Origin of the sequence: Streptomyces puniciscabiei, assembly GCF_006715785.1 — a bacterium.
GTDB classification, from domain to species: Bacteria; Actinomycetota; Actinomycetes; order Streptomycetales; family Streptomycetaceae; genus Streptomyces; species Streptomyces puniciscabiei.
Window position 1 is genome coordinate 855,555 of record NZ_VFNX01000001.1, and the last position, 57,671, is coordinate 913,225.

Sequence of the window (57,671 nt, forward strand, 5' to 3'; positions counted from 1 at the left end):
GAGGAGATCGGCGTCAAGCAGCAGGTGTTCGCGGAGGTCGAGGCGGTCGCCCCGGCGCACGCGATCCTCGCGACCAACACCTCCTCGCTGTCGGTGTCGGAGATGGCGTCGAAGCTGAAGCACCCCGAGCGGGTCGTCGGCTTCCACTTCTTCAACCCGGTCGCGGTGCTGCCGCTGCTGGAGATCGTCCGCGGTGAGAAGACCGACGACGCCTCCCTCGCGACCGCGTTCGCCGTCGCCAAGAAGCTGAAGAAGACCGCGGTGCTCGTGAAGGACGCCCCGGCGTTCGTCGTGAACCGCATCCTGACCCGCTTCATGGGCGAGATCCAGAACGTCATCGACGAGGGCACCCCGGTCGAGGTCGCCGAGAAGGCCGTCGAGCCGCTCGGTCTGCCGATGTCCCCGCTGGTGCTGCTGGAGCTGGTCGGCCCGGCGATCGGCCTGCACGTCTCGGAGACCCTGCACGGGGCCTTCCCGGACCGCTTCAAGGTCTCCCCGAACCTCAAGGCGGTCGTGGAGGCGGGCAAGCGTGGCTTCTACGTCTACGACAGCGGCAAGCCGGAGCTGGACCCGGAGGTCGCCGCGCTGCTGAAGCAGGGTGATGTCGTGCTGACGGAGGAGCAGGTCCGCGCCCGTGTCCTGGACGCGGTGGCGCAGGAGATCGGTCTGATGCTGGACGAGGGCGTCGTCGCCGAGGCCCAGGACATCGACCTCTGCCTCATCACCGGCGCCGGCTGGCCCTTCCACCTGGGCGGCATCACGCCGTACCTGGACCGTGAGGGCGTCTCCGAGCGCGTGAACGGCAAGAAGTTCCTGGCCCCGGGCGTGGCGAGCGTCCCGGCGTAAGGCACCGCGTACGGTCGTACGATGCCCGGCACATTGGGGTGTGCCGGGCATCGGCGTGTTCAGGCCTCGGCGTGCTCAGGCCTCGGCCGGGCGGTCGTCCTCGACGTGGACGACGTGCAGCTCCGTGCCGTCCCGGTCGCGCCGGGAGCGTCCCAGGATGCCGACGGCCAGGTGTGAGGGATCGGCGGAGTCGTCCAGCGGGACGAAGGTGACGACGTCCGGGTGATGGCCCGTCACCAGCCAGCCCTCGCCGTTCTTCAGTTCGAGCACACGGAAGTCGCCCGCCGGACCGCCCACGTGCACGGGGCCGTACGCGCGCAGGATCTCGGTGGCGCGGTCGGCGAGCCCTCCGCCGGCCTCCTCCAGCACCACGCACGTGCCGTGCTCGAACAGCACCCATGGTTTTCCGGATCCGGCGAGGAGACGCCGCCAGGCGTCGATGAGGGTCTCGGTGTCCACGCCGGCCATCATGCCGTACTCAGACCTGTCGCCACGCCTCCAGGGCAAGGCCCGGCTCGGCCTTGCGGCGGGTCAGCAGGAGCACGCCGGTGGACGGGGACAACGTTGCCGCCACGACCCGGTCGTCCTGGTCCGTGGCCAGGCAGACCCGTGCGTCCACCGGCAGCCGCGGGCCCGACTCGGTCCACCAGGCGCCCGCCGACTCCACTTCGGCGGGGTAGGCGGCGAAGGCGACGCGGCCGCTCGCCGCGCGCTGGGCGAGCAGGGTGCAGTCGTGGCCGTCGAGCTCGCAGCGGACCGCCGAGACCGGGCCGGAACCGGCACTGGGCAGGAGGACGGCCGGTTCGCCGCCGGGGCGCCAGGCGCACAGGTCGCCGCCCGTGTCGGTGTAGTAGAGGGTCGTGCTGCCGGGCGAGGTGGCGAGGGCGTGGAGGGTGCCCGGGCGGACCGGGGTGCGCAGGGTCTGCGTCAGGACCGGCTCGGCACCCGGCTCCTCCTGGCGCCAGTGGAGGATCCCGTCGGACGCGGCCGCGTACAGCTTGACACGGCCGGACTCCCCCGTGACCGCCGCCGGCCCGTCTTGTACCCCGCTGCCCTTCAGGTCCCGCCAGGCCTCCCAGCCGCCCTTCTCCTTCTGCGCGAGCAGCCGCACCCCGCCCCGCCCGTCGGGCACGAAGACATGGGCGCGGCCCTGGGCGTCGACGGCGACCGCGGGCGTGCCCGTGCGGTCGCCCTTCTTCAGCGGGTGGCCGAGCGGCTGCCAGTCCAGGGCCGCGAGGCGCGGGCGGAAGTGGGTGGAGTGGACGAGTCCCGACTCACCCATGCCGGTGGGCCGCCAGGAGACCAGGTGGGCGTAGCCGTCGTCGCCCTGACCGATCGCGAGGACGGGGTGCAGCTTCTGGTCGCCGCCTACGGTGCGCGGGGCGGTCCAGGGGCCGCCGGGCTCGCGCTCCGCCCGGCACAGCACGGCGTCGCCCGACAGCTGGTGGACACTGAGCCGGCCGTCGCGGCCGCGCAGAAGCCAGTCGCCGTTCACCGGTTCACTCCAGCCGCGGGCCGCACCTGCGCCCTCGCCGCCCCTGGTCACAGCCGCTTCGCGCTGCGGAACAGCTTGGCGTAGAAACCGTTTCCGTCGAGGCGTGAGACACCGCCCTGGTCGCCGATCGTGGGGCCGTTCTGCTCCTTGCGGCTGGAGATGAAGACCTTGTGGCCCTCGGTGTCCGGGCCGAGGTAGATCGCCGAGTGGTCCATGTGGTTGCCGGTGCGGTGGTCCATCTTGAAGAACAGCAGGTCCCCGGGCTGGAGGACGTCGATGTTCTGCGGCCGCACGTACCAGGGGCTCGGGCCCTGGATCTTGATGATGTCCACGCCCTCCTTGCCGCGGGCCATGCCGTCGGCGGTGCGCGGCAGCCCGTCGCCGTGGTCGTTGTCCGACATCAGCGGGTAGCGGGCCCGGTAGCCGTAGACCAGGCGCAGATAGCCGGAGCAGTCCACGGCGCGCAGGCGGTCCTGCTGCGGATACTTGGTGACGCCGTCCCGGAAGGTGTACGGGATGCCCAGGTAGTCGTAGAAATCGGTCTGTTCGTAGCGGTCGACGCCGTCGGCCTTCAGGGGGCCGTAGGTGGCGTGCCCCGCGTACTGGATGCCCTGGTCGTCCTTCTTGGCCGGCGCGCCCACGATGTACTGGAAGGCGAACGCGAAGACGTCGTCCTCCTCGCTGCCGTAGTACTGCTTGAACCAGTCCTTGAACCACTGCTGCTTCTCGGAACCCTTGGTCCAGGTCTCCGGCATCAGGCGGACCCAGTCGTCGGTGACCACCTTGGTGGTGGTGTTGGCGGGTTCGCTGAAGGTGCGGGTCGGGCCCTTGAGGGTGGCGGTGCGGGCGCCGTCCGTGAAGGTGGCGATGACCGCGCCCTTGCCGTCGCGCAGCACCGAGCGCGCCGGGTTGTTCAGCCGTTCCCAGGTCTGCTTGCCGGTCGCCCCGCCCGAGCCGTGCAGGTTCTCGGTGATGGTCTGGGCGGCCGGGAGCTTCGCCTTCTCGTCCTGGCGCAGTGCGTAGGTGAAGTAGGCGCTGCCCGCGAGCAGCGCCAGGACCGTCACCGTGTGGACGACGGGGCGGCCTTTGCGCTTCGGCATGGTGGGGGCTCCAGGAATGCGTCGGGTAGGGGCGGTTCAGGCGGACGGCATGGCGCCCAGGAGGATGCCGGCTGTCAGCACCACATAGGTGGCGAGGGTGACCGTGCCCACGGACAGCAGGGTCGCGCCCTTGGGCTGGCGCACCAGCTGGTAGCCGACCAGGCCCGGGACGATGAAGCCGAGCGTCTGGTTGGCGTACAGCAGCGGGAACTCCATCTGCAGCACGATGATCACGGTGGCCTGGATCAGCACACCGCTGAGCACCACGGCCGCGAAGAGCCGCTTGCCGTACAGGATCACGAACTTCTGCATGAGCAGCGTGGCGAGGTACGTCAGCACGGTCACGCCGACGACGAGCGCGGCGCGCTGGAGGTCCTCGATGAGCGTGAGCGCGAGCCAGCCCGGAGTGATCATGCCGCCCGGCGACAGGTTGGTCGTCAGGTAGCACATGAGCGAGAACATCAGGCCCAGGCCGATGCCGATCGCGGCGATCTCGGGGGTGAGGACGGAGGGGATCAACGCTGTTCTCCTGGGCTGTGCCACTGCTGGCTGTCGTCGGCGGAAGGCTGGGGCGGGCGGCTGGGCTCGAACAGCCCGCGGGACGGGGCCTGTTCGGCCGCCCGGCCGCTGTCGGCGGGCGCCTGCGGCAGGGCGGGGACGGGCGGGCCGCCGTGCTCCGGCCGCGGTTCGGTCCAGGTGTCGTACCCGTACGGCTGCTGCTGTTGCTGGGGCGCGTAGCGCGCCTCGTACGCCTCCGGATAGTGCTGGTACGGGTCGATGCGGGGCGCGTACAGCTGCATGGTCTCCGAGGAGTCGAACGCGGCGGGTGCCGGCTCGGTCCGGCCGGCCGGGGCCGTGGCGGCCACCGGTTCGTCGGCGCTCTCGTCCGGCGGCAGTTCGGCGAGGTGCTCCAGCAGGATCTCGCCCTGGCCGTGGATGTTGCCGATCGCGACCATCGACGAGTCCGGGCCGAGCATGTCCAGCATCCGGCCCATGAACTCCTCGGGGTCGCGCTTGTCGCCGCCGAGGTCGACGGCGCGCGAGCGGAACTCGGCCGGGATGGCGTCGATGGCGGACTTGGCCGGGTGGCCGATGACGAAGACGCGCTCGGGGTCGAGGTCGGGGATGATCTCGCCCATCTGACCGTTGCGTTCGACGCGGTCGGGGCGGCAGTTGATGACCACGTTGAGCGGGCGGTGGATGGCGCCGAGGTCGAGCAGCTGGTTGATGTTCATCAGCGTCGACTCGGGGTCGTTGGCGGCGAACACGTTGGCGAAGCGCAGCTTCTTGCCCTCGTGCGTCAGATAGCGCTCGACGGAGAGGACACCGGGGTCCGGCGGGGCGTCGTACATGCCCTTCAGGGCCGTCTCCCGGTCCACGCCGAGGAGTTCGGCGACGGTGAGGGCGATGGCCACGTTCTCCTTGAAGGTGAACCAGCTGAAGCCGCGCAGCTCCTCGTCGGTCACCGTCTCCGGGTCGGCGTAGATCAGCTTGCAGTTCCGGGCGTCCGCCTCCTCCTGGAGGATGGGGAAGCGGTCCTTCTCGGCGGTGACGCAGATGCCGTCCTCGGGCATCGAGCGGGACAGCGAGCGGGCCACGTCGTCCAGGGTGGGGCCCATCTCGGCGAGGTGGTCCTCACGGACGTTGCACAGCACGCCGATGGTGGAGCGGATCAGCTTGGACTGGTTGATCTCCTGCAGGGCCGGCATGACGGCCATGCACTCGATGACCAGCGCGTCCGGCTGGTACGCGGCGGCGCGCCGCACGATGCCGATCTGCTCGACCACGTTGGCGATGCCGAACTTGCGGTAGACCGGCTCCTCGGTGGCGTCCGGATGGATGAACCGGGCGGCGGTGCCGGTGGTCTTGGCGACGGTGACCAGTCCGCCGCCGCGCAGGGCGCCCGCGCACAGCCGGGTGATGGAGGACTTGCCGCGGATGCCGTTGACCAGGACGCGGGTGGGGATGTGGTCCAGGTTGGTGAAGTGCCGCCGCTGCTCGACGACGCCCGCGGCGAGCAGTATCGCGCAACAGACCAGCAGCACGGTGTAGAGGAAGAGCACGGGTGATCAGTTCCTTGATCAGTTCCTTGTGTACTGCTGGGGCGGGTTCTGCCGCGGTGCCGGGGGCTGGGGCGGCGGGGTGTGGCGGGGCTGCTGCCGGCGCTGGTCCTGCAGCTGCTGCCGGATGAGTTCCAGGGAGCGGGTGACGGCGCCGACCTCGTCGTGGTGCTGCGGGTAGAGCACGCTCTTGCGGTCGCCCGCGGCCAGCGCCTCGGCCCGGTCGGCGAGGGTGCGCAGCGGCCGGGCCACCACGATGTGCAGCCAGCCCAGGCAGGCGACGGCCGCGGCGGCGCCGAGCAGACCGGCGAGGACGGTGCGGTTCTGGGTGTCGTACTCCGGGAGCGCGAGCCGGTCGACGGGCTCCCAGCTGACGACGCTGAAGTGGAGGGACTCGGCCGAACCGCCGCCGGAGAACGGCGAGGCGGCGGCGATCCGCAGCCCGTTGTCCCGGTACAGCACCCCGTTGGACCGCGGTTTCTTGCCGAGCCGCTGGGCGCTGGCCGCGACCAGGTCCTGGAGGTGCTGGTCGGGCAGCGACTGAAAGGCGAGGAAGCCGGTGTTGCCGGCGATGACCTTGTGCCGCTCGTCCACGAGCCGGACCACGCCGAGGCCGGGCCGGCTCAGCAGGGCGTTGAGGAACTCCACGCGGAACTCGCCGACCAGCTGGGCCCCGTTCCGGCCGGGTATCTCGGCGGCGGCGACGACCACCGGCTCCTTGCCGCCCTGGCCCAGCAGGCGCAGGGGCCTGCCGGACACCCGGTTCCGCTGAATCACCTTGGGCTTCTTGCCCTCGCGGACCTGGATCGCGCCGTGGGAGTCGACGACGTAGAGGGAGCGGTAGCGCTTGTTCTCGTTGTAGGTGCGCTCCAGGACCGTCTCCATGGCCTCGGGTGAGGTCTTGTCGCCGATCAGGGAGGCGACCGACTGCAGGTCGGCGTCGCCCTCGTTGAGCGCGCGGCGCACCCGGTCGCTGAGCGTATGGGTGCGTTCGCGCTGGTCGTTGACGAGCTGCCGGGGTATCTCGGCCGCGTTGTCGGCCCGGTTGACCAGCAGCATCAGCGGTGCGGCCCAGGCCAGCAGCAGCACGGCGCAGACCGCGAGGAAGGCGCTGGCGCCCACCTTGCGCAGCCCCTGGGGGCGTTCGGGCCGCCCGGTGGCCTCGGCGCTCTCTCCGAGCAGCTGCCGGCGCAGCCGTTCCAGGGCGCCGCCGATGCGGTGCGCCTCGCCGTAGCCGGGGACGGTGACGGGCCGGGTCAGGTCGCCGCGGGTGAGCCGGCGCGACTCCAGGAACAGCCGGATGAGCGGACGCTGCACGGTGCCCAGCAGCACCCCCACGGCAAGGGCGCCGACGAGCAGCAGGGCGGCGCCCGCCGCCAGTCCGAACACCGGGGACTTCGTCCCGCCGGAGTGCTCGGTCACCTTGACCATGGCGACGACGGAGAGGCCGAGCCCGCCGGCGGTGGTGGTCTCGCCGGGGTCGGCTGCGGCGAGCGTGGCGTATCCGGCGACGGACCGGTCGCCCTGCAGCTTGCCGCCGAGAAGGCTGCCGCTGACGCCCTGGTAGCCGCCGCTGCCCGGTTCCTTGCTGCTGCGCGGATCCTGCTGTGCGCGGCGGGCGGCCTGCTGGGCGAAGGCCTTCAGCTGCGTGCGGGAGGCCGTGATGTCCTTGCGGTCGACGCTGTTGCGCGCGGACTCCGGTTCGGCGATGCCGTCGCTGCTGAGGATCGTGCCGCCGGAGTCGACCACGGCGATGGAGCGGAAGTGGCCGAGGCTGATGCCGGGGAACTTCAGGTTCCGGGAGGCCACGAGCAGCAGCTGCGGCTTGCCCGGCCAGGTCAGCAGCCCGAAGGACAGCAGGCGTACCTCGCCGTTCTTCTGCCGGACCATGCGCGGGACCAGTCCGTCCTGGCCGCTGAGCGAGGACAGGTCCACGGAGGTCAGCGGCACCGTCTCACCGCGGGCCGCGACCAGTTTGCCGGTGCGCACCTCCACGACGGCGGTGCCCATCCACTTCTCGTAGGTGCTGCCGAGCTTGTCGAGGACGGCATCGCCGGAGACCGGCTGCCCGGCGCTGAACAGCGCGGCGGAGCGGGTGACGTCCTTGACGGACTCGTCGATGGAGGCGCGCAGCGCGATGGCGCCGTCCTCCGCGAAGTGCTGCTGGGACGTCAGCACCGCCCGCGGCACGCCGGAGCCGTCGACACGGCCCAGTACCAGCGCCGTGATGCTGGACAGCGTCAGCAGCAGCGCCGAGAGGACCGCGATCGGCGGGCGGATGCCTCCGATGAGCGACATGTCGGCTCGACGGCGGGCTCGGTGCTGCCGCGCCGGGGGCGGTGACGCCACAGATGGGTCCTCTCGTGCATGCGGGTTCCGGGCGTGCCGACAGTAAGAGCCCGCCCGGAAACCTCAGACAGACAAGAGCGGCGTTAAGTTGCAGTAAGCCCCACGTGATCTGCGCAACATCGAGCAACCGTCGGACAAGGTCGGACAAATACCCTGCCCATGGGGGGCATTTCGGGTATCTACTCGGGCAGGGGCATGAGCGGCTTCAGCCCGTCCTGGGCCGCGCCGCGGTTCAGCAGGGTGCCCTCGGTGCGCTCGAAGGCCAGCCGCAGCCGGGCCCGCTGGGCCTCGGTGAGGCCGTGGCCGTCACGGAGCGCGGCCGGCACGTCCAGCAGGCGGTAGTCCCGTACGTCGTCGTTCGTGTAGTCGGCGGTTCCGCCGTCCCGGACGTTCACGGTGTCCGGCGGGATGGTCAGCAGCGTCGGCTCGAAGCGCGGCTGGACGTCCCAGTGGCCCTTGCCGCGCTCGGTGAAGGTGAACCAGGCGATCACGCCCTCCTCGGTCAGGCCCGTGGGCTGCTCGTGCCGGGCGATCTGGTTGCCGAGGCCGTAGGAGATCCAGGTCCCGTCGACCTTCTCCATCGGCTCCACGACGTGCGCGTGATGGCCGATGACCAGGTTGACGCCGGTGTTCCGGGCGATCTGCCGGGCGAAGGAGAGCTGCCCGGCCGACGGCTCCGGATGGTGCTCACGGCCCCAGTGCAGGGACAGGATCACCACCTCGGCACCGGCCTCGCGGGCCCGTCGCTCGGCCGCCCTGATCCGGCCGAGGTCCTGCTGGTTGGCCAGCCACGGCTTGTCCTTCGGGAGCTTGTGCGGCTCGTTGAAGCCGTAGGCGAAGGAGATCTGCGCGACCTTGACGCCCTTGACGTCCATGATCAGCGGGGTGCCGGCCTCTTTCTCGGTGCGGGCGGAACCGGTGTGCTTCAGCCCGGCGGCGTCCAGTGCGTCCAGGGTGCGCTTCACGCCCTCGTAGCCGTGGTCGAGGGTGTGGTTGGAGGCGGTGGAACAGGTGTCGTAACCGATGTCCTTGATGGTCTTCGCCTCCTGCGGCGGCACCTGGAAGTCCGGGAAGCCCTCGAAGGGCCCCCGGGCCGGGCCCATCACCGGCTCGAAGTGGCAGATCGCCAGGTCGGCCTTGCTGATGAGCGGCTCGATGCCGGCCATCATCGGCCCGAAGTCCATTCCGTCCACGCCCTTGCCGGTGCGCCCCGCGTCCTTGCGCGCCTGGTCGACCAGTTCGGGGTGCATGAGGATGTCCCCGGCGGCCGCGACGGTGAAGGAGCGCCCGCCCCCCTGGGCTCCGGCGTCGTCGGAGAGGAGCCCGCAGCCGGAGACGGCGGCGAGGAGGGAGAGCGGGGGCAGCAGGGACAGCAGGGTCCGGCCGAGGCGTCTGTTCACCGGGATATCTTGATACAACCATGAGAGCACATCGCTCGCGCGTCATGACGATCGCGACAGTCCTGCTGGTGATCACCGGTCTCGCGGCCGGTCTCGCCGCCCTCCTCCGCACCCCGGACGGCACCGCGGACCACACCCCGGGCGGCCCCCGCCGGCCTGCCCCGAAGGGGGCCGCGCAGATCGACCTGGCGCGCGAGGTGGCGGACTACACCGGCCGGTTCGGCCCCGGGCAGGGCTATCTGCCGCCCGGCCCGGCGGACCGCGAGGACATCGCCGCGGCCATCGGCCAGTTGCTCGACGGTCACCGCGCACAGGCGGAACAGCGGCTCTCGCAAAGGGACTTCACCGTGCGCACGGTCTTCGACCGGCCCTCCGGGCACCGCTATGCCGAGGTGGCCGACCGCACCGACTCCGGCGTGGCCCCGCGCGGCTGGGGACGGGTCTACCTCGATCTGGACCACCGCCCGAGCTGGTCGGTGCAGGTCCCGCATCCCGGCTTCGACCTCGGCACCGAGCAGCTGGGGGTGCGGGTGCTGCGCGGCTCGCCCGGCGGGATCCTGGTGATCGCGGGAGCCCATCGCAAGGCCGGGGTCGGCAATTCCGCGGACGTGGCGCACCGGCGGGACACCGTTTTCCACGCCATCTGCGCCGAACTGGCCCGCCGCGGGATGCCCGCGATCCAGTTGCACGGCTTCGCCGCCTCCGCCGCGCCCGATTTCGACGTGGTCGCCTCCACCGGTGCCGGGTCGGCGGGCCGGCAGGACGGCCGCGACCTGGCCGACTCCCTGCGCGGACACGGCTTCCGGGTGTGCCGGGCCTGGGCGCGGTCCTGTCCGCTGGAGGGCCGGACCAACGTGCAGGGCCAGGTGGCCGACGCCGACCGTGTGCCCTTCCTGCACGTCGAGTTCGCCCCCGTGGTGCGCGCGGGCGGACGTCCCGCCGAGCGCGCCGCCGCCGCGATCGCCGCGATCACGGGCCGGTGGGCCGGGAAACCAGGGCGGACCGAGTCCCCGCAACCCGTGACACACTGAGCCCGCCAGGAGCACGCAGAGCCAAGGCGGTTACCGACATGACCGACACCTCGGGCGCCTCGCACGAGCCCCTCCCCCTCCCCCTGCTCGTGGTCGATGGTGCGAACGTCGTCGGGTCGGTGCCCGACGGCTGGTGGCGCGACCGCCGGGGTGCCGCCGAGCGCCTGCGCGACCGGCTGGCACCCCTCGCCCGGACCGGCGTGCCCGGCCTGCCCGGTCCGCTGGAGCTGGTCCTGGTGGTGGAGGGGGCGGCCCGGGGCGTGGCCTCGGTGCCCGGGGTGCGCGTGGAGGACGCGCCCGGCAGCGGCGACGACCACATCGTGGACCTCACCGCGGCGGCCGGCGACCGCCCGTGCCTCGTCGTCACGGCCGACCGGGAACTGCGCCGCCGGGTCCGGGCACACGGCGCACAGGTCGCGGGGCCCCGGACGGTACTGGGCTGAGACCGGCGCGGGAGGAGTGAGGGCTGCGTCCGGCGCGCGCACGACACCGGGCCCGGACCGGCGTACGGCCTCGGCGCTGCCCGGCGAAGACGGTTACGGAGCGTTTCCGGTGGGCGGTTGGCGGGGCTCTTCGGTGGGGGTCCGGACGCCCGGGGCCAGCCGGCTGTGGGTGCGGCCGTAGAAGAAGTAGACGGCGAAACCGATCACCATCCAGATGGCGAACCGCAGCCAGGTCTCGGCCGGCAGGTTGAGCATCAGCCAGAGCGACGCGCACACCGACAGCAGGGGGATGACCGGCACCCACGGGGTGCGGAAGGCGCGCGGCAGGTCCGGCCGGGTGCGGCGCAGGATGATCACGCTGATCGCGACGACGACGAACGCGAAGAGCGTGCCGATGTTCACCAGCTCGGCCAGTTCGCTGAGGCTGGTGAAACCGGCGACGATGGCGATGATCACGCCGAGCAGGATGGTCGGCCGGTGCGGGGTGCGGAAGCGCGGGTGGACGCGGGAGAAGAAGCGTGGCAGCAGTCCGTCGCGGCTCATCGCGAAGAACACCCGGGTCTGGCCGAGGAGGAGGATCATGCAGACCGTGGTCAGGCCGACGGCGGCGCCGAAGCTGATCACGCCCGCGTACCAGGGGTGCCCGATGGCCTTGAAGGCGTCGGCGAGCGGGGCCTCCACGGACAGCTTGGAGTACTTCTCCATGCCGGTGACGACGATGGAGACGGCCACGTACAGCACGGTGCAGATCAGGAGCGAACCGAGGATGCCGCGCGGCATGTCCCGCTGCGGGTTGCGGGTCTCCTCGGCGGCCGTGGCCACGATGTCGAAGCCGATGAACGCGAAGAACACCACCGAGGCGGCGGTGAAGATGCCCATCACTCCGAAGTTGGCGGGCGCCCAGCCGAAGATCAGCTGGATCAGCGGGGCCTTCAGGTTGCCGCCGGCCGGCACCGGCTGGGCCTTGGGGATGAACGGCGAGTAGTTCGCCGACGTGATGAAGAAGGCCCCGGCGACGATCACGATGAGGACGACGACCACCTTGATGGCGACGACGAGCGAGGTGATCCGGGCCGACAGCTTCATGCCGAGGACGAGGATGCCGGTGAGCACCAGCACCAGGGCGGCGGCGAGGATGTCGAAGCCGAAACCGGAGGCGGTGTCCCGGCTGGCCAGATAGTCCGGCAGATGCCAGCCGACGTTGTCCATCAGGGAGCGGATGTACCCCGACCAGCCGACCGCCACCACCGCCGTACCGAGCGCGAACTCCAGGACCAGGTCCCAGCCGATGATCCAGGCCGGCAGCTCGCCCAGGGAGGCGTAACTGAACGTGTACGCCGAGCCCGCCACGGGGACCGTGGACGCGAACTCGGCGTAGCAGAGGGCGGCGAGCGCGCAGACCACGCCGGCCACCACGAAGGCCAGGGACACCGCCGGGCCGGCGTTGTTCTTGGCGACCTGTCCGGTGAGGACGAAGATGCCGGTGCCGATGATGACCCCGACGCCGAAGACGGTCAGGTCGAGCGCGGAGAGGGACTTCTTGAGCGAATGCTCCGGTTCCTCGGTGTCCTGGATGGACTGCTCGACGTTCTTCGTCCTGAACAGCGCGCTGCTCACGTGCCTGCCTCCCACGCTTGGGGACCTCGCCGTGGCCCGTCATGATCGAGAGGGTCGGGATCCGTATGCCCCGGCACAGGCAGGTTCACGCAAACGGGCCGGTTCCGCCACCGCAAGGAGTGGCGGAACCGGCCCCTGAAAGGCGCGTTTCGCGTCAGTCGCGCGCGGGCTCGACCGAGTCCACCTCGTCGGCCGTACGGTCGAACCGGCCGTCCAGCCTGGCGACCAGCCCGGTGACCTGGCGGGCGATGTCCGGGGCGGTCAGGCCGATCTCGGCGAGGACCTCGGCGCGGGAGGCGTGGTCCAGGAAGCGCGGCGGGATGCCGAAGTCGCGCAGCGGCACGTCCACGCCCGCGTCGCGCAGGGCCTGGGCGACGGCGGAGCCGACACCGCCGACGCGGCTGTTGTCCTCGACGGTGACGACGACGCGGTGCCGCTCGGCGAGCGGTGCCATGGCCTCGTCGACGGGCTTGACCCAGCGCGGGTCGACCACAGTGGTGGAGATGCCCTGCTTGTCGAGCAGACCGGCGATCTCCAGGCACATCGGGGCGAGGGCGCCCACGGAGACGAGCAGCACGTCCGGCCGGTCGGTGCCGGGCTCGCGCAGCACGTCCATGCCGCCGATCCGGCCCACGGCGGGTACGGCGGGTCCGACGGCGCCCTTGGAGAAGCGCACCACGGTCGGCGCGTCGTCCACCGCGACGGCCTCCCGCAGCTGGGCCCGCACCTGCTCGGCATCCCGCGGGGCCGCCAGCCTGAGGCCCGGCACGACCTGCAGGATCGACATGTCCCACATGCCGTTGTGCGAGGCACCGTCCGTTCCGGTGACACCGGCCCGGTCCAGCACGAAGGTCACCCCGCACTTGTGCAGGGCCACGTCCATGAGGACCTGGTCGAAGGCGCGGTTGAGGAAGGTGGCGTAGACGGCGAAGACGGGGTGCAGCCCGGCGTACGCGAGGCCCGCCGCGGAGACGGCGCCGTGCTGCTCTGCGATGCCGACGTCGTACACCCGCTCGGGGAACCGCTTGGCGAACCTGTCCAGGCCGACCGGCTGGAGCATGGCCGCCGTGATGGCGACGATGTCCTCCCGCTCCTCGCCCAGCTTGACCATCTCGTCCCCGAAGACGGAGGTCCAGTCGGCGCCGGAGGAGGCGATGGGCAGGCCGGTGTCCGGGTGGATCTTGCCGACGGCGTGGAAGCGGTCCGCCTCGTCCTGGAGGGCGGGCTGGTAGCCGCGGCCCTTCTCGGTGAGGCAGTGCACGATGACCGGCCCGCCGAACCGCTTGGCGCGGGCCAGCGCGGACTCCAGCGCCTCGATGTCGTGGCCGTCGATCGGGCCGACGTACTTCAGGCCCAGGTCCTCGAACATGCCCTGCGGTGCGATGAAGTCCTTGAAGCCCTTCTTCGCCCCGTGCAAGGTCTCGTACAGCGGCCTGCCGACGACCGGGGTGCGCTCCAGGAGTTCCTTGGTCCGGGCGAGGAACCGCTCGTAGCCGTCCGTCGTGCGCAGGGTCGCCAGGTGGTTGGCGAGACCGCCGATGGTGGGGGCGTACGACCGCTCGTTGTCGTTGACGACGATGACCAGGGGGCGGTCCTTGGCGTCGGCGATGTTGTTGAGGGCCTCCCAGGCCATACCGCCCGTGAGGGCGCCGTCACCGATGACGGCGACGACATGGCTGTCCCGTTTCCTCAGCTGGTTGGCCTTGGCGATGCCGTCGGCCCAGCCGAGCACGGTGGAGGCGTGGCTGTTCTCGATGACGTCGTGCTCGGACTCCGCCTGCGAGGGGTAGCCCGACAGGCCGCCCTTCATCTTGAGCCTGGAGAAGTCCTGCCGGCCGGTGAGCAGCTTGTGCACGTAGGACTGGTGGCCGGTGTCCCAGAGCACCTTGTCCTTCGGCGAGTCGAAGACCCGGTGCAGGGCGATGGTCAGCTCCACCACACCGAGGTTGGGGCCCAGGTGCCCGCCGGTCTTGGAGACCTCCTGGACGAGGAAGCCCCGGATCTCCTCCGCCAGCTGGTCCAGCTCCTCCAGGCTGAGCCGGTCCAGATCGCGCGGTCCCGTGATGCGGGTCAGCAGCGCCACCCGTGCCTCCTTGCAGTAGAGCTGATCGAGCTTTCGCCGGGCTCGCCCGAGTCTAATGTTCATGCTTTGCACGACACGACAGCGCCCGGCACCTTTCGATGTGCCGGGCGCTGTTCGACCTACGAAGACCAGGCGTTACGCACGTCCCGCCGTCTTCTGCGTCTTGCGCGTCACCGCGTCGATCACCACCGTGGCCAACAGCACACCACCGGTGATCATGTACTGGACCGGCGAGGCGATGCCCTGCAGCGCGAGGCCGTACTGGATCGAGACGATCACCAGCACACCGAGGAGCGCGTTCCACGTGCGCCCACGCCCACCGAACAGGGACGTACCACCGATGACCGCGGCGGCGATCGCGTTCATCAGCAGGTCACCGCCGCCGGCGCCCTGGTTGGCGGACGCGATCTTGGAGGCGATGAACAGACCGCCGATCGCCGCGAACGTCCCGGAGATGGCGAACACCGAGATCCGGACCAGGTCCACGTTGATACCGGCACGGCGGGACGCCTCGACGCTGCCGCCGAGCGCGAAGACCTTGCGGCCGTACGAGGTGCGGCGCAGCACGAAGTCCGTGATGAACAGCACGGCGACGAAGACCACCACGGCCAGCGGCAGGCCCTTGTACTGGTTGAAGACGATCGCCGCGGCGAAGGACACGATGGCCAGCAGCACGGTGCGCAGGATCGTCTCGCTCAGCGGGCGGGACGGCACACCGGCGGCCTCGCGGCGCCTGTTGCCGAAGTAGGAGCTGAGGAAGAACAGCACCGTCACCCCGATGGCGAGGCCGTAGGCGGCGGCCACGTCGGAGAAGTAGTAGCTGGTCAGCTTGGCGACGACACCGGTGTCGTTCAGGTTGATCGTGCCGTTGTCGCCCAGGATCTTGAGCATGAGGCCGTTCCAGAACAGCAGACCGGCCAGGGTCACCGCGAACGCCGGCACGCCGATCTTCGCGAAGAAGAAGCCCTGCACGGCGCCCGCGACCGTCCCGGTGAGGATCGACAGCACCAGGGCCAGGATCTCGTTCATGCCGTGGGTGACGTTGAGCACCGCGAAGGTGGCGCCCGCGACACCGGAGAGCGAACCGACCGACAGGTCGATCTCGCCGAGCAGCAGGACGAACACGATACCGACGGCGATCATGCCCGTGCCGACCATGGCCACGGAGATGTCGGAGAGGTTGCCCGCGGTCAGGAAGTTGGAGTTCAGGCTCTGGAAGATGATCCAGATGACGGCCAGGCCGATGACGACCGGGATGGAGCCGAGGTCACCGGCTTTCATCTTGCGCTTGAACTCGGTGACATAGCCCGCGAGGCCCTGCTCGCGCACCAGCAGACGGGGATCGACGGCGACGTCGGAGCCGCGTGCCGCCTCGGGGTTCTCCACGGGCACGTCCTCGGGGGGCGTGGAGGTCTTGTCGATGCTCACTTCTTGATCTCCCCATTGCTGCGCGCCGCACGACGGGTCACGGCGTTGTCCGTGGCGCCGGTGATGGCGGAGATGATCTCTTCCTGCGAGGTCGACTTGACCTCGAAGACGCCGTTGTTCTTGCCCAGACGCAGCACCGCCACCTTGTCGGCGACGGCCTTCACGTCGGCCATGTTGTGGCTGATGAGGATCACGGCGTGACCGCGCTCCCGCAGCCGTTCCACCAGGTCGAGGACCTGGGCGGTCTGCTCGACGCCGAGGGCTGCGGTGGGCTCGTCGAGGATGACCAGCTTGGGCTCGCCGAGCATGGAGCGGGCGATGGCCACGACCTGGCGCTGGCCGCCGGAGAGGGAGGCGATCGGGATGCGGACGCTGGGGATGCGGATGGAGAGCTGGTCCAGCAGCTCGCGCGAGCGCCGCTCCATCTCGACCTCGTCCAGCACACCGCGGCGGCGGATCTCCCGGCCGAGGAACAGGTTGCCGACGACGTCGATGTTGTCGCACAGCGCGAGGTCCTGGTACACCGTCGCGATGCCCAGGTTCTGGGCGTCGTGCGGCTTGTTGACCTGGACGGCCTTGCCGTCCCATTCGATGACGCCCTCATCGATGGGGTGCACGCCGGCGATCGTCTTGACCAGCGTGGACTTTCCGGCGCCGTTGTCGCCCACCAGGGCGACCACCTCACCGGCGTGGACCTCAAGCTCTACGTCGGTGAGCGCCTGAACGGCACCGAACCGCTTGGAGACCCCGCGCAACGCCAGCACGGGCGTAGCGGACACGTGAACCATCTCCTTCGCCGCCTGACCCGGCGGGAGGTTGTGCAGAAGTTTGGGGGGTAGTTCCGTCCGGCGCCCCGCACCGAGCTTGCGGGGCTGTTTGTGTGTGCGGGGCACCGGAGGAGCTTGTGGGCGCCTTCCTCCCGCTGGGGAGATTCAAGGGCGAATTCCCCTAGTCGGAAAGGCGCGTCGGCTGCTTACTTCAGACCGATCTTGTCGCAGGCGGCCTTGTACTGCGAGGTGCAGATGTCGGCGACCGTGTAGACGCCGTCCTTGATGACGGTGTCCTTGATGTTGTCCTTGGTCAGCGCGGTGACGGGCACCAGGACCGAGGGCACCTGCTTGGTGGTCGGGCTGTCGACCTTGTCCTTGGCGACGGAGTCGAGCGACTTGCCCTGGGCGAGGTCCACGGCCATCTCGGCGGCGGCGGCGGCCTCGGGAGCGTACGGCTTGTAGACGCTCATGTACTGCTCACCGGCGACGATGCGCTGGACACCCGCGAGCTCCGCGTCCTGGCCGGTGACCGGGATGTTGGAGATGCCGGCCTGCTTGAGGGCGGTGATGATACCGCCGGCCATGCCGTCGTTGGCGGAGTAGACGCCGATGATGTTCTTCTTGCCCAGAGCGGAGATGGCGCCCTCCATGTTGGAGTTGGCGTTCTCCGGCTTCCACTCCTTGGTGTCGTACTCCTTGCCGACGTTCACCTTGCCGTTGAGCACCTCGTGGGCACCCTTCTTGAACTGCGCGGCGTTCGGGTCGGTGGAGGAACCGTTCATCATGACGATCTTGCCGGACTTGGCCTTGGAACCCAGGGCCTTCAGCAGGGCCTCGCCCTGGGTCTTGCCGACCGTCTCGTTGTCGAACGAGGTGTACGCGTCGATCGGGCCCTGCGCCAGGCGGTCGTAGGCGACGACCGGGATGCCGGCGCTCTTGGCCTTCTGGACCGAGTTCTTGATGGCCGCGGCGTCCACAGCGTCGACGATCAGCACGTCCACCTTGTTGGTGATCATGGTGTCGACCTGCTGGTTCTGCAGGGTCGCGTCCTGCTTGGCGTTGGCGTAGACGACCTTGCCCTTGCCGCCCGTGAGCTCCTGGACCTTCTTCTCGATCAAGGGCTTGTCGAACTTCTCGTAACGGGCGGTCTGGTTCTCCGGCAGGAGCAGACCGACCGTGATCGCGTCGCCCTTCTTGGGGCCGGACGACTTGGTGGAGCCACCGCCGGACTCCTTGGCGCTGCCACAGGCGGCGAGAGAGACGGCCATGGCACCAGCAGCAACGGCGAAGGCCGCACGACGCATACGCGTGTTCACTTCAGAAACCTCCCTGACGAGGCCGCGTCGTTGCGGCCGAGGTGGCTGGAAGTCAACTCGGCCACACGTGCGACGTCAAGAAGTAAATCCTTAACGAGATGGCAACGGTGCCATCCGTTCTCTAAGTGAAGGCAGGGGCTGCCACGGGCAGCGAGCCGTCCAAAAGTGTCGAATCGCCCATCTCGCTGAGGGCGAGGGCAAGCGCTCCGAGCACCTCGGCGCGACCGCCAAGTGCCCCGGGGAGAACGGACAGTTGACGCGCCGCGCTGGGGATGGCGTAGCGGCCGACGGACTCCCTGATCGGCCCGAGCACCAGCTCACCGGCCTCGGCGAGATCACCGCCGAGGACCACCCGGCTCGGGTTGAGGAGATTGCAGAGATTGGCCACTCCACTGCCGATGTGGCGGCCGACGTCGGCGATCACCCGACGGCAGCCCGGGTCTCCGTCCCTGGCCAGCCGTACGACGCCTTCCATGGTCAGGTCGGGGCCGTGGCTGGGCTGGAGCAGCGGGAGCACATACCGCGCGGCCGCGAACGTCTCCAGGCAGCCGCGGTTCCCGCAACGGCAGACCGGGCCGGATTCGTCGAGTGTAATATGACCGATTTCTCCGGCCGTGCCGCCCGGGCCGCGGTAGATCTTCCCGTCGATCACCAGACCGGCGCCGACACCGCTCGCGACCTTGATGTACGCCAGGTCACGGACGCCCTTGCCGCTGCCCCAGACCAGCTCGCCGAGGGCTCCGAGGTTGGCGTCGTTGTCCACGTACACGGGCACGCCGAGCCGCTCGCGCAGCTCCTCGGCGGGCTTGGTACCGCCCCAGCCGGGCAGGATCGCGGTGGACCCGAGGGTCCCCGACTCCACGTCGATCGGGCCCGGCACGCCGAGCCCCACGCCGGCCACCTTGGACCGGTTCACACCCGTTGCCGCGATCAGGCGGCTGACCAGCTCCTCCGCCCGGTCGAAACCCTGGGCCGCGGAGGCGTCGACGTCCAGCGGCTCGGCCTCCTCGGCCAGCACCTGGTGGGCGAGGTTCCCGATCGCGACGCGCAGATGGGTGTGCCCGAAGTCGACGCCGATCACGATCCCGGCGTCCCCGCTCAGGCTGACGCTGCGGGCCCGCCGCCCGCCCGCCGAGGTGGGCGTGACCTCGACGGTTCCGCCGTCCTTCAGCTCCCGCACGATGTTGGAGACGGTCGCGGCGGACAGACCGGTCGTCCGCGCGATCTCCGCCTGCGTGAGGGACCCGGCCAAGCGCACGGCCCGTACGACCCGCTCCAGGTTGGCTCGGTGCAGCGACGACTGCGACCCTGGAGTCTCCACGACGACCTCCTGAGCGCGGGGCCGCTTCGGCGAGGCCCCGCGTATGTCCAACTAGTGAACTCTAAGCTGAGCCGTTCGCGGTGTCTTACGTCAAGAGGTTGAACCGTCGGGTATCCCTCGCGGTGCCCCTCCTCACCTGTCGGCCCGAGTCCTGCCCACCGGGGCGCGGGCGGACGGACGGGACACGTCACGGCGGGAACAGACGGACCCCAAAAAGCCGCCGCATTCCTCCATGGCCCATTTTCGAGGGCGGGCCTGAGTATTTCCTTGACAGCACTGACAATCCACTTGGAGAATCCCCGCACACCGAATAGTGCAGCGGCTGACCGAGGGAGCTCAATGTTTGCCATCCCCCTGACCGCCGAGCAGGAAAGCATGTTGTTCCTGAACGGGATTTTCGGACCCGGAATCTTCCACAACATCAGCTTCGGTCTGCCGGTTCCGGACAGCGTGGACGACGATGCCGTCGCGGCGGCGGCAGGGCGGCTCGTAGCGCGGCACGATTCCCTGCGCACCTCATTGATCGGCACGTCAACCTTGGTTCAGGGCCTGCACTCCGAGATACCCGTGCTGCACCGGACGCCGGCCGCGCCGCAGGACACGGCGGCCGCCGTGATCCGGCGCAGAAACACCCTGCGGGACGTCAAGACGTCCACGGGGCCCGTGCACCTCGAACTCGTTGGAGAATCCGGCGGTGCATCGCGCCAGCTCCTCGGAATGGTCGACCATTTCGCGTCCGACGGTTATTCCACACGTATTCTGCATGCCGACCTGGAGGCGCTGCTGCGGGGCCGGGAACCGGCTCCCGTCGCCTCCTTCTGGGAACTGCAGCGGGCGCGGCGTGGGAAATCCGGCGGGGTCGAGCGGGAAATCGCCCACTGGACGGAGGCGCTGAGCGGGATCACCGGACTGAACGGCTTCATGCCGCGCGCCCTCGACCGCTCGGACTACATCTGTTCCCAGGTGGACCGGGACATCCCCGGCGAGGGTCCCGACCGTGCGGTGCGTCACCTGGTGGAGGTCTGCGGGGGCACTCCGTTCACCGTGATCGCGGTACTGCTGGCCGTGGCGTTGTGGCGCCGGACCGGGCGGCGGGACGTCCTGCTGAACACCCCCGTGTCGACCCGGAAGGACGCGGCCGACTGGAAGACGGTCGGCAATTTCGCCCTCGACCGGCCGATCCCCTGCCGGATCGACCCGGACCAGCCCGTCGCCGCGCTGGTCCGCCGCGTCCAGGTCGACACGCTTCAGGCAATGCGGCGCTGCCGGGTGAGCGTGCCCGAGCTGGCGTGCGAGGTGCCGGAGTACGCCGCATCCCTGCTCGCGCCCGGCGCGGACTACCTCCAGCTTCATGTCGACGTGGACGTGGACCCCGATGTGTCCCCGAGTTCGGCCTACTCGACCGAACCCGTCCGGCTGTGTCCCTTCCGGCCCGCCCACGACCTGACGGTCACCACCCTGCGCTTCGAGATCAGCCGGGCCGGACTCGCCACCCGCACCTTCTTCGGCGGACCGCCGGACGGGCTGGCACACGCGGCCGAACTGCTCACCGACGTCCTCGCCCTGCTGGAGACGGTGGGCGACGGCAGCGACACGACGGGCGCGCTCGCCGACACCCTGGACGTCCCAGGCAACCGCGCAGGCCGCCCGCCGGTGTCCCTGGAGGCCGACGGACACTGAGCCGGCCGGGCGCAGGAGCGACCGGCGCCCCGTCCCGGCCGCCCGCTCACCCACCGCACCGGACGGCGCCGTGGCGCTCAGCGCGAGGTGCCACGGGGCTGTCCGGGCGGGCGGGAGAACAGGGACTTCAGGGCCCGGTCCCGGTCCCACGCCGCCGCGAGGCTGTCGGCGACCACGCAGTACATGACGCCGCCGCTGCCGTCGAAGGCGTTGGTGAGAACGACACCCGTGCGGGTGTCGCCGTACAACCCGCGGCGGCGGCCCCCCACACCGTCGCGTCGATGGCGGCGGCATACGCGATGCTCTACGGTCGTCCGGTCCACTTCAACCTGGTGGCCGGTGCGCGGGGCGACGAGCTGCAGCGTACCGGGGATCCCCTCGACCACGACGAACGGTACGAACGGATGCGGGAGTTCGGCCACATCCTGCGGGCGCTGCTGCACGGCGAGGAGGTCGACGTGGCCGGCCGCCACTACACCTACCGCGGTCACCGGCTGCTGCCCCGGCCCGCCGTCCTCGAGCGGTGCCTGATCTTCGTCGCCGGTTCCTCCCCCGCCGGGCTGAACGTGGCGCGGGACATCGCCGACGTCGTGGTCACCCATCCGGCGCCCTACCCCGACTGGCGGCGGGACTTCCTGGAACCACTGCGTGCCTCGGGCTACACCGGACAGCTGGGCATCCGGATCGGCATCGTGGCCGGTGCGGAGCGGGCGGACGCCTGGCACCGGGCCAGGGCCCGTTTCCCGCAGACCCGGCGGGGCCGGCAGGAGACGGTGCTGAAGACCAGGTCGCAGAACACCTGGTCACGGGAGCTGGCGGCGCGCGCGGTGGCGGAGGACGAGGAGCCGGCCGACCCGTACTGGCTCGGCGCCTTCCGCAGCGGCCGCGCCAGCGCCCCGTTCCTCGTGGGCACCCATGAGGAGGTCGGGGCGAGGCCGGCGGAGTACACCCGGGCCGGGGTCAGCCATGTCCTGCTGAACGGCAGCTACGAGGACGACCACCCGGACATCAACCGGGCGATCCGCGCGGCCGCTACTTCAGCGCCCCTGCGGTGAGTCCCTGCACCACCTGGCGCTGGAAGACGATGTACGCCCCGAGCACCGGCAGCATGGCCATCACCAGGCCGGCGAAGAGGCCGGACCAGTCGCCCTTGTAGCCCTGGCTGACCGCCAGCTGGACCAGGCCCTGGGTGAGCACCTTTTTGTCGGGGTCGGTGTTCAGGACCGTGGGCAGCATGTACTGGTTCCACTGGCCCAGGAAGTTGAAGATCCCGACGCTGATCAGACCGGGCTTCGCCATGGGAAGCATGATCTGGAAGAACGTACGCGCGTGCGAAGCGCCGTCCACGAAGGCCGCCTCCGCCACCGAGGTCGGCAGGGTGCGGAAGAAGGCCGTGAGGAAGAAGACCGTGAACGGCAGCGAGTACGCGATGTAGACCAGGATCAGGCCGTGGATCGTGTTCAGCAGGCCCATGTTGTTCACGACGTAGAACAGCGGCACCAGCGCGAGCATGATCGGGAAGCTCATGCCGCCGATGAACAGGTAGTAGATGAAGCGGTTGCCCGGGAAGTCGAAGCGGGCGAGGACGTAGGCCGCCATGGAGCCGAGCGCCAGGGTGCCGATGAGCGAGCCCCCGACCACCAGGACGGTGTTCAGGAAGTAGTCGCTCATGTTGGCCTGGGTCCAGGCCCGCGACCAGTTGTCGAAGTGCAGGTGGGTCGGCAGGGACCAGGGCGAGTCGAAGATGGACCTGTCGTCCTTGAAAGACGTCATCACCGCCCACAGCAGCGGCATGACCACCATGATCGCCCAGGTGATCAGCACGCCGTGGGAGAAGACGTTGAGGACACCGCCCTCCTTCTTCTGCCGGGCGGGCTTCGGGGCCGGTACGTCGACCTTGGAGACGGTGGCGCCGGACTCGGCCGGCAGCGGGGCGGGGGTCTCGGTCGTCTTCATGGCTTCAGAACTCCAGCCGCTCGCGACGGCCCAACCGCATCACGATCGCCGCGAACGCGAGCGTGACGACGAGCAGGGCGACGCCGATGGTGGTGGCGTAGGCGGCCTGACCGTCCCGGAACGCCTTCTGGTACACGTACAGGACCATCACCGTGGTCGAGTAGTCGGGCCCGCCCGGTCCGGTCGTCATGATCTGAACGACGGCGAACGACTCGGCGCCGAGCGCGAGGATGCCCATGTAGACCCAGCCGGACTGCACGGTGTCCCACAGCAGCGGCAGGGTGATGCGGAAGAAGGTGGTGAAGCGGCTCGCGCCGTCCAGCAGGGCCGCCTCGTACAGCTCGGCCGGGATCGAGGCCATGCCCGCCGAGAACAGGACCACGAAGAAACCGACCGTGGACCACACCAGGACCGCCATCACGCACCACAGGGCGAGGCTCGGGTCGCCCAGCCACAGCGGCTGGACGTGGTCGAGGCCGATCCCGCGCAGGATCGAGTTGATCGCGCCGCTGTCCGGGTTGTACGCGAAGGCGAACAGCAGCGACACGATCGCGATGGACAGCACCTGCGGGAAGAAGTAGACGATCTTGTAGAAGGACGAGCCCCGGACACCCGAGACCACGGGGCCGCCCCTTCTCCGCCGTCCGCCCACATTGATCATGAAGGCGAAGAACAGCGCCAGACTGATCGTCACCAGCGGGAGCACCAGGGCGAACAGCAGACTGTGCTGCAACGACTTCCAGAAGATGTCGTCGTCGAGCATCCTCTTGTAGTTGTCGAAGCCGACCATCTTGAAATCGGGGCTCAGGCCGGTCCAGTCCGTGAACGAGTAATAGATGGACTGGATGAACGGCCACACCACGAAGAGCGCGTACAGTCCCAGGGGCAGAACCAGAAACCCCACGATGAACCGGTACTTGCCGTGCTGCATCGCCACTCCGGTGCGTTGAAAAGGTGCTGCTTACTGGTGCTTGTAGTGCTTGATGGACGTGTCCTTGGCCGCCTCGTCGGCGAATCCCTGGATCTTCTTGACGGCCTCGGCCGGGGTGAGCCGGCCGGCCATCATCTCGCCGAGACCGGCGACACCGATCTTCTCCTTCTGCAGCTGCACATACCAGTCCTGCAGCCGGGGATTCACCACGTTGGATCCGGCCAGCTTGAGCGCCGCCACACCCGACGTCAGGCCGGGGGTGAGGGTGATGCCGGTGGTGCCGCCGTTGTACGCGGTCAGCGACTTCACCTTGGCGGTGAAGTTCTTCGAGGACGCCTCGGAGAGCATGATGCGCAGCTGCTCCATACCGCCCTCGGCGTTCGCGGCCTTGGCCGGCACGATGAACGGCTCACCGCCGGACGCCCAGATGGTGCCGAACGGCATCTTGTCGGAGCTGTCGATGCCGGACGGCGCGGAGACAGCCAGGTTGAAGTCCTTCGGAATGACGTTGGCCGACTCGTTCTCCACCCAGGAGCCGTTCGGAATGAACAGCGCCTTGCCCTGGGCCCAGGCGGTCTGCGACTGGATGTGGTCCAGGCCCGGAGTGCCCTGGAGGATGTAGCCCTTCTTGTACAGCTCGTAGTACGCCTCGAAACAGGCCTTGACGGCCGGGTGCTTCCAGGCGTTGGGCTCCAGGTTGTCGATCGCGTTCAGGACGTCGACGCCGCCGACCTTGCCGATCATCGGGTAGAGCGAGAAGGGGATGTAGTACGGGTACTTGCCCGCGTACGTCCAGCCCGCCATGCCCTTCTTCTTGGCCTTCTCGCAGACCTTGAGCATCTCGTCCCAGGTCTCCGGGTACTTTTCGTCGAGCGAGTCCAGGGCCTTCTGCGAGTACCAGACGCCGTACACCGTGTAGGCGTAGTAGAGGATCCAGACCGGCTTGCCGTCGAACTGGCCCATCTCCACGATGCCGGGGCGCAGCGTGTCGCGGACCTTCTTGCTCGGGTCGTCGTACGACGGGGCGTCCAGCAGCGGGGTGAGGTCGGCCAGCTGGTTCTTGCCGACGAGCACGCCCATGTCCATCTGCTCGGCGCCGGAGTTGTCGATGAGGTCCGGCGGGTTGCCCTGGTTGAAGCGGGGCTGCAGGGTGGACTGGATCTTCTGGGTGGCCGAGAACTTCACTTGCGCCTTGGGGAAGTCCTTCTCGTAGATCTTCACCGCGTCCTGAGCGTACTCCTTGCCGAAGCCGCCGTCGAAGAGGACGAATTCCATCGTGGCGGTCTCGTTGACGCCGAGCGGGTTCTTGGCGGTCTTCTTCCCCGCCTTGTCCTTCTTCTGCCCGCCCCCGCCGCTGCTGGCACAGGCGGACAGCAGGCTCATTCCGGGGACCGCGACCAAGCCCAGCGCGGCCGAACGCTTGATCAGACTGCGGCGGCCGACACCTTCGGAACCGCTGTTCTCGGCGGAAGTGAATTCCATCAGATTCCTCTCAAGGGAACGACCGACCGCAGCCGGTGGGGGAACCGCATCGTCAGCCGCGCCACGGCGTGGTGCGGGGCGGGGCAGGCGACAGCTACAAAACGTGTGCGAAGAGAAACGGACCGCCTGTACGGAGCCGGTGTGGCCGCAGGCAGGAGGCTTCGCCCGCCCTCCGCTGGTGTGCCCGGCCTCGGGCGGCATGTGGTGTGCCGCCCGTATTCCAAGCGTTCTCCCGCCGCTTGGACACCTTTCGCGAGCGCATCCGCAAGCGGTCGGGGAAACACCGGGCAGCCGCCCGGAAAGTCGCCGGGCGCGCTCCGAAGCCCAAGCCCGACCGGGTCAACGACGGCGCGTTCCTTCCGGACAGGACCGCCGCCGGGGCCGGATTCAACCGCAGTATTCCGGACGCGGGTTGGGGGCCGTTCCTGAGGATCCTGGCGAACGAGGCTGAGCGTGCCGGTTCTCTCGTGATCCCGGTGGACGCCCGCGACAGGGCTGGGCCGGCCCTCTGCGACGCCGATCGGCCGGCGGCGTGGGAAGCCCGCGCGTCGACGCGTGGGTGGAGTCACGCTCAAGTCCTCGCTCTCTCCAGGACTCAGGCGGTGCACCGGATCCTCCCCGGCACCGCTGTCGGGTCAAGCTGGGTGGTGCAGGAAGTGCTCGTCCACATCTCGTGCCGGCCGGGTCTTGTACCGGGCGCCGACAGGTATAGTCCACTTCCCGCCAGCGGAGCAAGATCGAATGCAAGGTTCGACATGGGTCTTTTCCGAGTTGAGACCTCGCGGAAATAAGAGACCCCTGTGAAGCCCCTGGCAGAAAAACTCGCGACATAAGTGCCTGAATGCCACACCCAACACCCTTGACATCACCGGTCACTTGACGCCCTACTGGTTCCTGCGCACCGAAGTTGACAACGTTGTCCAGAGCGGGCGCAGGAGGGGAATCCGTAGATGCAGCGGAGAACTCGGCACAGATGGGGTCCGGCGGTCGTCCTCACGGCCGCCTTTGTCATGGCCGCCGGTGCCCAGGGCGCGGCGGTGGCCCTGCCCGCCAAGGCTCCGGCCGCCGCCCGGGAGTTCGCGTCCTCGTTCGAGCCGGGGGATCCGGCTCCGGACTGGCTCAATACCGTCGACACCGCGCCGGACGGCACCAAGCGCGCCTCGGGGGTCGACGGCGGCTACAGCACCGGCATACCGGGCAATGTGAACGACCATGTCACCGAGGTCCGGGCGAGCGGCGAGAACACGGGCGCGGGCGAGGTCAAGGAGAACCTGGTCGACGGCGAGCCGGGCACCAAGTGGCTGACCTTCCAGCCCACCGGCTGGGTGGAGTTCGACCTCGACAAACCCGTCAAGCTGGTGACGTACGCGCTGACCTCGGCCAACGACTACGCCGAGCGCGACCCCAGGGACTGGACGCTGCTCGGCTCCACCGACGGCAAGGACTGGAAGACGGTCGACAGCCGCGCGGGCGAGACCTTCTCCGAGCGCTTCCAGACCAGGTCCTACGACCTGGCCGAACCCGCCGAGTACCAGCACTTCCGGCTGGAGGTCACGAAGAACAACGGCGCTTCCGGCATCCTCCAGCTCGCCGATGTGCAGTTCTCCACCGGCGGCGGGGGCGGCCCGGTGCCGCAGGACATGCTGACGCTGGTCGACAAGGGCCCGACCGCCTCACCGACGGCCAAGGCCCGGGTCGGGTTCACCGGGAAGCGGGCGCTGCGCTACGCCGGGCGGCACACGGCGGCCGGCCGTGCGTACTCGTACAACAAGGTCTTCGACGTGCACGTGAAGGTCGGCGGCGACACACAGTTGTCGTACCGGATCTTCCCGCAGATGGCCGACGGCGACCGGGACTACGACGCCACCAATGTCTCCCTCGACGTGGCCTTCACCGACGGCACGTATCTCAGCGATCTGGGCGCGCTGGACCAGCACGGGTTCCCGCTGTCGCCGCGCGGGCAGGGCGAGTCGAAGTCGCTGTACGTCAACCAGTGGAACAACGTGGCCGCGCGGATCGGTTCGGTGGCGGCCGGCAGGACGGTCGACCGGATCCTGGTGGGGTACGACTCCCCCGCGGGACCGGCGAAGTTCCGGGGCTGGATCGACGACGTGTCCCTGAAACCGGTTCCGCCGGAGAAACCGAAGGCGCATCTGTCGGACTACGCGCTGACCACGCGCGGCACCAACTCCAGCGGCAGCTTCTCGCGCGGCAACAACTTCCCGGCGACCGCCCTGCCGCACGGTTTCAATTTCTGGACGCCGGTGACCAACGCGTCGTCGCTGAGCTGGCTGTACGAGTACGCGCATGCGAACAACGACGACAACCTGCCCACGATCCAGGCTTTCAGCGCGAGCCATGAGCCGAGCCCGTGGATGGGTGACCGGCAGACCTTCCAGGTGATGCCGTCGGCCGCGTCCGGCGCCCCGGACACCGGGCGCGAGGCGCGCGAGCTGCCGTTCCGGCACGAGAACGAGACCGCGCGGCCGTATTACTACGGGGTCCGTTTCGAAAACGGTCTCAAGGCCGAGATGACCCCGACCGACCACGCGGCGATGCTGCGCTTCACCTACCCCGGCGACGACGCGAGCGTGCTGTTCGACAACGTCACCGAGCAGGCAGGCCTGACGCTCGACAAGGAGAACGGGATCGTCACCGGTTACTCGGACGTGAAGTCGGGCCTGTCGACCGGCGCGACCCGGCTGTTCGTCTACGGCGAGTTCGACAAGCCGGTGACGGACAGCGGATCGAGCGGGGTGAAGGGCTACCTGCGTTTCGACGCCGGTTCGGATCGCACCGTCACGCTGCGCCTGGCGACCTCGCTGATCAGCATCGACCAGGCGAAGGACAACCTGCGCCAGGAGATCCCGGACGGCACCTCCTTCGACACGGTGAAGGACCGGGCGCAGCGCACCTGGGACGATCTGCTCGGCAAGGTCGAGGTGGAGGGGGCGACCCCGGACCAGCTGACCACGCTGTACTCCGGCATGTACCGGCTGTACCTGTACCCGAACTCGGGCTTCGAGAAGGTGGGTGACAAGGACCAGTACGCCTCCCCCTTCTCCCCCATGCCGAGCCAGGACACCCCGACCCACACCGGCGCGAAGATCGTGGACGGCAAGGTGTACGTCAACAACGGTTTCTGGGACACCTACCGGACGACATGGCCGGCGTACTCCTTCCTCACCCCGTCCCAGGCGGGCGAGATGGTCGACGGTTTCGTGCAGCAGTACAAGGACGGCGGCTGGACCTCGCGCTGGTCCTCGCCGGGGTACGCCGACCTGATGACCGGCACCTCCTCGGACGTGGCGTTCGCCGACGCCTATGTGAAGGGCGTGAAGTTCGACGCGAAGGCGGCCTACGACGCGGCCCTGAAGAACGCGACCGTGGTGCCGCCGATGTCGGGCGTGGGCCGCAAGGGCATGAGCACCTCGCCGTTCCTCGGTTACACCAGCACCGCGACCGACGAGGGCCTGTCCTGGGCGATGGAGGGCTACGTCAACGACTACGGCATCGCGAGGATGGGCGAGGCCCTGTACGAGAAGACGGGCGAGAAGCACTACAAGGAGGAGTCCGAGTACTTCCTCAACCGCGCCCGGGACTACGTCAATCTCTTCGACCCCAAGGCGGGGGGCTTCTTCCAGGGCCGGGACGCCAAGGGCGACTGGCGGGTGGACTCCTCGGCGTACGACCCGCGGGTATGGGGTTACGACTACACGGAGACGAACGGCTGGGGTTACGCCTTCAGCGTCCCGCAGGACAGCCGGGGCCTGGCCAACCTGTACGGCGGCCGGCAGGGCCTGGCCGAGAAGCTGGACGCGTTCTTCTCCACCCCGGAGACCGCTTCCCCCGACTACGTCGGCTCCTACGGCGGTGTGATACACGAGATGACCGAGGCGCGGGACGTCCGGATGGGCATGCTCGGCCAGTCCAACCAGGTCGCCCATCATGTGTCGTACATGTACGACGCGGCCGGCGAGCCCTGGAAGACGCAGGCGGCGGTCCGGGAGATCCTCTCCCGGCTCTACCTCGGCAGCGAGATCGGGCAGGGCTACCACGGCGACGAGGACAACGGCGAGCAGTCCGGCTGGTACCTGTTCTCCGCGCTCGGCTTCTATCCGCTGGTGATGGGCAGCGGCGAGTACGCCATCGGCTCGCCGTTGTTCAAGAAGGTCACCGTGCACCTGGAGAACGGCCGCGACCTGGTGATCAAGGCGCCGGACAACAGCGCCAGGAACGTGTACATCCAGGGCGTGACCTTCAACGGCCATCCCTGGACGTCGACTTCGCTCCCCCATTCGCTGCTGGCCAGGGGCGGGGTGCTGCAGTTCTCCATGGGCGCCAAGCCGTCGACGTGGGGCACGGGCAAGAACGCCGCCCCCGTCTCCATCACCCGGGACGACAAGGTGCCGGCGCCCCGCTCGGACGTCCTGAAGGGTGACGGCCCGCTCTTCGACAACACCTCGGCGACGGACGCCACGGTCACCTCGGTGGATCTGCCGGTGGACGGGGCGGTGAAGCCGGTCCAGTACACGCTGACCTCCTCGGCGGACCGCGGCAGGGCGCCGACCGGCTGGACCCTCCAGGGCTCCACGGACGGCACGACCTGGCAGACCCTGGACCACCGCTCCGGCGAGTCGTTCACCTGGGACCGTCAGACCCGGGCGTTCACCATCGCCGCGCCGGGGACGTACCCGAAGTACCGGCTTGTCCTGGACGGCGAGTCGACGCTGGCGGAGGTGGAGCTGCTGGCCTGAGCCGGGTACGGGGGGGAAGGGGCCGGCCCGTCCGGGTCCGCCCCTTCGTCCTGCGGTCGGACAGGCGGTGGCCCGCCGGGGCTGCGGCTCCCCTTCCTCGGGATCACCCGGTCGGGCTACCCGAAGTCCATTGACATCGTTGTCGGTCAGCGCGGTAGAGTCATGTACAGACCATACGACAACGTTGTCGCACATGTGCCCTACCTCACAGGCCACCCTCACCCGGACGGGTTTCCCGACACCCCCCTCACCCGCCCGGCTCGCGGACCCGGTGCACATGAACACCGGGTCCGCCCAGAGCTGTTCGCGGTCCGGGCGCCGATTTTCCTCATCCGCCTCGGACCCGCGGCCCGCGCTCGCGACCAGGGAGGATGCGCCCCGATCGGGGTGGAACACGCGTCCGGCTCGCGGACAGGCCATAGCCACCCGCTGAACCCGGTGCTACAAATGCGGCATGTCGGACATGACTGACCGACCCAGGCGTCTCCCCTGGCGCTCCGTGATCGGCAAGAGCCCGCGAAGCGTCGCCGGGCAGGTCTTCGTCCTGCAGGTGGCGCTGGTCGCGGTGCTCGTGGTCTGCGGGGTCCTCGCCCTCGTCCTGCAGTCGCAGCGGGACACCGGCAGCGAGGCCAGGCGCCGGTCCATCGCCGTCGCCCAGACCTTCGCGCACTCCCCCGGCATCCTGCAGGCGCTGAAGACGCCGCAGCCGTCCAAGATCCTCCAGCCGCTCACCGAGGCGGCCCGCAAGTCGTCGGGCGTCGACTTCATCGTGGTCATGGACACCCACGGCATCCGCTACACCCACCCGATCCCGAGCAAGATCGGGCACCGGTTCGTGGGCACGATCGGGCCGTCGCTGGCCGGCAAGGTGTACACCGAGAGCGTCCACGGCCCGCTCGGCCACGAGGAACAGGCGACCGTTCCGGTCGACGACACCCGCGGCAAGGTCGTCGCTCTCGTCTCCGCAGGGCTGAAGGTCAAGAACGTCACCAGCGAGGTGAACCGGCAGCTGCCGCTCATCCTGGCCTCAGGGGGCGTGGCGCTCGCACTGTCGACCGGGGGCACCGCACTGGTGGGCCGGCGGCTGCGCAGGCAGACCCACAGCCTGGCCCCGGACGAGATGACCCGCATGTACGAGCACCACGACACGGTGCTGCACTCGGTGCGGGAAGGCGTGCTCATCGTCGGTGCCGACGGGCGGCTGCTGCTGGTCAACGACGAGGCCAGGCGGCTCCTCGAACTGCCCGCCGAGGCCGAGGGCCGGCCGGTCTCCGCGCTCGCGGGCCTCGAGCCGGAGATCGTGGAGCTGCTCGTCTCCGGGCGCGAGGCCACCGACGAGGTGCTGTTCGCCGGAGAACGGCTGCTGGCGGTCAACCAGCGGCCCACGGACCGGGCCGGATGCCCTGGAGGGACCGTGGTGACCCTCCGGGACTCCACCGAGCTCCAGGCACTGTCCGGACGCGCGAACGTCGCCAGGGAGCGGCTCAAGCTGCTGTACGACGCCGGTCTGGGCATCGGCAGCAGCCTCGACGTGACCCGTACGGCGGACGAGCTGGCGCGGATCGCCGTGCCGCGCTTCGCCGACTTCGTCACCGTGGACCTGGCCGACGCCGTGCTGCGCGGCGAGGAGCCGGCCGCCACCGCGACGGACATGCGGCGCATCGCCGTCCACGGCATCCGGGACGACCACCCGTTCTACGAGAAGGACCGGCTGATCGACTTCCTGCCGTCCACGCCCCAGGCACGGGGCTACGGCACCGGCCACTCGGAGCTGGTGACCGACCTGTCCGCCGTGGGGGACTGGCAGGCGCAGGACCCGGGGCGCGCCCAGGAGATCCTCGACTACGGCATCCAGTCGCTCATCGTCGCCCCGATCCGGGCCCGCGGTGTGGTGCTGGGCACGGCGACCTTCTGGCGCGCCAAGCGGGAGCTCTTCGAGGAGGAGGACCTGTCGCTGGCGGAGGAGCTGGTCGCGCGCGCCGCGGTCAGCATCGACAACGCCCGCCGGTACGCCCGTGAGCACGCGCTCGCGGTCACCCTGCAGCGCAGTCTGCTGCCGCGGGCGCTGCCCGAGCAGAGCGCACTGGACGTCGGTTACCGCTATCTGCCCGCGCAGTCGGGGGTCAGCGGGGACTGGTTCGACGTGATCCCGCTGCCGGGGAGCCGGGTGGCGCTGGTCGTCGGTGACGTGGTCGGCCACGGCCTGCACGCGGCCGCCACCATGGGACGGCTGCGCACCGCCGTGCACAACTTCGCCGCCCTCGACCTGCCGCCCGACGAGCTGCTGGGCCACCTGGACGACCTGGTCGGCCGCATCGACCAGGACGAGGCCGGTGCGGACGCGGCCGGGATCGCCGGCGCGACCTGCCTGTACGCGATCTACGACCCGGTGACGCGCCGCTGCACCATGGCGCGGGCGGGACACCTGGCACCCGCGCTGGTCCACCCCGACGGCAGCGCCACCTTCGCCGACGTACCGGCCGGGCCCCCGCTCGGCATCGGGGGCATGCCGTTCCAGACGGCGGAGCTCCAGCTGGCCGAGGGCACCGAGCTCGTGCTGTACACCGACGGTCTCATCGAGGACCGCGCCCGGGACCTGGACGAAGGCATGGAGCTGCTGCGGCAGGCCCTGGCGGGCCATCCCGGACGGCCACCGGACGAGAGCTGCCAGGCGGTGCTGGACGAGCTGCTGCCCGAGCGGCCCACGGACGACGTCGCGCTGCTCGTCGCGCGCACCCGGGCGCTGACGCCCGACCGGGTCGCCGTGTGGGACGTACCCCCCGATCCGGCGGCCGTGTCGGACATGCGCCTGGCCGTGTCCGGAAAGCTGGACGAGTGGGGCCTGGCCGAGCTGGGCTTCGCCACGGAACTGGTGCTCAGCGAGTTGGTCACCAACGCCATCCGCTACGGCGGCGAGCCGATCCGGGTGCGGCTGATCCGTGACCGCACGCTGCTCTGCGAGGTGGCCGACGGCAGCAACACCTCCCCGCACCTGCGGTACGCCGCGACCACCGACGAGGGCGGCCGTGGGCTGTTCCTGGTGTCGCAGATGACCGAGCGCTGGGGCGTCAGGTACAGCCCTCAGGGCAAGGTGATCTGGGCGGAGCAGGCACTGCCGTAGGGCACGGCCGGCTTCCCGGGCAGCATCCCGGCGACGGGAAGTTCGATACGGAACCCGGTGCGGCCCGGCGCGCTGTGCACGTCGATACGGCCCCGGTGACCCCGGTGATCGCCGCCGCCACCGCGAGGCCGAGCCCCGCGAAGCCCTCGCCGAGGCCCGTGCGGGTGCGGGAGGGATCGGCGCGGGTGAAGGGGGGACGGCGAAGGGCCGCACCCCCGGCACGGGGATGCGGCCCTGAACCGCTTGGCCCTGCCGCTCAGCTGCGGATCAGGTTGCGCAGCACGTACTGCATGATGCCGCCGTTGCGGTAGTAGTCGGCCTCACCGGGCGTGTCGATGCGGACGACCGCGTCGAACTCGACACCGGTGTCGGTGGTGACCTTGACCGTGCGCGGCGTGGTGCCGTCGTTCAGCTCGGTCACACCGGAGATGGAGAAGGTCTCCTCGCCGGTCAGGCCGAGGGACTGGGCCGAGGCGCCCTCCGGGAACTGCAGCGGCAGCACGCCCATGCCGATGAGGTTGGAGCGGTGGATGCGCTCGTACGACTCGGCGATGACCGCCTTCACACCGAGCAGCGCGGTGCCCTTGGCCGCCCAGTCGCGGGACGAACCGGAGCCGTACTCCTTGCCGGCCAGGACGACCAGCGGGATGCCCTGCTCGATGTAGTTGCGGGAGGCGTCGTAGATGAAGGAGACCGGGCCGCCCTCCTGCGTGAAGTCACGCGTGTAGCCGCCCTCGGTGCCCGGCGCGATCTGGTTGCGCAGGCGGATGTTGGCGAACGTACCGCGGATCATGACCTCGTGGTTGCCGCGGCGGGAGCCGTAGCTGTTGAAGTCGCGGCGCTCGACGCCGTGCTCCGTGAGGTACTGGCCGGCCGGGGTGTCGGCCTTGATGGCGCCGGCCGGGGAGATGTGGTCGGTGGTGACCGAGTCGCCGAGCTTGGCCAGGACGCGGGCGCCGGTGATGTCCTCGACCGGGGCCGGCTCCATGCCCATGCCCTCGAAGTACGGGGGCTTGCGGACGTAGGTGGACTGCGGGTCCCACTCGAAGGTGTTGCCGGTCGGGACCGGGAGGGACTGCCACTGTGCGTCGCCCGCGAAGACGTCCTGGTAGGACTTGGAGAACATGTCCTCGCCGATGGCGCTCGCGACGACGTCGTTGACCTCGGCCTCGGTCGGCCAGATGTCCTTCAGGTAGACCGGGTTGCCGTCCTGGTCGGTGCCCAGGGCGTCACGGGTGATGTCCACCTTCATGGAGCCCGCGATGGCGTAGGCGACGACCAGCGGCGGGGACGCCAGGTAGTTCATCTTGACGTCGGGGTTGATCCGGCCCTCGAAGTTCCGGTTGCCGGAGAGGACCGAGGTGACCGCGAGGTCGTGGTCGTTGACGGCCTTGGAGACCTCCTCCGGCAGCGGGCCGGAGTTGCCGATGCAGGTGGTGCAGCCGTAACCGACGAGGTTGAAGCCCAGCTTGTCCAGGTACGGGGTGAGGCCGGCCTTCTCGAAGTAGTCGGTGACGACCTTCGAACCCGGGGCGAGGGTGGACTTGACCCAGGGCTTGCGGGTCAGGCCCTTCTCGACCGCCTTCTTGGCGACCAGGGCGGCGCCGATCATGACGTACGGGTTGGAGGTGTTGGTGCAGGAGGTGATGGCCGCGACCGTCACCGCACCGTGGTCCAGCTCGTAGGTCGTGCCGTCGGGGGCGGTGACCGGAACCGGGTTGGACGGGAAGCCGTTGGGGTGGACGGCCGGGGCGTCGGAGGCCGGGAAGGACTCCTTGCCCGCCTCGTCGATGTCGTCCACGTAGTTGCGGACGTCCAGCTTGAACTGCTCGGCGGCGTTCGCGAGGACGATGCGGTCCTGCGGGCGCTTCGGGCCGGCGATGGACGGGACGACCGTGGACAGGTCCAGCTCGAGCTTCTCGGAGAAGTCCGGCTCGGCCTTCGGGTCCAGCCACAGGCCCTGCTGCTTGGCGTAGGCCTCGACGAGGGCGACCTGCTGGTCGGAGCGGCCGGTCAGGCGCAGGTAGTTCAGGGTCTCGTCGTCGATCGGGAAGATCGCGGCGGTGGAGCCGAACTCCGGGGACATGTTGCCGATGGTGGCGCGGTTGGCGAGGCTCGTGGCCGTCACACCCTCGCCGTAGAACTCCACGAACTTGCCGACCACACCGTGCTTGCGGAGCATCTCGGTGATGGTGAGCACGAGGTCGGTGGCGGTGGTGCCGGTGGGCAGCTCGCCGGTCAGCTTGAAGCCGACGACGCGCGGGATGAGCATGGAGACCGGCTGGCCGAGCATGGCGGCCTCGGCCTCGATGCCGCCGACGCCCCAGCCGAGGACGCCGAGGCCGTTGACCATCGTGGTGTGCGAGTCGGTGCCGACCAGGGTGTCCGGGTAGGCCTTGCCGTCGCGGACCATCACGACACGGGCCAGGTGCTCGATGTTCACCTGGTGGACGATGCCGGTGCCCGGGGGTACGACCTTGAACTCGTCGAAGGCGGTCTGGCCCCAGCGCAGGAACTGGTAGCGCTCCTTGTTGCGGCCGTACTCCAGCTCGACGTTCTGCTTGAAGGCTTCGTTGGTGCCGAACTTGTCGGCGATGACGGAGTGGTCGATGACCAGCTCGGCCGGCGCCAGCGGGTTGATCTTGGCCGGGTCGCCGCCGAGTTCCTTCACGGCCTCACGCATGGTCGCGAGGTCCACGACACAGGGCACGCCGGTGAAGTCCTGCATGATCACGCGGGCCGGCGTGAACTGGATCTCCCGGCTGGGCTGGGCCTGGGAGTCCCAGTTGCCGAGCGCGCGGATGTGGTCGGCGGTGATGTTCGCGCCGTCCTCCGTGCGGAGCAGGTTCTCCAGCAGCACCTTCAGGCTGTACGGAAGGCGAGCCGAGCCTTCCACCTTGTCCAGCCGGAAGATCTCGTACGACTCGTCGCCCACCTGCAGCGTGCTGCGGGCGTCGAAGCTGTTCGCCGACACGACAGTCTCCTTCATTGATGTGCGCGTACCACCGTCAATCCTGCCGCCACGCCGGTCCGGCCGATCCGCTAAGGTAAGGCTAAGTTAGGTAACCCTTAGTGGGTGGCGGCTGCGGTGCGCCTGGCAGATATCTCGATGTCGAGATAACTCTAGTACATGACCGCTGGATGGTCATGCCCGAACCACCCCGAGCGCGACCACCCCCCTTGGAGACGTCCACCTTCTCCGCCCATCAGTACGCCAAACAGGGGTAATCGGATGGAGAGCCCGTCCGCCGTCGACATTCCGGACAAACCGGTATTGCCGCTGGTCGGCTGACGTGCCGTCACCCGAATGGACCCCCCGGCCGGGCACCATCTCATATCTGAGATAACCTCAACCTCATGGCAGACGACTACCTCGTACGCATCGGCAAGCTCATCCGTGACGCCCGGCAACACCGGGGCTGGACACAGACGCAGCTCGCCGAGGCGCTCGGCACCAGTCAGAGCGCGGTCAACCGCATCGAGCGCGGGAACCAGAACATCAGCCTTGAGATGATCGCCCGCATCGGTGAGGCCCTGGACAGTGAGATCGTGTCGCTGGGGTACGCGGGCCCGATGCATCTGCGTGTGGTCGGCGGTCGCCGTCTGTCCGGTGCCATCGATGTGAAGACGAGCAAGAACGCGTGCGTCGCGCTGCTGTGCGCCTCGCTGCTCAACAAGGGGCGCACGGTGCTGCGCCGGGTCGCACGGATCGAGGAGGTGTACCGCCTGCTGGAGGTGCTCAACTCCATCGGCGTGCGCACCCGCTGGATCAACGACGGCGTCGACCTGGAACTGGTGCCGCCGGCCGAGCTGGAGATGGCGGCGATCGACGCGGAGGCCGCCGTGCGCACCCGCTCGATCATCATGTTCTTCGGCCCGCTGCTGCACCGTATGGACCACTTCAAGTTGCCGTACGCCGGCGGCTGTGACCTCGGCACGCGGACCATCGAACCGCACATGATCGCGTTGCGCCGGTTCGGTCTGGACATCGCGGCCACCGAGGGCCAGTACCACGCGCGGGTCGACCGCACGGTCCGCCCCGACCGGCCGATCGTACTGACCGAGCGCGGCGACACCGTGACCGAGAACGCGCTGCTGGCCGCCGCCCGGCACGACGGTGTGACGGTCATCCGCAACGCCTCCTCCAACTACATGGTCCAGGACCTGTGCTTCTTCCTGGAGGCCCTCGGCGTCAGGGTGGAGGGCATCGGCACCACCACGCTGACCGTGCACGGCGTGCCGAACATCGACGTCGACGTGGACTACTCCCCCTCCGAGGACCCGGTCGAGGCGATGAGCCTGCTGGCCGCCGCCGTGGTGACGGAGTCCGAACTGACCGTGCGCCGCGTCCCCATCGAGTTCCTGGAGATCGAGCTGGCGGTCCTGGAGGAGATGGGCCTCGACCACGACCGCAGCCCCGAGTACTTCGCGGACAACGGCCGTACGCGGCTGGTGGACCTCACCGTCCGCCCGTCCAAGCTCGAAGCGCCGATCGACAAGATCCACCCCATGCCCTTCCCGGGCCTGAACATCGACAACGTCCCGTTCTTCGCGGCGATCGCGGCCGTCGCGCAGGGCAAGACCCTCATCCACGACTGGGTCTACGACAACCGCGCGATCTACCTCACCGACCTCAACCGCCTGGGCGGACGCCTGCAGTTGCTGGACCCGCACCGGGTCCTGGTCGAGGGCCCGACCCGCTGGCGCGCCGCCGAGATGATGTGCCCGCCGGCCCTGCGCCCCGCCGTCGTCGTCCTGCTGGCCATGATGGCGGCCGAGGGCACGTCGGTGCTGCGCAACGTGTACGTCATCAACCGGGGTTACGAGGATCTCGCCGAGCGCCTGAACACCATCGGGGCGCAGATCGAAATCTTCCGGGACATTTGATACGACGATGCCCGCACCCTGTCTGACCTGCTATTCAGCGGGCCGGATGGGGTGCGGCGCTGATCCTGCCCGCCGTGGCACGGCTGAAGACGGACCGGCCGATGCTGCGTACGTCCCTGGCGAGGCCGATCCACCGGAGAGCTTCGCCATGGGGATGGCCGACCTGACGGAGGAGACCTGGATCTTCGCCGCTACCGGCATGCTTCATGACATCGGTGTGGCCGCCTGCGCGGCAGCCGGATTCACGCCGTAGGCGTCCCGCGCCATCGGGGACTGGGACGCCACGCTCTCCGCCGTCCGGATCGGCGATCCTCGGCCGGATCGTCCATGGGATGTGGAAAGGTACCGTCCACCAGTTGTTGATGGACCGTCATTGGGGCGGGCCCTCGGCCACACCTACGCGTCGGTCATGCTCGAGGCCGGCCAGTCGATCGTCTCGCCGGCGAACTGGCTAAGCCACTCCGACCCGGCCTTCACCCCCCGAACCTATACTCGCTTCGTGCCGCAGGCGGGCGCGCGTGAGCTTGCGGGCATTGACTCCTGGTTCGCCAGTCCGGCGGAAAGTCCCCGGGAAGTCCCCATTGGACCCCGCGAACATTGGCAGTGCAGAAACCGGAGCCGTCTTGGGGCCTGGCCTGCTCGGGGGCGGTGGGGGAAGGATGGGCCCTCGGGCCGTAAGGCCTCTCGGAGGTTCGAGGTGGCGGGGTAGCTGTTCACGTACCTCGAACGAGCGGACCGGCCCAGGTCGGATCTTGATCGCTGCGGGGTTCGCCGGCGGTAGTCCTCAATGCGCTGAGGTCTGATGTCTCGTCACGCGAACCATAGCCGAGCCCAGAGCTAGAATTCGAGGAAACTCTGTGGGAATCCGCTCCCTCATGCCTGCGCTACCCAAGACGCGGGCACCCCGGGCCGAAGGCTCCGGGGCGTCCGCGAACCACGCGGCCAGGCGGCTCGTGCCTCTGACACTGATCAACACATTCGGCAACGGTCTGTTCCGGGTGAACAGTGCGCTGTTCTTCACGCACGTCGGGGACATGACGGCGGCCCAGTTCGGCACAGGACTGGCTGCCGGCGGCGTTTGCGGCATCCTCGCCTCCGTGCCGTTCGGCCGGGCCTGCGACCGCTGGGGTGCCCGCCGTGTGCTGATGATCCTCTGGTCCGCGGAGGCCGTGGGGATCCTGGGTTATACGCAAGTTCATTCGTTCTGGCTGTTCCTCATGCTGATCTGCCCGATCACCGCGGTGGATCGCGGGGCAGTGGTCGCGTACCGGGCACTGCTGGCGACAGCGCTGCCACGGGACGGTGTGGTCAAGGCGCGGGCGAAGCTTCGAGCACTGGCGAATGTCGGGGTCGGGCTCGGCGCGGGCGTCGGCGGCCTTGCGCTCGCCGTGAACACGGCTACCGCCTACTTTGCCGTCATCGTCGCTGACTGTCTGACCTTCGTCGTCGCGGCGGCCCTGCTGGCCGGCCTTCCGATCACCTGGACGACCGCCGCCGCAGCCACCGGGCAAGACCGCCGACGCTCGGGCGTCCTACGGGATCGGCGTTATGTTCTATTCTGCGCGATATGCACGGTCCTGGCGCTTCAGTTCGGCATTTTCGAAGTCGGCCTGCCGCTGTGGGTGGTCCGCGACACGAGCGCACCGCGGGCGACCGTGGCGATGGCGCTCGTGCTGAACACAGCCCTCGTCGCCTTGCTCCAGGTTCGCCTCAGCAAGGGCACCGAGGACAGTGTCGGCGCCATCCGGGTCGGCGAGCGCGCTGGATGGCTGTTGGCCCTGGGCTGCGCAGTCTTCGTCGTGTCACGATCCGGGTCGGCGATCGCGGCGACGATCCTGGTCCTGGGCGCGGCGCTGGTCATGACGATCGCCGAGGTGTACTTCGCGGCCTCGAGTACCACGCTGAGCTACAACCTCGCACCCGACAGCCAAGCCGGCGCCTACCAGGGCCTGTTCCAATCAGGGACCTCCACAGCGACATCGCTTGCACCGGTGGTGATGACAAGCGGCGTGCTGCAGTTCCCGGTATGGGGCTGGCTGACCCTCGGCGGGGTTTTCGCCATCGCCGGGACTTCGCTCCGCTGGATTGACCCGGGCAAGGCCGAGTAGGTGGCCGCGTGCAGCGCCGACGGTCGCGCGTCCGCGGCCGACATAGGCCTGGCTGTGCCGGCGTCGCTGAACCAGAACGTCGGGACCCGCCGGTAGCCGCGCGGCAGCAGGCGTGCCGGCAGAAGCTCCTGCCGGGCATCGATGGCATGAGCAACTTGCGAATCCGCGTGCGGCACTCAGCCTCAGCCAGTGCCAATAGGGCCACGCGCCCGGCGCGGTGGCCCACTGCAACACATGCTCGACCGTGAGGAGCCCGGCGCCTTCCGCGTCCAGGCTGTCGGCAAGCTGGACGCCGAGGCCCGGTTCGTCCAGCTCGAACCCGAATGAGCGGCGCGGCGCCAGGGAGTCGCCGGCGGCCTTGCGTAACGACGGCACGGTCACTTCGTTGCCGACACGAGCCCGTGGGCCACGGCCGTACCAGCAGCGTCAGCGCGGCCGGGTCGACCTTCGCCGACCTGCCCGAGCCGCGCCGAGAACGCCGCCCGCAACCTCGGATCCGCCGGGCATCCCCCCTACGAGCAGATGACGCTTCAGCAGTCGACGACACCTCGGCGCATCGGACATGCCGCCGTGGTTCGCCCTCTCAGACCGTCCTACTCACCCTCGCCTCTGCCCCAGAGATAGCCCATCTGCATCCGGTTTTGTGCATCGAGCTCTCGCTTCATGGTGGCGATGTGGCCCTGCAACGACCGCTCACTGATGCCGAGCCGCCGGGCTATCTGCTTGTCCGGGTAGCCGTTGATCAGCAGGCGCTTGATCGAGTCACGCATTGCGGGCATGACTTCCTTTGCCGCCATCGCTGCATAACTCGGGACGAACGGGAAGGGCTTTGCTCGATCCCACGACCTGTTGAACATGTCACGGAGAAAGCCGACGACGGCCGGCTCGCTCACCGCGACCGCAGAGGTGCGGTCTGCGTTCGCCGCGATGAAGGCGACGTCGTCCACGATGATCAGGCGGTCGAAGAACTCGTCGAGCGTCCGGACTGAAGCTCCGAGGCTTGTTGCCTTCTGGACATATTCTTTTGTCGCCTCGTCGAAACGCGTCGTGTGTTGATAGAGCGTACGCATGACGACGCCGGCGGCTACGTGACGTCGCACGCTTTCCAAGGCGTCGTCGAGAACTTCCCTCGGGCGAGGACCGTCCGGCTGCGCGGTAAGAATTTCCCGCCGGGAGCCCGACAGGGCGTCATCGATGGCCTGAGCGATGGCGGACAGGCCGTGAATTTCGCGGATATCCGAGTTCCTGCTCGTGACTGCGTACGACACGTCGTGCAGTCGGCTGGCCTGTTCATCGACGAGTCGCCTTAAGTCCGTCAGGTGTTTGGCCATTCCCTGGACGAACTCTTCCGGCTTCGTCAGAGCGTTCGGCGGAACGGCGTGACGGCGGTGACTCTCAGCGTCTGCCTCGTTGCCCGTGGTGGTCGGCCTGGTCGTGAGCCCTTCCCATTTTTCCTCTTTGTCCATATTGAACCCCGTGAAGATCGGCACTGCAGGAACCGGAGCCATCTTAGCGCTTGGCCTGCTCGGGGGTGATGCAGGAAGGATTGGGTGCAGGTCAGAGCCTGATTGCTGCCGGGGGGATTCGTGTACCGAATTGATGGAAACGGATGGAAAAGTTGGGCGAGGCGCGAATGTGCTGTTCTGCCTCGACTGCGATCGTCAGCCTTGCCACAGGCCGGTCGCGCCATTCACCCGAACCGGGGTGCGTGAACAACTACCGAGACAGCTCGGGCCAAGCCGACCTTCCACCTCGCGCCCAATGGGCTTCGGTGAATGGATAGATGCAGCATGCATGTTCGTGCAATTCTGATTCGTATGACGCGCACCGTACGTGTCGCATTCATCGGCGGCATCGCCGGTGTGGCCGTGGCGATGGCTATGGGGCACGGCTCGTTCTCGCCGTCCGTCACTCCGGCGTCTGCGGTCGGTTCAAGTGTGGTAACAGCCGGCGATGTCGGCTGGAATGCTGTGAAGCCCTCCGCATCCTGACCGCGCGGAGAGCGCGGCGGGTTCCCGCTGCCCGATGCGCCGGAGCGCGACAAGCCACCGCTCCACCGAGTGGATTATCGCCCATCGACTTCGGGGGACTTCTCGGAGTGCGCGTGCCGGTCCACTTCCAGTTCTCCGTCAATGGTGGCTGTGAACGGCGTTGATCCTCAATGCGCTGAGGTCTGACTTCTCGTCACGTGAACCATGGCCGAGCTCAGAGCTAGAACTCGAGGAAACCCTATGCCTTATCGTGTCCTGGTGGTGCAACCCGCGTTCTCCGCGAACGCCTATATCACTCATGCCCGTTCTCTCAATTGGGACGTCGTGGTGGCCTCCTATGAGGCCGAAGGCCGAAGGGTCGCCGAGTTCGTGCGATCTGCCGCGACAGAGATGATCGTGACGGATACCAACTCCGGGGACGTCCTGGAGGCTGCCGTCGTCCAATCCCACCAGCGGAACGCCATTCATGCTGTTGTCGCCGGCGGCGAGTACTACGTGCCGGCAGCCGGCCGGCTGTCCGCGCGGCTGGGGCTGCCCGGGCTGGCCGGCACGGCCGTGGACCAGGTCCGGCACAAGGCGAGGATGCTCGAGGCGGTGGCTGCGGCCGGCCTGCACGTACCGAGGTTCACTGTGGTCCGTGAGCTGGCGGAACTCGATGCAGCATGTGCTTACGTGGGCTTCCCCGCAGTCATCAAGCCGGTCGATTCCGGCGGGAGCGTTCACGTGTCGCGCGTCGACTCTCTCGAAGAAGCGCGCCGGGCGGTGTCTGCGATCCACGCCGAGGAGGGACTCGAGTTCGACCGGCCGCTGACCGCCGACGTGATGGTCGAAGAGTACGTGGCTGGAACGGAGTACAGCGCCGACGGCTACGTCAGCAACGGCGAAGTCACCGTTGTGGCGGTGACGCGGAAGCTGCTCGGCCCCGAGCCGCGGTTCCTGGAGCTGGGGCATCTCACGCCCGCGCCGCTCGACGAGGCTGTCCGCCACGAACTCGCGTCGTACGCCGCGGATGTCGTCAAGGCGGTGGGGATCACGACGGGGCCGTTCCACTGCGAACTGCGCCTCAGTGAGGGGCGCCCCGTACTCATCGAGGTGGCCGCGCGCCTGCCCGGCGGCAAGATCACCGAGCTCATGGAGATGGTCACCGGCCTCAGGCTGCCCGGAAGGGTCCTCGCGGACATCACCGGCGCGGATCCCCAGAGCGCGGCGGCGCATGGCGAGCCGGTCGCCAAGGCGACTGGCATTCGTTTCCTGACCGCGGGCGGCGCGGGTTCGTACGCGCGGCTCGAAGGCTGGGACGAGCTGACGTCCGAGCCGTGGGTGATGGGGAGCCACGTCCTCATCGAACCGGGCGTCGGCATCAAGACCGATGAGGCGGACTACAGCTGTCGGATCGCGGCCGTCGTCTTCACCGCGGACTCCCCGGAAGAGGCGCTCGAGCGCTGGTACGAGATCGGTGACCGCGTACGCGTGGTCAGCACCTGACACGGAAGGAAGGATCGAACATGAACCCCCTGCGCCTGCACTGGTGCTCGCCGCCCGACACGGGACAGGCGAAGCCCACGGATCCCTACAACATGGGCAAGCTCGACATGGGGGAAGTCAGGGACTTCGTGCAGGAGGCCGATGAACTCGGCGTCGACAGCCTGTTGTTCGGGATCTCCAAGCGACTGCCCGATCCGATCCCGGTGATCGGGGCGCTTTCGCAGGTCACTGATCGTGTCACGTTCATGCTCGCCTATCGGCCGGGCCTGATGACACCGCCGCTCTTCGCTCAGGTCGTCAACACTCTCTCCTGGATGACGGACGGGCGCATCGCCCTCAACATCGTGTCCGGTACCTCTCCCGCGGAGCAGGCCGGATACGGCGACTTCCTCAGCCATGACGAGAGGTACGCGCGCTGCAACGAGTTCCTGGAGATCCTCCGGGGTCTCTGGGAGGGCGAGTCACCGCTGAGCTACGACGGGCAGCACTACACGCTCAAGGACACGGAGCTCGGCCTCGGATACAGCGGCGGAGTGCGGCCACAGATCTACCTCAGCGGGGCCTCGGCCGTGGCGCAGCAGACCGCGCTGGCCCTGGGGGACTGCTGGCTGCGGTACGGAGACACCCCTGAGGCCCTGGCACAGGCCAGCCGGCCGCTCGTCGAAGGCGGGTGCCGCGTGGGTACCCGCATGCACGTGCTGGCTCGTCCCACCCGCGAGGAGGCCGTGGCGGAGCTTGCCGAGCTCGTGCGCAATCCGAACGAGGACCACAAGGAGTGGGTCCGCCATGCGCTCAGCACCACCGACTCCGAGGCGGTGACGTCCTCCTACAAGTTGGCGAACTCCGCGGTCGACGAATGGCTCTCGCCCTACATCTGGACGGGTGCCGTGGCCTACCGCGGGGGTCCGGCCCTGTGCATCGTCGGGAGCTATGAAGAGGTGGCCCAGTACATCTACAGCTACAAGGCCGCGGGTATCAGTGAATTCATCTTCTCGGGGTGGCCGACCCGGGACGAGATGAGGAACTTCTTCACTCATGTCGCTCCCCTGATTCGCCGTCTTGAGGCAGAGGCGTCCTGAGCGAGCAGGGCGACCATCTGCGCGCGCTGCCAGGACCGTAGCCAGGCGGCCGTGCAATCTCGCGAAACGAAGCCCTGCGGTGCTCGTCGCGAATACGTGTGACGAACCAAAGGAAGCGATCGAGTTCACCCCGCGGACGATGCCGATCAAGGCTGGCGCCGCAGTGACGGAGCAGCGTGGCTGTTCACGTACCCCACCCGAATGAATTGCGCGTCCGACCTGCGGCAAAGCCGGCGATCGCGCAAGTGAACAGCTACGGAGGAGTAACCATGCACATTGTCGTCATCAACCGGTGGCCGAGGTTCCAGGAGGGGCCGCGCTGGGACTTCTCGATGGGCCGCTTCGAGGAGCTCATCGACCATGAGCGGCACCAGGTCAGTTACGTGGTCGACGCGGTCGGCGCCACCGGAGTCCTTGCCGATCCCGAGCAGATCGCCGACCTGGTCGAGGTCGAAGACCTCAACGACTTCGAGGCAGTTCGCGGAGCGGTTCAGAGGATCACGGACCACCTCGGCCCGGTCGACCGGCTCGTAGCCGTGTCGGAGGCCACGCTCGGTGTCGCGGCCGAAGTCCGCGCGGCACTCGACATCCCCGGTCCGCGACCCGAGGACGTGGCCCTCTACCGGAACAAGCTGCGGATGAAGGAAGCCGCGGCGAAGGCCGGTATCCGCGTGCCTCGGTTCGCTTCCTGCGACAACCCCGAGTCCGCAGTGGACTTCGCGCGGATGATCGGATTCCCACTGATACTCAAGCCGCTGTCCGGCGCGGGGAGCAGGGGGGTGCACCGCGTCGAGGACGAGGCCACGCTCACGACGCTGCTGGATCAGATCGACACCGGGGACTACGAACTCGAGGAGTTCATCGACGGGCCGATCTACCACGTGGACGGGTTTGCCGGCGAGGACTCGCAGATCCCGTTCATGGCGGTGTCCCGCTACATCGGCGACTGCCTCGCCTTCGAGGCCGGCCGGCAGCCCCTCGGCTCCGTCGTCGTCCAGGACTCCCCGCTGCGCGACCGTGTGCACGAGTTCGCCCGGCAGTGCGTGTCGGGTCTGGGCATGACCTCCATGCCGTTCCACCTCGAGCTCTTCGTCACGGCCGGGGGGGACCTGGTGTTCCTGGAGATCGCGGGCCGGATCGGCGGGGCCGAGGTGCCGTACCTCACGGACAAGCTCTTCGGGGTCAACCTCTTCGAGCTCTGGCTGGACGCCCTGTGTGAGGGCGGGGCGACGGTCCCGCCGCAGACGGGCGACCCGTCCGGCGGCTGGCTGATCATCCCGAAGCCCGCCGGACTGCCGGCCGAGGTCGTCTCGGTGACCTCCATGCGGGACCGCTTCGCCACGATCTGGCGGGAGTTGGTACCGACCCCCGGCGAGGTGATGCAGCCCGGCGGTAGCTACGACGCGGTGCACAGCGGGCGGTTCATCCTCATCGGCGACGAGTCGGCTGTGGCGGAGGACATCCGGAAGATCATCGCCGATTTCCGGATCGAAACCGCTCCGGTGCCGCAGTGAGGAATCCCGGACCGGGCCGCACCACACCATCACGGGCCGTCGGTTGCTTCGGCCTGCCAGAAAACATTCACGAGCTGCTCCGCGGGGGAACTTGATGGACGTCGGTTCTGTACGCTTCAGCGAACTCTTCGGCTCGTTCCCGACTCCGATCGCCATCGTCACGGCAATGGACGGAGCGGGTGAGCCGTACGGTTTCACCAGCAACGCCGTCTGTTCGGTGTCGGCGGCGACGTCGACGCTGCTGGTCTCCGTCGGCAAGGGGTCCCGCACGCTGCCGGCGATCGTTTCGTCGCAGGCGTTCGCGGTGAACTTCCTCTCCTCGTCCGCGCGTGACGCCTCGCAGGTGTTCGCGAGCAAGGCCACGGACAAGTTCGCACATGTCGAATGGCGACCCTCGGCCGTTGCCGGAGGCGCTCCGCTGCTCACCGAAATCGCACTCGGCTTTGCGGAATGCAGGGTTGAGAATGCGATCGAGGTGAGTGACCATTGGCTTTTCGTAGGCCGGGTGGAAGGCGCTGAGACCTTTCCCCGCGAGCCACTTCTCTACCGTCGGGGCGACTACGGTGTCTGGTCGCCGCTGAACGAGTTCTCCCCTGTCTAGTGCGACGTTCGCACCCGAATCTCCTGATTCGCCAGGCAGTCCCTTCCCAAAAACTTATCGACATCTCGACCTCCTCCTGTCGACGATGGAAGCAGAAGGGTTTTACATGAACATCGGGGCCGTAGACCACATCGAGTTCTACGTCGGAGATGCCCAGCAGTCCGCGTTCTACCTCTGCACCGCTTTCGGCTTCCGTATCTGCGGCCAAGCCGGCCCCGAGACAGGACAGGCCGACCACCGCTCGCTGCTGCTGCGCCAGGGCGGCATCGAGGTCGTCCTCACCTCCGCCCTCAACCCCACCCACCCGGCCGCGTCCTACGTGATGCAGCACGGTGACGGCGTCGCCAACATCGCGTTCGAGGTCGACGACGCCACCCGTGCCTTCGAGCTGGCAGTCGAGCGGGGCGCCGTCGCCGTCGAACAGCCCACCGTCCACAGCAAGGACGGCACCGAGGTGGTCACCGCCGCGGTCCTGGGCTTCGGTGACGTGGCCCACCGGTTCGTCCAGCGCACCGGCGACCGCAAGCAGTTCCTGCCCGGAGTGATGGACATCATCGCCGCGGACCCCGAGGCGGGCGAGGAACTGCTCAGCACCGTGGACCACGCGGCGATCTGCCTGCCCGCGGGCCAACTGCGCCCCACGGTCGCGTTCTACGAGCACGTCTTCGGCTTCTCGCAGATCTTCGAGGAGTTCATCGAGGTCGGTTCCCAGGCGATGGACTCCAAGGTCGTCCAGAGCCCGTCCGGCAAGGTGACCTTCACCCTGATCGAGCCGGTCACCGACCGCCAGCCCGGCCAGATCGACACCTTCCTCGCCCGCCACGGCGGCGCCGGCGTCCAGCACGTGGCGCTGCTCTGCGACGACATCGTGGGCACCGTGCAGACCCTGGAGCAGCGGGGCGTCACCTTCCTGCAGACGCCGGGCTCCTACTACGACCAGCTGAAGGAGCGCTTCGAGCGCTCCGAGCTCGCGATCGAGGACCTGCGCCGGACCAACGTCCTGATCGACGAGGACCACTGGGGCCAGGTGTTCCAGATCTTCACCCAGTCCCAGCACGTGCGGAAGACGTACTTCTGGGAGGTCATCGACCGGCACGGCGCCCGCACCTTCGGCAGCGGCAACATCAAGGCGCTCTACGAGGCGGTCGCCCGCGAGAAGGTCGTCTCCTGACCCGGCTCAGGGCGCCGTCCATCCACCGAACCACCGACCTGTAAGGAAGAGCATGACCACCGAGGCCATCCGGACCTTCGCCCTCACCGACGAGGAGCGCGCGCTGCTGCCGACTGACGAGGACGTCGCCTTCTACGCGGAGCACGGCTGGTACCTGTCGAAGAAGCTGTTCACCGACGAGGAGATCGACCAGCTGGAGGCCGCCAGCGAGCGCTTCTACGCCGGCCACCGCGACCGCACCCTGCCGGTCCGCCCGCCCAAGCTGGCCTACTGGGAGCCGGAGAAGGGTGACGTCCAGCGGCACAACGACTACATCCACTACGAGGACGACACCATCGGCCGGATCCTGAGCAAGCCGCTGCTGGGCGCGGTCGCCGCGCGCCTCGCCCAGGCCGAGCAGATCCGGGTGTTCCAGTCGACGCTCATCTACAAGCCCCCGGTGGCGCAGGAGCAGTCGAACATCGTGCCCTGGCACTTCGACCGCCACTACTGGTCCACCTCCACCTCCGAGCGGATGCTGACCGCGTTCATCCCCTTCCACGACTGCGGCGAGGAGATGGGCACCATCACCATGGTCGACGGCAGCCACCTGTGGAAGGAGACCGCCGACAACGATGCCACCTCGCTGCACTTCGCCGAGCGCGACCGCTCCGAGCTGGACCAGATGCTGGAGGAGAACGCGGCGTTCAACGGCGTGGAGGTCACCAAGATCCCGGTCACGATCCCCAAGGGGCACGTCAACTTCCACCACTGCCGCACCTACCACGGCAGCGGTGCCAACGTCAGCGACCGTCCGCGCCGCGCGATCTCCTTCCACCTGCAGGACGGCGAGAACCGCTACCGCGAGTTCTTCCGCTCGGACGGCACCCAGGTCAGCTACAACCACGACGTGCTGGTGCGCCGCACGGCCGAGGGCACTCCCGACTACAGCGACCCCGAGTACCTCCCGCTGCTGTGGAGCGAGCACTGATGCGTAGTGCCGCGGTGGTCGGTACCGGATTGATCGGCACCTCGATCGCCCTGGCCCTGCGTGGCCGGGGCGTGACCACCTACCTGATCGACACCGACCCGGAGGCGGCGCGCACGGCCGCCGAACTCGGGGCCGGCATCGCGGGCAGTCCGCGTGAACCGGTCGACCTGGCGGTCATCGCGGTACCACCGCAGTACGTTGCAGCGGCCCTCAGAGAACACCAGCAGCGGGAGCTGGCACATGACTTCACGGACGCGGCCAGCGTCAAGGAGCAGGTCCAGCAGGAGGCGGCCCGGACCGGCTGTGACCTGACCCGCTTCGTCGGAGGGCATCCCATGGGTGGCCGGGAGCAGTCGGGTCCGCTGGCCGCGAGCGCCGACCTGTTCCACGGTCGTCCCTGGGTACTCACTCCGGCCCCGCAGACCCGGGCGCAGACGGTCGAACGCGCCCGGAACCTGGCTGAGCTGTGCGGGGCCAGGCCGGTCGTGATGACCCAGGCGGAGCACGACCAGGCGGTCGCGCTGGTCTCCCACACCCCGCATCTGGTGTCGAGCCTGCTCGCTGCGCGTCTGCTGCATGGCGAGCAGTCGCAGCTCGGGATCGCAGGACAGGGACTCCGTGACGTGACCCGCCTCGCCGGAGGCAGCGTTGAACTGTGGACCGACATCCTGGGCACGAATGCCGTAGCAGTCGCCGACGTCCTCGCGGAGTTCTCCCGCGACGTGGCGCTGATGGTCGACACATTGCGCACACTGGGCACCGCCCGGAAGCCGGAGCAAGACAGTGCCTCAAGGGATCGGCTCGCGTCGGTCCTGCTCCACGGCTTGCAGGGAAGGGCTCGGATCCCCGCAGGCAGCACGGACGGAGCCGGCACGATCCGGACTTATGCGACCGCACCGGGAAGGGTGTGAGGGATGACTCAAGTTGGAGCGCCACCAGATCAGGCCCTGTTGCTCGCCGACCTGCACGGCTCGCTCAGTGCCCCGGTCCTCGACGCGATGACCTTCCTCAATGAGGTCGTCGGGCGTTTCCCGGACGCGATTTCCTTCGCTCCAGGCCGGCCGACCGAGGGCGGCTTCGAACCCGAGGACCTCGCGCGCCATCTGCAGACCTACACCACGTACCTCGAGAAGGAACTCGGCTGGTCACGTGATCAGGTGCGGACCCAGTTGTTCCAGTACGGCCGTACCAGCGGCATCATCCGAGAACTGATTGCCAGGACGGTCGCCAACGACGAGGGGATCCAGGTCCCGCCGGAAGCGATCGTGGTGACGACGGGTTGCCAGGAGGCGTTGCTCCTCACCCTGAGGGCGCTCTTCGCCAGGCCCGAAGACACTCTGCTGGTCAGTTCACCCTGCTATGTGGGCATTACCGGTGCGGCCCAGCTCCTGGGCATCCGAGTGCGCCCCGTGCCCGAAGGCCCCGCCGGACCCGATCCGGAAGCCGTGCTGGCGGCTGTCCACGCCAGCAGGCAGGCAGGCGAAAACCCCCGGGCCTTCTACGTGGTCCCGGATTTCGGCAACCCCTCCGGGGCGAGCATGAGTCCGGCGGCGCGGAGGCGTCTGCTGGAGTTGGCCGCTGACGAGGACTTGCTGGTCCTGGAGGACGACCCCTACGGGTTCTTCGTCCGGACCGGATCAGCCCGCCCGACACTGAAGGCCCTCGACCACAGCCGCCGCGTGATATTCCTGGGCTCCTTCGCCAAGACCGCGCTTCCTGGGGCCCGTGTGGGCTACATCATCGCCGACCAGGAGGTCGTGGGCCCATCCGGCAGGCGCACGATGCTCACGGACGAGCTGTCGAAGATCAAGAGCATGACCACGGTGAATACCTCGGCCATCAGTCAGGCCGTCATCGGCGGGCTGCTGGTCGAAAGCGACTGCCGGCTCCGCGCCGCGAACTCTCACGCTGTCGCCCACTACCGCACCAACATGGACACGCTGCTCGACGAGTTGGAGCGGCACTTCCCCGCGGCGCGCCGGGCTGAGGTCGGAGTCCGCTGGAACCGGCCCGACGGCGGCTTCTTCGTCGTCGTCGACGTCCCTTTCGCCGCCGACCACCGGGCTCTCGAGCTCTCCGCGCGGTGCTTCGGTGTGCTGTGGACCCCGATGTGCGACTTCCATCTGGACGGCGGCGGCACTCATCAGTTGCGTTTGTCGTGCAGCTCACAGAGCCCGCAAGAGATCACCGAGGGCGTTGCGAGGTTGGCCGACTTCATCACCGCGCAGACAACCGGCACAGCCGGCCAGTACTAGAGCACGGGTTTCCGGCGGCGTATCCGGCCTGCGGAAACGCGGAAGTTCGGCTGTAGTACCAGGCCGAACGGCACATGCCCGCAAGCGACCCGCTCACCGGACGGAGAATGGAGAATACGAGGTGCCGAATCTGGACGCTTACGAGGCCGCGGCCAAGGAGCGGCTGCCGAAACCCGTCTGGGACTTCCTCGCAGGCGGAAGCGGCACCGAATCGATGCTGACGGCGGGCCGGGAAGCCCTGGACCGGATTCAGTTGCGGCCGCGCTGCCTCGTCGACGTCTCTCGCTGCGACTCCTCAACCGCCCTGCTGGGTGCCGAGTTGGCGGCTCCATTGGGTATCGCTCCCATGGCCTACCACCGGCTCGCCCACCCTGAGGGCGAGGTGGCAACGGCGCGCGCCGCGGGCGCCGCGGGCGTGCTGTTCACGGTGAGTATGTTCGCCAGTCGGACTCTTGAGGACATCGCCGCCGCGGCCAGCGGCCCCTTGTGGCTCCAGCTCTACTGGCTCAAGGACCGCGGGGCGATGACGGATCTGATCCGCCGGGCCGAGTCCGCCGGCTATCGGGCGCTGGTGCTGACCGTCGACGCACCCAGAGTCGCGTTCCGCCCGCGCGATGCCCGGAACGAGTTCGTGGTACCGCCTGATGTGCGAGCGGTCAACATCTCTCCGGAGGTCATGGCCGCCTCCCACCGGAGCCTGAACGGGCAATCGGCTGTCGCACGGCACTCGAGGGAGCAGTTCGACGCCTCGATCACCTGGGAGGACCTTGCCTGGCTGCGTGGAGTGACGTCTCTGCCGGTGGTGCTGAAGGGTGTGCTGACCGGCGAGGACGCCGAGCTGGCGGTCAAGAACGGCGTTTCGGGGCTGGTCGTCTCCAATCACGGCGGCCGACAGCTCGATTTCGCCAAGAGCGCTCCGGAGTGCCTCACCGAGGTGGTGGACGCTGCGGGAGGAGGATGCCAGGTCATCCTTGACGGGGGGATCCGGCACGGCGCAGACGTGGCCAAGGCCCTGTGCATGGGCGCGGACGCGGTCCTGATCGGACGTCCGGCTCTGTGGGGGCTGTCGCATTCCGGTGCCAAGGGGGTCGCGGGCGTCCTACGACTGATTATTGACGAGTTCGAGGAAGTCATGGCCCTGATGGGCGCGCCGTCCGTCGCCGATTTCGGACGGTCGGGAGTCTCCTACCGGGGCGGATTCACAGCTCCGACTGGACAGTTGTGATGTTGACGCGTCGATGACGGCACCGGAACGTCGCTCTTCCTTGTTGCAGCCCGGGAGTGCCCGTGACCGGGCACCACACACCCTGCCAAGTCCACAGGTCACAAGACCCGTTGACGTAGTAACAGTAGTAACATCGAGGTCCACTTTCAGTAGTTGATCGTCGATGGCATGACTGAGGTGCCCTCCGACCGACGGCACAACCGCCTCTTCGTCAGCCAATCAACACCTCGAGCCCTGACACGTCGTCGATGCCGCCATCAATGAGGAGGCCGCCCCATGGAACCCGTCACGTTGATCACAGGTGGTTCGAGCGGAATCGGTGCGGCCACTGCCCGTGCCTTGCTCAAGCAAGGTCACCGCGTGGCCATTACCGGCCGCAATGCCGATCGGCTGGCCGCATTCGCTGCCTCAGCCGGAGCGGGGGAGCGGCTGTTGACCATGTGCGGCGACGCCAGTGACAAGGACCATGTCGCCTCCGCTGTGAGTCGTGTCGCGGGCCTCTGGGGTCGGTTGGACAGGGTGATCGCCAACGCCGGGTTCTCCCTGCCCGGCACCCTGCAGGACCACGACCCTCAGGCGATGCGTGCCATGGTTCTCACCAACGTCCTCGGCCCGGCTCTGCTGGTACGTGAGGCACTGCCGCACCTCAGGGAGTCCAAGGGCCGGATCGTGATCGTCGGTTCGGTCGCGGGGACCAGGAACACGCCCGGCAACCTGTACTCCGTCACCAAGTGGGCCACGCACGCCCTGGTGGAGAACGTCCGGCTCTTGGTTGCCAAAGACCGCGTCGGCGTCACCCTCATTGCCCCGGGAGTGGTGGACACCCCGTTCTGGGACGAGCGTGGCGGCTGTCCCGAGGCAGCACCGGCACTGACCGCCGAACAGGTCGCCGAGACGATCCTCTTCGCCATCAATCAACCTGGAAGCGTGGACATCAACCAACTCGTCCTGCGTCCTGGCGGCCAGGTCAACTGATCTCGTTCGGCGGTCACCCGCAGGCGACGGGACCCGGGAAATAGCCAAAAGCCGTTCGCGCGGGTCAGCGACCATCAACCGCTCATCGCGGCAGGTCACCGCAGCCCGTGGTCCCTTCCGGGACATCCAGGCCCCGGGAGAACGCGGCAGGCCGTCAGTCACCGGCGCGTACGAAGGACGGACGGCCGGCGAGCAGACCGCACATCGTCTCGGGCACCAGCAGCACGAGCAGGAGCAGCAGCGGCGGCGCCCAGCCGCCGGTGAAGCTGTGCATGAGGCCGGTCAGCAGCGGGCCGAGTCCGGCCACCAGATAGCCGGTGGTCTGCGCCATGCCGGACAGCTGCGCGGCGACCGAAGCACTCGGGGACCGCAGGCTCAACAATGTGAAAGCGAGCGGAAACGCGCTGCCCGTGGCGAGCCCCAGGAAGACGATCCACAGCCATCCGGCCTGGGGTGCGAGGAGCACCCCGGCCAGGGCTACCGCCTTCGTCGCGGATATCCCCGTGATCAGCGGCCGTTGTGTGGGCAGCCGGGCCGCGAGAACGGGGATGACGAGGCCCAGGGGGACGCTGATCATCTGTATGGCGGAGACCATCATCCCGGCCTCCGTCGGGTCGAAGCCGTCGGCATGCATGATCTCGGGCAGCCACGCCATGAGGGCGTAGAACATCAGGGACACCAGGCCGAGAAATCCGGCCACTGCCCAGGCGAGCGAAGAGCCCAGCAGTGATTCCCCCGTTGTGACCGGGGAGTCGCTGATGTGCCGTTGTGCCCGGCGTCCCCGCACGGCGAGGGGTCCCCATACGAGTGCGGCGACGAGGGAGGGGATGGCCCATACGGCGAGGGCGATCCGCCATCCGGCGGCGTCGTGGAGCGGGACGGCGAGCCCCGCGGCCACTGCGCCGCTTCCGGCCATGAGCATCATGGAGAGCCCGGTCAGAGGTCCCACCCGGTGGGCGAAACGGCGTTTGATGACCACGGGCAGCAGCACGTTTCCGAGGGCGATCCCCGCGCCGGCGAGCACGGTGCCGGAGAAGAGCAGCACGGCGGACGGGAAGGTCCGCAGCAGGATGCCGGCCGTCAGCAGGGCGAGCGCCCCGGCGATGGTGGTTTCGGTGCCGACGCGGTGGGCTATCGGTGCGGCGAGCGAGGCGAAGGCCCCGAGGCAGAGGACGGGCAGGGTGGTCAGGAAGCTGAGCGCGACTCCGCTCAGGTGAAAGGTCGCCTGCAGATCGCTGAGCATCGGTGAGATGCCGGTGATCGCCGCGCGTAGATTCAGTGCGAGGAGCATGAGGCCGGCCAGTGCCCACAGTTGTGCGGCACGGTCGACGACGGATGAGAGGTTCACTTGTCCCCCGGGACACACCGAAGGCTTCCCCGCCCTGGGGGAAGCCTTCGGCCGTCTGAAGATGTCTGGCGGATCGGACGGGTACCGCCTAGACGGCGGCCGCCGTGGTTGCCGAACGGTTGTGGAACGGGCACACGATCTGGTTCGTCTGTCCCTTGGTCAGGGTGCTCGCGGTGTCCGCGGCGGTGCCGTTGCCGAGGAGCCGGAGGATCTCGGTGGACAGCAGGTCCGGCTGTCCCTTGAGGGCGTCGGCGGTGGGCTGGTCGGCGGAGAAGACCATTTCCGCCGCGACGTTGTCCATCACGATGCGGGCGAGGTTGTCGAGCGCGACGTGGACCGGGTCGGACGGGGTCTGGGCGGTCATCAGGTCGATGAGATGCGTGGAGACCTGATGCTGGTTCATGAAGTTCTTCAGGATGATGCTGTTCTGGTTCTGGACGTAGGTCGTCCAGATCGACAGCACCACCACGTACAGGCCGCTCCAGGCGGTGTCTCCGACCTGCTTGCGCCAGCGCGTCATCAGGGCGGAGACGCCGTCGATCTGCTTCCTCGACGACCAGTACATGTTGGTGCGCACGCTGGGGTAGACGTCGCCGGCGAAGTCCTCGAAGGACCGCATGTCGAACGACCGGGACCGGATGGTGTCGCTGATGAAGTCGTCCGCCCTGTCCAGGATGTGCGCACAGGAGTCGTGCAGACTCCCCTGCGCGTCGCCGGGGAGGCCGGCGGCTTCCAGGGTCTTCCGAGCGGTCCGAAGCGTGTTGGCGAAGTCCTGGAGGGGCTGTATCCAGCTGGTGTCACCGGGCCCGTTGAAGGCCACCATCCTCAGGTCGTGCGGGTCGATGTACGAGGCCTGGGCGGGAAGGATGGTGCGGGGGTCCAGGGACGCCGCGCAGATGGAGTAGATCCCGAGCGGTGTGTGGGCGATGGACTTGGCCAGCTCGAACACCTCGTCCACGGGCTGGACCTTCTCCAGGACCTGGCCGTTGCTGATCAGGTAGTACGTACCGCCCTGCATGTCGTTGTTGACGACGATCACCGGGTCGAGGTGGTTGATCAGACGCGCACGAAGCGCGTCGTAGTCGGTACGCATGCCGGTGTCCACGGCGCGCATGTTGTCGCGGGCCTGGGCCTGCGTGACGTTGCCGGTGGCGCCGTCGGCGGACGCGGCGCGCGCGGTGAGGCCGTTCAGGGCGCTGGCGGCGCCCACGGCGGCAGTGGCACCGAGAACAGTTCTACGGGTCGGCACTTCCTTTGTCCCCCCTGGGAAAACACGCGGATTCCCCAATCCGCGCGGATGACTGTGATCCCCCCCCCGACCGGCCGTACGGCCGATGTGATGACGCGCCACGGAGTGGTTCCGCGGCGCTGCGGAGAACGGGTCGCGGGGGGGCGTGCGTCGTTCTCCGCAGCGTTCTCCGCAGCGGTGTCCCTGCGTCGGCCGGTCAGCCCAGGGACGCGGCGGACGGAACGACGACGCCGTACAGGTCCGCGATCGTCGCGAGCGCGCCGTGGTGCAGCTGCTCGGCGGACACCTCGGCGACGTCCGTCCTCAGCGAGCGGGTGGCGGTGGCGTCGGCGACCACCGTCGGCCGGTTGCCGCGCAGGAACGCGCCCTGGGCGGTGAAGGCGATGCACATGTGGGTCATGAAGCCGGCCAGGACCAGGTTCTCGTTCCCGGCCTCGTCCACCAGGTCCCCGAGGTTGGTGCCGTGGAAGGCGTTGGGCGCCTGCTTGGTGACGATCGGCTCTCCGTCGGCCGGGGCGACCTTCTTGTGGATCCGGCCCACTTCGGCGTCGAGGTCGTACGGGCTGCCCTCGCCGCCGTCGTGCTGGACATGGATGATCTTGGCACCCGCCGCGCGGGCCCTGGTCAGGAGATCCGCGGCGGCGTCAAGGGCGCCTTCCCAGCCGTCCAGCTCCATCACACCCTGGGTGTAGGTGTTCTGGATGTCGATCAGGACGACCGTAGAGTTCGCGAGCGACGCCGGGGTCTGGTCGAGGCCGCTGAGGTCACGCAGGGTTTTCGAAGGCACAACTGCCCCTTCTTGGGATGTTCACGAGATTTTCGAGCCGTCCGCGGTGGCCGGAAATCACGCTACGATCCTCCAAATGGCGCGGCAATGACACGAAGTTTGCAGATCTGGACATGCCACGCGGGGGAAGAAATGAGCCGTATAAGACGGTTTGTCGTCGTCATGCTGTTCGAGGGCGTCGACCTGCTCGATGTCACGGGGCCGCCAGAGGTGTTCGCCCTCCTCGACCGGGAGATGGACGGCGAGACCGGCTATCACGTGGTCCTGGCCGCCGAGACCATGGACCCGGTCACCACGGCGGCCGGTGTCCGGGTACTGCCCGACATGACGTTCGTGGACGTCGCCCGCCGGCAGATCAACACCCTGATCGTGCCCGGCTCCGTCGAGGTCGACGCCGAACGCCGGGTACGGGCCCTCGCCGATCCCGGCGTGGTCGCCTGGGTGAAAACCCTCGCCGGCCGCACACGGCGGATCGCCTCGGTCTGCGTCGGGGCGCATCTCCTCGCCGCGGCCGGCCTGCTGGACGGGAAAAGGGCCACCACCCACTGGTCGACCGCGCAGCAACTCGCCGCCGACCACCCGTCGGTCGAGGTCGACGCGGATCCGATCTTCATCCGTGACGGCGGCGTGTGGACCGGAGCCGGGATCACCGCCTGCCTGGACCTGTCCCTGGCCCTGGTCGCCGAGGACCACGGCGAGAAGGCCGCGACGGCGGTCGCCCGGCAGCTGGTGATGTACCTCAAACGCCCCGGCGGTCAGAGTCAGTTCAGCGTGCCGACCGGGATCGCCTCCGCCACCCGGCGCATGGACGACATCCGCCACCACATCACCGAGAACATC

At 68.7% G+C, this 57,671-nt stretch carries 42 protein-coding genes (2 of these 42 cut by a window edge); 20 read left to right on the forward strand and 22 right to left on the reverse strand.

Going from position 1 to position 57,671, the window contains the following annotated elements:
• Positions 1–846, forward strand: partial view of a 3-hydroxyacyl-CoA dehydrogenase NAD-binding domain-containing protein gene (locus tag FB563_RS03925; RefSeq protein WP_055706320.1) — the end only. It extends 1,284 nt beyond the left edge of the window; 846 of the gene's 2,130 nt are visible here — the last part of the coding sequence; its start codon lies beyond the left edge, outside the window; its stop codon occupies positions 844–846.
• 75 nt (positions 847–921) lie between these two features.
• On the opposite strand, the gene FB563_RS03930 is transcribed toward FB563_RS03925, so the two are convergent.
• The 7 genes from FB563_RS03930 to FB563_RS03960 form a co-directional block, all read right to left on the reverse strand.
• Positions 922–1,314, reverse strand: a complete 393-nt coding sequence (locus tag FB563_RS03930; RefSeq protein WP_055706325.1) for a hypothetical protein — start codon at positions 1,312–1,314, stop codon at positions 922–924.
• Positions 1,315–1,324: 10 nt separating this feature from the next.
• Positions 1,325–2,341: a DUF8189 domain-containing protein gene (locus tag FB563_RS03935; RefSeq protein WP_055706321.1), complete on the reverse strand. Its 1,017-nt coding sequence runs from the start codon at positions 2,339–2,341 to the stop codon at positions 1,325–1,327.
• A gap of 47 nt (positions 2,342–2,388) precedes the next feature.
• Positions 2,389–3,441, reverse strand: a complete 1,053-nt coding sequence (locus FB563_RS03940; RefSeq protein ID WP_055706322.1) for an NlpC/P60 family protein — start codon at positions 3,439–3,441, stop codon at positions 2,389–2,391.
• Positions 3,442–3,477: 36 nt separating this feature from the next.
• A complete protein-coding gene (locus FB563_RS03945; RefSeq protein WP_055706323.1) occupies positions 3,478–3,960 on the reverse strand; it encodes a poly-gamma-glutamate biosynthesis protein PgsC/CapC in 483 nt (160 codons plus the stop codon).
• Complete coding sequence (gene pgsB / locus FB563_RS03950; RefSeq protein WP_142218465.1) at positions 3,957–5,504, reverse strand: poly-gamma-glutamate synthase PgsB; 1,548 nt, start codon at positions 5,502–5,504, stop codon at positions 3,957–3,959. Before pgsB ends, FB563_RS03945 begins: the two co-directional genes overlap by 4 nt.
• Positions 5,505–5,522: 18 nt before the next feature.
• Entirely contained in the window at positions 5,523–7,799 is a 2,277-nt protein-coding gene (locus FB563_RS03955) for a HAMP domain-containing protein (protein ID WP_142218466.1), read from the reverse strand.
• A 230-nt stretch (positions 7,800–8,029) separates the two neighbouring features.
• Entirely contained in the window at positions 8,030–9,250 is a 1,221-nt protein-coding gene (locus tag FB563_RS03960) for a CapA family protein (protein WP_107100642.1), read from the reverse strand.
• A 44-nt stretch (positions 9,251–9,294) separates the two neighbouring features.
• Between FB563_RS03960 and FB563_RS03965 the strand changes: the two genes are divergently transcribed.
• A complete protein-coding gene (locus FB563_RS03965) occupies positions 9,295–10,281 on the forward strand; it encodes a hypothetical protein (protein WP_107100641.1) in 987 nt (328 codons plus the stop codon).
• Between the two features lie 38 nt (positions 10,282–10,319).
• Entirely contained in the window at positions 10,320–10,724 is a 405-nt protein-coding gene (locus tag FB563_RS03970) for a PIN domain-containing protein (RefSeq protein ID WP_055706665.1), read from the forward strand.
• Between the two features lie 93 nt (positions 10,725–10,817).
• On the opposite strand, the gene FB563_RS03975 is transcribed toward FB563_RS03970, so the two are convergent.
• From FB563_RS03975 to FB563_RS04000, 6 genes are all read right to left on the reverse strand, one after another.
• Positions 10,818–12,341: an amino acid permease gene (locus FB563_RS03975; protein WP_055706664.1), complete on the reverse strand. Its 1,524-nt coding sequence runs from the start codon at positions 12,339–12,341 to the stop codon at positions 10,818–10,820.
• Between the two features lie 154 nt (positions 12,342–12,495).
• Complete coding sequence (dxs, locus tag FB563_RS03980) at positions 12,496–14,424, reverse strand: 1-deoxy-D-xylulose-5-phosphate synthase (RefSeq protein WP_055706663.1); 1,929 nt, start codon at positions 14,422–14,424, stop codon at positions 12,496–12,498.
• 135 nt (positions 14,425–14,559) lie between these two features.
• Positions 14,560–15,852: a sugar ABC transporter permease gene (locus FB563_RS03985; RefSeq protein WP_055706662.1), complete on the reverse strand. Its 1,293-nt coding sequence runs from the start codon at positions 15,850–15,852 to the stop codon at positions 14,560–14,562.
• A complete protein-coding gene (locus FB563_RS03990) occupies positions 15,849–16,640 on the reverse strand; it encodes an ATP-binding cassette domain-containing protein (RefSeq protein ID WP_055706661.1) in 792 nt (263 codons plus the stop codon). Before FB563_RS03990 ends, FB563_RS03985 begins: the two co-directional genes overlap by 4 nt.
• Positions 16,641–16,825: 185 nt before the next feature.
• Positions 16,826–17,926, reverse strand: a complete 1,101-nt coding sequence (locus FB563_RS03995; protein ID WP_055706660.1) for a sugar ABC transporter substrate-binding protein — start codon at positions 17,924–17,926, stop codon at positions 16,826–16,828.
• A gap of 133 nt (positions 17,927–18,059) precedes the next feature.
• A complete protein-coding gene (locus FB563_RS04000) occupies positions 18,060–19,259 on the reverse strand; it encodes an ROK family transcriptional regulator (protein WP_055706659.1) in 1,200 nt (399 codons plus the stop codon).
• A 267-nt stretch (positions 19,260–19,526) separates the two neighbouring features.
• Here FB563_RS04000 and FB563_RS04005 point away from each other — a divergent pair, with 267 nt between their 5' ends.
• Complete coding sequence (locus FB563_RS04005) at positions 19,527–20,939, forward strand: condensation domain-containing protein (protein WP_142218467.1); 1,413 nt, start codon at positions 19,527–19,529, stop codon at positions 20,937–20,939.
• A gap of 77 nt (positions 20,940–21,016) precedes the next feature.
• On the opposite strand, the gene FB563_RS42745 is transcribed toward FB563_RS04005, so the two are convergent.
• Positions 21,017–21,208, reverse strand: a complete 192-nt coding sequence (locus FB563_RS42745; RefSeq protein ID WP_167528463.1) for a peptide ligase PGM1-related protein — start codon at positions 21,206–21,208, stop codon at positions 21,017–21,019.
• Positions 21,209–21,220: 12 nt separating this feature from the next.
• Between FB563_RS42745 and FB563_RS42750 the strand changes: the two genes are divergently transcribed.
• Positions 21,221–21,994, forward strand: a complete 774-nt coding sequence (locus tag FB563_RS42750; RefSeq protein ID WP_055706657.1) for an LLM class flavin-dependent oxidoreductase — start codon at positions 21,221–21,223, stop codon at positions 21,992–21,994.
• On the opposite strand, the gene FB563_RS04015 is transcribed toward FB563_RS42750, so the two are convergent.
• Genes FB563_RS04015 through ngcE form a run of 3 tightly spaced genes read right to left on the reverse strand, consistent with a single transcriptional unit; the run spans position 21,972 to position 25,308 of the window.
• Positions 21,972–22,895, reverse strand: coding sequence for a carbohydrate ABC transporter permease (locus FB563_RS04015; protein WP_055706656.1), 924 nt, complete (start codon positions 22,893–22,895; stop codon positions 21,972–21,974). The genes FB563_RS42750 and FB563_RS04015 overlap by 23 nt on opposite strands.
• Before the next feature lie 4 nt (positions 22,896–22,899).
• A complete protein-coding gene (locus tag FB563_RS04020; RefSeq protein ID WP_055706655.1) occupies positions 22,900–23,826 on the reverse strand; it encodes a carbohydrate ABC transporter permease in 927 nt (308 codons plus the stop codon).
• Positions 23,827–23,856: 30 nt separating this feature from the next.
• Complete coding sequence (gene ngcE, locus FB563_RS04025) at positions 23,857–25,308, reverse strand: N-acetylglucosamine/diacetylchitobiose ABC transporter substrate-binding protein (protein WP_055706654.1); 1,452 nt, start codon at positions 25,306–25,308, stop codon at positions 23,857–23,859.
• A gap of 950 nt (positions 25,309–26,258) precedes the next feature.
• Here ngcE and FB563_RS04030 point away from each other — a divergent pair.
• Entirely contained in the window at positions 26,259–30,065 is a 3,807-nt protein-coding gene (locus tag FB563_RS04030) for a GH92 family glycosyl hydrolase (RefSeq protein WP_234357780.1), read from the forward strand.
• Between the two features lie 454 nt (positions 30,066–30,519).
• Complete coding sequence (locus FB563_RS04035; RefSeq protein ID WP_079048806.1) at positions 30,520–33,186, forward strand: SpoIIE family protein phosphatase; 2,667 nt, start codon at positions 30,520–30,522, stop codon at positions 33,184–33,186.
• A 256-nt stretch (positions 33,187–33,442) separates the two neighbouring features.
• Here FB563_RS04035 and acnA read toward each other — a convergent pair whose 3' ends face one another.
• Positions 33,443–36,160: an aconitate hydratase AcnA gene (gene acnA, locus FB563_RS04040; protein ID WP_055706651.1), complete on the reverse strand. Its 2,718-nt coding sequence runs from the start codon at positions 36,158–36,160 to the stop codon at positions 33,443–33,445.
• 383 nt (positions 36,161–36,543) lie between these two features.
• Here acnA and FB563_RS04045 point away from each other — a divergent pair, with 383 nt between their 5' ends.
• Together FB563_RS04045 and FB563_RS04055 are read left to right on the forward strand one after the other, a co-directional pair.
• Positions 36,544–38,073, forward strand: a complete 1,530-nt coding sequence (locus tag FB563_RS04045; protein ID WP_055706650.1) for a helix-turn-helix domain-containing protein — start codon at positions 36,544–36,546, stop codon at positions 38,071–38,073.
• Positions 38,074–39,026: 953 nt separating this feature from the next.
• Positions 39,027–40,181: an MFS transporter gene (locus FB563_RS04055; RefSeq protein WP_159045517.1), complete on the forward strand. Its 1,155-nt coding sequence runs from the start codon at positions 39,027–39,029 to the stop codon at positions 40,179–40,181.
• A 593-nt stretch (positions 40,182–40,774) separates the two neighbouring features.
• Here FB563_RS04055 and FB563_RS04060 read toward each other — a convergent pair.
• Positions 40,775–41,671 (reverse strand): LuxR C-terminal-related transcriptional regulator, encoded by an 897-nt coding sequence (locus tag FB563_RS04060; RefSeq protein WP_055706648.1) that lies wholly within the window; start codon positions 41,669–41,671, stop codon positions 40,775–40,777.
• A gap of 741 nt (positions 41,672–42,412) precedes the next feature.
• Here FB563_RS04060 and FB563_RS04065 point away from each other — a divergent pair.
• From FB563_RS04065 to FB563_RS04110, 10 genes are all read left to right on the forward strand, one after another.
• Positions 42,413–43,657 carry an ATP-grasp domain-containing protein gene (locus FB563_RS04065; RefSeq protein ID WP_159045516.1) on the forward strand — a complete coding sequence of 415 codons (1,245 nt, stop codon included), beginning with the start codon at positions 42,413–42,415 and terminating at the stop codon, positions 43,655–43,657.
• Positions 43,658–43,677: 20 nt separating this feature from the next.
• Positions 43,678–44,736, forward strand: coding sequence for an LLM class flavin-dependent oxidoreductase (locus tag FB563_RS04070; RefSeq protein WP_055706646.1), 1,059 nt, complete (start codon positions 43,678–43,680; stop codon positions 44,734–44,736).
• Positions 44,737–45,005: 269 nt separating this feature from the next.
• Complete coding sequence (locus FB563_RS04075; protein WP_055706645.1) at positions 45,006–46,250, forward strand: ATP-grasp domain-containing protein; 1,245 nt, start codon at positions 45,006–45,008, stop codon at positions 46,248–46,250.
• Between the two features lie 94 nt (positions 46,251–46,344).
• Positions 46,345–46,851 (forward strand): flavin reductase family protein, encoded by a 507-nt coding sequence (locus tag FB563_RS04080; RefSeq protein WP_055706644.1) that lies wholly within the window; start codon positions 46,345–46,347, stop codon positions 46,849–46,851.
• Between the two features lie 106 nt (positions 46,852–46,957).
• On the forward strand, positions 46,958–48,022 hold the full coding sequence (hppD, locus tag FB563_RS04085) for a 4-hydroxyphenylpyruvate dioxygenase (protein ID WP_079048803.1): 1,065 nt from the start codon (positions 46,958–46,960) through the stop codon (positions 48,020–48,022).
• A gap of 52 nt (positions 48,023–48,074) precedes the next feature.
• A complete protein-coding gene (locus FB563_RS04090) occupies positions 48,075–48,992 on the forward strand; it encodes a phytanoyl-CoA dioxygenase family protein (RefSeq protein ID WP_055706642.1) in 918 nt (305 codons plus the stop codon).
• On the forward strand, positions 48,992–49,903 hold the full coding sequence (locus FB563_RS04095) for a prephenate dehydrogenase (protein ID WP_055706641.1): 912 nt from the start codon (positions 48,992–48,994) through the stop codon (positions 49,901–49,903). Before FB563_RS04090 ends, FB563_RS04095 begins: the two co-directional genes overlap by 1 nt.
• Before the next feature lie 39 nt (positions 49,904–49,942).
• Positions 49,943–51,247: an aminotransferase-like domain-containing protein gene (locus FB563_RS04100; protein WP_324615846.1), complete on the forward strand. Its 1,305-nt coding sequence runs from the start codon at positions 49,943–49,945 to the stop codon at positions 51,245–51,247.
• A 121-nt stretch (positions 51,248–51,368) separates the two neighbouring features.
• Positions 51,369–52,472 (forward strand): alpha-hydroxy acid oxidase, encoded by a 1,104-nt coding sequence (locus FB563_RS04105; protein ID WP_055706639.1) that lies wholly within the window; start codon positions 51,369–51,371, stop codon positions 52,470–52,472.
• Between the two features lie 276 nt (positions 52,473–52,748).
• A complete protein-coding gene (locus FB563_RS04110) occupies positions 52,749–53,447 on the forward strand; it encodes an SDR family oxidoreductase (protein WP_055706638.1) in 699 nt (232 codons plus the stop codon).
• 154 nt (positions 53,448–53,601) lie between these two features.
• Here FB563_RS04110 and FB563_RS04115 read toward each other — a convergent pair whose 3' ends face one another.
• The 3 genes from FB563_RS04115 to FB563_RS04125 all read right to left on the reverse strand — a co-directional run bounded on the left by FB563_RS04115 (position 53,602) and on the right by FB563_RS04125 (position 56,831).
• Positions 53,602–54,795, reverse strand: coding sequence for a CynX/NimT family MFS transporter (locus FB563_RS04115; protein WP_234357779.1), 1,194 nt, complete (start codon positions 54,793–54,795; stop codon positions 53,602–53,604).
• 88 nt (positions 54,796–54,883) lie between these two features.
• Positions 54,884–56,005, reverse strand: a complete 1,122-nt coding sequence (locus FB563_RS04120) for a hypothetical protein (protein WP_199832837.1) — start codon at positions 56,003–56,005, stop codon at positions 54,884–54,886.
• A gap of 235 nt (positions 56,006–56,240) precedes the next feature.
• Positions 56,241–56,831, reverse strand: a complete 591-nt coding sequence (locus tag FB563_RS04125) for a cysteine hydrolase family protein (RefSeq protein WP_055706636.1) — start codon at positions 56,829–56,831, stop codon at positions 56,241–56,243.
• A 132-nt stretch (positions 56,832–56,963) separates the two neighbouring features.
• On the opposite strand from FB563_RS04125, the gene FB563_RS04130 reads away from it, so the two are divergent.
• Positions 56,964–57,671 carry the 5' portion of a GlxA family transcriptional regulator gene (locus FB563_RS04130; RefSeq protein WP_055706635.1) on the forward strand. The gene runs 285 nt beyond the window's last position, so only the first 708 of its 993 coding nucleotides appear in the window; it begins with the start codon at positions 56,964–56,966; its stop codon lies off the right edge, out of view.

Excerpts from the sequence above, each read along its gene's own strand:
- FB563_RS04015 (WP_055706656.1), bottom strand. The coding sequence starts at position 22,895 with ATGAAGACGACCGAGACCCCCGCCCCGCTGCCGGCCGAGTCCGGCGCC.
- FB563_RS03990 (WP_055706661.1), bottom strand. The coding sequence starts at position 16,640 with ATGGTTCACGTGTCCGCTACGCCCGTGCTGGCGTTGCGCGGGGTCTCC.
- FB563_RS04065 (WP_159045516.1), top strand. The coding sequence starts at position 42,413 with ATGCCTTATCGTGTCCTGGTGGTGCAACCCGCGTTCTCCGCGAACGCC.
- FB563_RS03955 (WP_142218466.1), bottom strand. The coding sequence starts at position 7,799 with ATGTCGCTCATCGGAGGCATCCGCCCGCCGATCGCGGTCCTCTCGGCG.
- FB563_RS03995 (WP_055706660.1), bottom strand. The coding sequence starts at position 17,926 with ATGCGTCGTGCGGCCTTCGCCGTTGCTGCTGGTGCCATGGCCGTCTCT.
- FB563_RS03940 (WP_055706322.1), bottom strand. The coding sequence starts at position 3,441 with ATGCCGAAGCGCAAAGGCCGCCCCGTCGTCCACACGGTGACGGTCCTG.
- FB563_RS04045 (WP_055706650.1), top strand. The coding sequence starts at position 36,544 with ATGGCAGACGACTACCTCGTACGCATCGGCAAGCTCATCCGTGACGCC.
- FB563_RS04035 (WP_079048806.1), top strand. The coding sequence starts at position 30,520 with ATGTCGGACATGACTGACCGACCCAGGCGTCTCCCCTGGCGCTCCGTG.
- FB563_RS04080 (WP_055706644.1), top strand. The coding sequence starts at position 46,345 with ATGGACGTCGGTTCTGTACGCTTCAGCGAACTCTTCGGCTCGTTCCCG.
- FB563_RS03970 (WP_055706665.1), top strand. The coding sequence starts at position 10,320 with ATGACCGACACCTCGGGCGCCTCGCACGAGCCCCTCCCCCTCCCCCTG.
- ngcE (WP_055706654.1), bottom strand. The coding sequence starts at position 25,308 with ATGGAATTCACTTCCGCCGAGAACAGCGGTTCCGAAGGTGTCGGCCGC.
- FB563_RS04095 (WP_055706641.1), top strand. The coding sequence starts at position 48,992 with ATGCGTAGTGCCGCGGTGGTCGGTACCGGATTGATCGGCACCTCGATC.
- FB563_RS04090 (WP_055706642.1), top strand. The coding sequence starts at position 48,075 with ATGACCACCGAGGCCATCCGGACCTTCGCCCTCACCGACGAGGAGCGC.
- hppD (WP_079048803.1), top strand. The coding sequence starts at position 46,958 with ATGAACATCGGGGCCGTAGACCACATCGAGTTCTACGTCGGAGATGCC.
- FB563_RS04030 (WP_234357780.1), top strand. The coding sequence starts at position 26,259 with ATGCAGCGGAGAACTCGGCACAGATGGGGTCCGGCGGTCGTCCTCACG.
- FB563_RS42750 (WP_055706657.1), top strand. The coding sequence starts at position 21,221 with ATGGCGGCGGCATACGCGATGCTCTACGGTCGTCCGGTCCACTTCAAC.
- FB563_RS04075 (WP_055706645.1), top strand. The coding sequence starts at position 45,006 with ATGCACATTGTCGTCATCAACCGGTGGCCGAGGTTCCAGGAGGGGCCG.
- FB563_RS04110 (WP_055706638.1), top strand. The coding sequence starts at position 52,749 with ATGGAACCCGTCACGTTGATCACAGGTGGTTCGAGCGGAATCGGTGCG.
- FB563_RS03965 (WP_107100641.1), top strand. The coding sequence starts at position 9,295 with ATGACGATCGCGACAGTCCTGCTGGTGATCACCGGTCTCGCGGCCGGT.
- FB563_RS04070 (WP_055706646.1), top strand. The coding sequence starts at position 43,678 with ATGAACCCCCTGCGCCTGCACTGGTGCTCGCCGCCCGACACGGGACAG.
- FB563_RS04020 (WP_055706655.1), bottom strand. The coding sequence starts at position 23,826 with ATGCAGCACGGCAAGTACCGGTTCATCGTGGGGTTTCTGGTTCTGCCC.
- FB563_RS03930 (WP_055706325.1), bottom strand. The coding sequence starts at position 1,314 with ATGGCCGGCGTGGACACCGAGACCCTCATCGACGCCTGGCGGCGTCTC.